52 protein-coding genes and 1 other RNA gene (2 of these 53 cut by a window edge) are annotated in these 55,723 nt (G+C 66.6%); 36 read left to right on the top strand and 17 right to left on the bottom strand.

Features of this window, described 5'->3' with window-relative positions; all coding sequences use genetic code 11:
* From FHT09_RS13950 to FHT09_RS13935, 4 genes are all read left to right on the top strand, one after another.
* A protein-coding gene (locus tag FHT09_RS13950; protein WP_104606321.1) for a ribonuclease HII crosses the window boundary here: on the top strand, positions 1-141 show its final stretch. 555 nt of this gene lie to the left of the window's left edge; only the last 141 of its 696 coding nucleotides appear in the window; its start codon lies off the left edge, out of view; the stop codon is at positions 139-141.
* A gap of 282 nt (positions 142-423) precedes the next feature.
* Positions 424-4,011 (top strand): DNA polymerase III subunit alpha, encoded by a 3,588-nt coding sequence (dnaE, locus tag FHT09_RS13945; RefSeq protein ID WP_104606322.1) that lies wholly within the window; start codon positions 424-426, stop codon positions 4,009-4,011.
* Positions 4,012-4,067: 56 nt separating this feature from the next.
* Positions 4,068-4,931 (top strand): hypothetical protein, encoded by an 864-nt coding sequence (locus FHT09_RS13940; RefSeq protein WP_104538127.1) that lies wholly within the window; start codon positions 4,068-4,070, stop codon positions 4,929-4,931.
* Between the two features lie 81 nt (positions 4,932-5,012).
* Complete coding sequence (locus FHT09_RS13935; protein ID WP_104606323.1) at positions 5,013-5,972, top strand: acetyl-CoA carboxylase carboxyltransferase subunit alpha; 960 nt, start codon at positions 5,013-5,015, stop codon at positions 5,970-5,972.
* Positions 5,973-6,120: 148 nt separating this feature from the next.
* Here FHT09_RS13935 and FHT09_RS13930 read toward each other — a convergent pair whose 3' ends face one another.
* Positions 6,121-6,567 carry a CopD family protein gene (locus tag FHT09_RS13930; RefSeq protein WP_104606324.1) on the bottom strand — a complete coding sequence of 149 codons (447 nt, stop codon included), beginning with the start codon at positions 6,565-6,567 and terminating at the stop codon, positions 6,121-6,123.
* 74 nt (positions 6,568-6,641) lie between these two features.
* On the opposite strand from FHT09_RS13930, the gene FHT09_RS13925 reads away from it, so the two are divergent.
* The 3 genes from FHT09_RS13925 to FHT09_RS13915 all read left to right on the top strand — a co-directional run bounded on the left by FHT09_RS13925 (position 6,642) and on the right by FHT09_RS13915 (position 11,071).
* Positions 6,642-7,244: a class I SAM-dependent methyltransferase gene (locus FHT09_RS13925; protein ID WP_104606325.1), complete on the top strand. Its 603-nt coding sequence runs from the start codon at positions 6,642-6,644 to the stop codon at positions 7,242-7,244.
* Between the two features lie 483 nt (positions 7,245-7,727).
* A complete protein-coding gene (locus FHT09_RS13920) occupies positions 7,728-9,035 on the top strand; it encodes a polyhydroxyalkanoate depolymerase (RefSeq protein WP_166775558.1) in 1,308 nt (435 codons plus the stop codon).
* Between the two features lie 476 nt (positions 9,036-9,511).
* The gene (locus tag FHT09_RS13915) at positions 9,512-11,071 is read left to right on the top strand and encodes an alginate export family protein (protein ID WP_104538808.1); all 1,560 of its coding nucleotides are present in this window, start codon (positions 9,512-9,514) and stop codon (positions 11,069-11,071) included.
* A gap of 128 nt (positions 11,072-11,199) precedes the next feature.
* Here FHT09_RS13915 and FHT09_RS13910 read toward each other — a convergent pair whose 3' ends face one another.
* A complete protein-coding gene (locus FHT09_RS13910) occupies positions 11,200-12,558 on the bottom strand; it encodes a hypothetical protein (protein WP_104606326.1) in 1,359 nt (452 codons plus the stop codon).
* Between the two features lie 155 nt (positions 12,559-12,713).
* On the opposite strand from FHT09_RS13910, the gene FHT09_RS13905 reads away from it, so the two are divergent.
* The 3 genes from FHT09_RS13905 to FHT09_RS13895 all read left to right on the top strand — a co-directional run bounded on the left by FHT09_RS13905 (position 12,714) and on the right by FHT09_RS13895 (position 14,986).
* Positions 12,714-13,388 (top strand): DUF502 domain-containing protein, encoded by a 675-nt coding sequence (locus FHT09_RS13905; protein ID WP_104538809.1) that lies wholly within the window; start codon positions 12,714-12,716, stop codon positions 13,386-13,388.
* Positions 13,389-13,392: 4 nt separating this feature from the next.
* Positions 13,393-14,169, top strand: coding sequence for a queuosine precursor transporter (locus tag FHT09_RS13900; protein ID WP_104606327.1), 777 nt, complete (start codon positions 13,393-13,395; stop codon positions 14,167-14,169).
* A 214-nt stretch (positions 14,170-14,383) separates the two neighbouring features.
* Positions 14,384-14,986: a LysE family translocator gene (locus FHT09_RS13895; protein WP_181141333.1), complete on the top strand. Its 603-nt coding sequence runs from the start codon at positions 14,384-14,386 to the stop codon at positions 14,984-14,986.
* On the opposite strand, the gene FHT09_RS13890 is transcribed toward FHT09_RS13895, so the two are convergent.
* Positions 14,950-15,783 (bottom strand): AraC family transcriptional regulator, encoded by an 834-nt coding sequence (locus FHT09_RS13890; RefSeq protein ID WP_181141334.1) that lies wholly within the window; start codon positions 15,781-15,783, stop codon positions 14,950-14,952. The two genes, FHT09_RS13895 and FHT09_RS13890, sit on opposite strands and share 37 nt — an antisense overlap.
* A gap of 190 nt (positions 15,784-15,973) precedes the next feature.
* On the opposite strand from FHT09_RS13890, the gene FHT09_RS13885 reads away from it, so the two are divergent.
* Positions 15,974-17,914: a DUF885 family protein gene (locus FHT09_RS13885; protein WP_104606330.1), complete on the top strand. Its 1,941-nt coding sequence runs from the start codon at positions 15,974-15,976 to the stop codon at positions 17,912-17,914.
* A gap of 6 nt (positions 17,915-17,920) precedes the next feature.
* On the opposite strand, the gene mmuM is transcribed toward FHT09_RS13885, so the two are convergent.
* Both mmuM and mmuP read right to left on the bottom strand, forming a co-directional pair.
* A complete protein-coding gene (gene mmuM, locus FHT09_RS13880; protein WP_104606331.1) occupies positions 17,921-18,883 on the bottom strand; it encodes a homocysteine S-methyltransferase in 963 nt (320 codons plus the stop codon).
* Positions 18,880-20,277 carry an S-methylmethionine permease gene (gene mmuP / locus FHT09_RS13875; protein ID WP_104606332.1) on the bottom strand — a complete coding sequence of 466 codons (1,398 nt, stop codon included), beginning with the start codon at positions 20,275-20,277 and terminating at the stop codon, positions 18,880-18,882. The genes mmuM and mmuP overlap by 4 nt, the downstream gene beginning before the upstream one ends.
* 305 nt (positions 20,278-20,582) lie before the next feature.
* On the opposite strand from mmuP, the gene FHT09_RS13870 reads away from it, so the two are divergent.
* The 16 genes from FHT09_RS13870 (at position 20,583) to FHT09_RS13795 (ending at position 35,185) form a co-directional block, all read left to right on the top strand.
* Entirely contained in the window at positions 20,583-20,972 is a 390-nt protein-coding gene (locus FHT09_RS13870) for a VOC family protein (RefSeq protein WP_104561482.1), read from the top strand.
* A gap of 277 nt (positions 20,973-21,249) precedes the next feature.
* Positions 21,250-21,699, top strand: coding sequence for a DUF2147 domain-containing protein (locus FHT09_RS13865; RefSeq protein ID WP_104538138.1), 450 nt, complete (start codon positions 21,250-21,252; stop codon positions 21,697-21,699).
* Between the two features lie 235 nt (positions 21,700-21,934).
* Entirely contained in the window at positions 21,935-24,022 is a 2,088-nt protein-coding gene (metG, locus tag FHT09_RS13860) for a methionine--tRNA ligase (protein ID WP_104606333.1), read from the top strand.
* 177 nt (positions 24,023-24,199) lie between these two features.
* On the top strand, positions 24,200-24,790 hold the full coding sequence (locus FHT09_RS13855; protein WP_104538140.1) for an HAD family hydrolase: 591 nt from the start codon (positions 24,200-24,202) through the stop codon (positions 24,788-24,790).
* Position 24,791: 1 nt separating this feature from the next.
* Entirely contained in the window at positions 24,792-25,223 is a 432-nt protein-coding gene (gene rnfB, locus FHT09_RS13850; RefSeq protein WP_104538141.1) for an Rnf electron transport complex subunit RnfB, read from the top strand.
* 194 nt (positions 25,224-25,417) lie between these two features.
* Positions 25,418-26,206 carry a hypothetical protein gene (locus FHT09_RS13845; protein ID WP_104606334.1) on the top strand — a complete coding sequence of 263 codons (789 nt, stop codon included), beginning with the start codon at positions 25,418-25,420 and terminating at the stop codon, positions 26,204-26,206.
* Between the two features lie 85 nt (positions 26,207-26,291).
* The gene (locus FHT09_RS13840) at positions 26,292-26,660 is read left to right on the top strand and encodes a DUF4345 family protein (protein ID WP_024940530.1); all 369 of its coding nucleotides are present in this window, start codon (positions 26,292-26,294) and stop codon (positions 26,658-26,660) included.
* Between the two features lie 58 nt (positions 26,661-26,718).
* Positions 26,719-27,282, top strand: a complete 564-nt coding sequence (locus tag FHT09_RS13835; protein WP_016903517.1) for a sigma-70 family RNA polymerase sigma factor — start codon at positions 26,719-26,721, stop codon at positions 27,280-27,282.
* Entirely contained in the window at positions 27,279-28,106 is an 828-nt protein-coding gene (locus FHT09_RS13830) for an anti-sigma factor (protein ID WP_181141335.1), read from the top strand. The genes FHT09_RS13835 and FHT09_RS13830 overlap by 4 nt, the downstream gene beginning before the upstream one ends.
* A gap of 227 nt (positions 28,107-28,333) precedes the next feature.
* On the top strand, positions 28,334-29,332 hold the full coding sequence (locus tag FHT09_RS13825; RefSeq protein ID WP_104606336.1) for a fatty acid desaturase: 999 nt from the start codon (positions 28,334-28,336) through the stop codon (positions 29,330-29,332).
* Entirely contained in the window at positions 29,329-30,579 is a 1,251-nt protein-coding gene (locus tag FHT09_RS13820; RefSeq protein ID WP_104606337.1) for an FAD-dependent oxidoreductase, read from the top strand. Before FHT09_RS13825 ends, FHT09_RS13820 begins: the two co-directional genes overlap by 4 nt.
* Entirely contained in the window at positions 30,579-31,484 is a 906-nt protein-coding gene (locus tag FHT09_RS13815; protein ID WP_104606338.1) for a DUF1365 domain-containing protein, read from the top strand. Before FHT09_RS13820 ends, FHT09_RS13815 begins: the two co-directional genes overlap by 1 nt.
* The gene (locus FHT09_RS13810) at positions 31,481-32,776 is read left to right on the top strand and encodes a cyclopropane-fatty-acyl-phospholipid synthase family protein (RefSeq protein ID WP_104606339.1); all 1,296 of its coding nucleotides are present in this window, start codon (positions 31,481-31,483) and stop codon (positions 32,774-32,776) included. The genes FHT09_RS13815 and FHT09_RS13810 overlap by 4 nt, the downstream gene beginning before the upstream one ends.
* Positions 32,773-33,318, top strand: a complete 546-nt coding sequence (locus tag FHT09_RS13805; RefSeq protein ID WP_104606340.1) for a DUF2878 domain-containing protein — start codon at positions 32,773-32,775, stop codon at positions 33,316-33,318. Before FHT09_RS13810 ends, FHT09_RS13805 begins: the two co-directional genes overlap by 4 nt.
* Entirely contained in the window at positions 33,315-34,097 is a 783-nt protein-coding gene (locus FHT09_RS13800; RefSeq protein WP_104606341.1) for a DUF1295 domain-containing protein, read from the top strand. The genes FHT09_RS13805 and FHT09_RS13800 overlap by 4 nt, the downstream gene beginning before the upstream one ends.
* Before the next feature lie 17 nt (positions 34,098-34,114).
* On the top strand, positions 34,115-35,185 hold the full coding sequence (locus FHT09_RS13795) for a cyclopropane-fatty-acyl-phospholipid synthase family protein (protein WP_104538152.1): 1,071 nt from the start codon (positions 34,115-34,117) through the stop codon (positions 35,183-35,185).
* Positions 35,186-35,421: 236 nt separating this feature from the next.
* Here the strand turns inward: FHT09_RS13795 and FHT09_RS13790 are convergent, their stop codons facing one another.
* Together FHT09_RS13790 and FHT09_RS13785 are read right to left on the bottom strand one after the other, a co-directional pair.
* Positions 35,422-35,769 (bottom strand): RidA family protein, encoded by a 348-nt coding sequence (locus FHT09_RS13790; protein WP_104538153.1) that lies wholly within the window; start codon positions 35,767-35,769, stop codon positions 35,422-35,424.
* Positions 35,770-35,780: 11 nt separating this feature from the next.
* Complete coding sequence (locus tag FHT09_RS13785; protein WP_104538154.1) at positions 35,781-36,488, bottom strand: DUF998 domain-containing protein; 708 nt, start codon at positions 36,486-36,488, stop codon at positions 35,781-35,783.
* 261 nt (positions 36,489-36,749) lie between these two features.
* Between FHT09_RS13785 and mprF the strand changes: the two genes are divergently transcribed.
* The gene (gene mprF, locus FHT09_RS13780; RefSeq protein WP_104606342.1) at positions 36,750-39,314 is read left to right on the top strand and encodes a bifunctional lysylphosphatidylglycerol flippase/synthetase MprF; all 2,565 of its coding nucleotides are present in this window, start codon (positions 36,750-36,752) and stop codon (positions 39,312-39,314) included.
* A gap of 960 nt (positions 39,315-40,274) precedes the next feature.
* On the opposite strand, the gene FHT09_RS13775 is transcribed toward mprF, so the two are convergent.
* The 6 genes from FHT09_RS13775 to FHT09_RS13750 all read right to left on the bottom strand — a co-directional run bounded on the left by FHT09_RS13775 (position 40,275) and on the right by FHT09_RS13750 (position 45,700).
* On the bottom strand, positions 40,275-41,648 hold the full coding sequence (locus FHT09_RS13775; RefSeq protein ID WP_104606344.1) for an AcvB/VirJ family lysyl-phosphatidylglycerol hydrolase: 1,374 nt from the start codon (positions 41,646-41,648) through the stop codon (positions 40,275-40,277).
* Positions 41,649-41,717: 69 nt separating this feature from the next.
* Positions 41,718-41,900, bottom strand: a complete 183-nt coding sequence (locus FHT09_RS13770) for an oxidoreductase-like domain-containing protein (protein WP_080959912.1) — start codon at positions 41,898-41,900, stop codon at positions 41,718-41,720.
* 62 nt (positions 41,901-41,962) lie between these two features.
* Positions 41,963-42,571 (bottom strand): hypothetical protein, encoded by a 609-nt coding sequence (locus FHT09_RS13765; RefSeq protein ID WP_047125704.1) that lies wholly within the window; start codon positions 42,569-42,571, stop codon positions 41,963-41,965.
* 35 nt (positions 42,572-42,606) lie between these two features.
* Positions 42,607-43,209, bottom strand: coding sequence for a 2'-5' RNA ligase family protein (locus FHT09_RS13760; protein WP_104606345.1), 603 nt, complete (start codon positions 43,207-43,209; stop codon positions 42,607-42,609).
* Positions 43,210-43,465: 256 nt separating this feature from the next.
* Positions 43,466-43,921 (bottom strand): PA2169 family four-helix-bundle protein, encoded by a 456-nt coding sequence (locus FHT09_RS13755; protein ID WP_104606346.1) that lies wholly within the window; start codon positions 43,919-43,921, stop codon positions 43,466-43,468.
* Between the two features lie 570 nt (positions 43,922-44,491).
* On the bottom strand, positions 44,492-45,700 hold the full coding sequence (locus tag FHT09_RS13750; protein WP_104606374.1) for an MFS transporter: 1,209 nt from the start codon (positions 45,698-45,700) through the stop codon (positions 44,492-44,494).
* A 246-nt stretch (positions 45,701-45,946) separates the two neighbouring features.
* On the opposite strand from FHT09_RS13750, the gene FHT09_RS13745 reads away from it, so the two are divergent.
* The 4 genes from FHT09_RS13745 (at position 45,947) to FHT09_RS13730 (ending at position 49,630) form a co-directional block, all read left to right on the top strand.
* On the top strand, positions 45,947-47,041 hold the full coding sequence (locus FHT09_RS13745) for an alkene reductase (RefSeq protein ID WP_047125707.1): 1,095 nt from the start codon (positions 45,947-45,949) through the stop codon (positions 47,039-47,041).
* A gap of 60 nt (positions 47,042-47,101) precedes the next feature.
* A non-coding RNA gene (locus FHT09_RS13740) (sX9 sRNA) lies at positions 47,102-47,178 on the top strand.
* A gap of 376 nt (positions 47,179-47,554) precedes the next feature.
* Entirely contained in the window at positions 47,555-48,610 is a 1,056-nt protein-coding gene (locus FHT09_RS13735; RefSeq protein ID WP_104606348.1) for a L,D-transpeptidase, read from the top strand.
* A gap of 231 nt (positions 48,611-48,841) precedes the next feature.
* Entirely contained in the window at positions 48,842-49,630 is a 789-nt protein-coding gene (locus tag FHT09_RS13730; protein WP_230608432.1) for a hypothetical protein, read from the top strand.
* A gap of 55 nt (positions 49,631-49,685) precedes the next feature.
* Here FHT09_RS13730 and FHT09_RS13725 read toward each other — a convergent pair whose 3' ends face one another.
* Complete coding sequence (locus FHT09_RS13725; protein WP_104606349.1) at positions 49,686-50,021, bottom strand: zinc ribbon domain-containing protein YjdM; 336 nt, start codon at positions 50,019-50,021, stop codon at positions 49,686-49,688.
* Between the two features lie 97 nt (positions 50,022-50,118).
* Here FHT09_RS13725 and FHT09_RS13720 point away from each other — a divergent pair, with 97 nt between their 5' ends.
* The 4 genes from FHT09_RS13720 (at position 50,119) to FHT09_RS13705 (ending at position 53,797) form a co-directional block, all read left to right on the top strand.
* Positions 50,119-51,171 (top strand): cation diffusion facilitator family transporter, encoded by a 1,053-nt coding sequence (locus FHT09_RS13720; protein WP_104538162.1) that lies wholly within the window; start codon positions 50,119-50,121, stop codon positions 51,169-51,171.
* Between the two features lie 276 nt (positions 51,172-51,447).
* Complete coding sequence (locus tag FHT09_RS13715) at positions 51,448-51,921, top strand: peptidylprolyl isomerase (protein WP_104606350.1); 474 nt, start codon at positions 51,448-51,450, stop codon at positions 51,919-51,921.
* Positions 51,922-52,045: 124 nt separating this feature from the next.
* Positions 52,046-53,422 (top strand): Hsp70 family protein, encoded by a 1,377-nt coding sequence (locus FHT09_RS13710; protein WP_047125713.1) that lies wholly within the window; start codon positions 52,046-52,048, stop codon positions 53,420-53,422.
* Between the two features lie 189 nt (positions 53,423-53,611).
* Positions 53,612-53,797 (top strand): hypothetical protein, encoded by a 186-nt coding sequence (locus FHT09_RS13705; RefSeq protein ID WP_010366034.1) that lies wholly within the window; start codon positions 53,612-53,614, stop codon positions 53,795-53,797.
* Between the two features lie 83 nt (positions 53,798-53,880).
* Here the strand turns inward: FHT09_RS13705 and FHT09_RS13700 are convergent, their stop codons facing one another.
* The 3 genes in view from FHT09_RS13700 to FHT09_RS13690 are tightly spaced (at most 11 nt apart) and all read right to left on the bottom strand, a layout consistent with a single transcriptional unit that may run on beyond the window.
* On the bottom strand, positions 53,881-54,765 hold the full coding sequence (locus FHT09_RS13700) for a DUF4097 family beta strand repeat-containing protein (protein WP_104606351.1): 885 nt from the start codon (positions 54,763-54,765) through the stop codon (positions 53,881-53,883).
* 11 nt (positions 54,766-54,776) lie between these two features.
* Entirely contained in the window at positions 54,777-55,310 is a 534-nt protein-coding gene (locus FHT09_RS13695; RefSeq protein WP_047125715.1) for a hypothetical protein, read from the bottom strand.
* On the bottom strand, positions 55,307-55,723 hold the 3' portion of the coding sequence (locus tag FHT09_RS13690) for a sigma-70 family RNA polymerase sigma factor (RefSeq protein WP_047125716.1). Its footprint extends 174 nt past the window's final position; only the last 417 of its 591 coding nucleotides appear in the window; the start codon falls outside the window, past its right edge; its stop codon occupies positions 55,307-55,309. Before FHT09_RS13690 ends, FHT09_RS13695 begins: the two co-directional genes overlap by 4 nt.

Genomic DNA, 55,723 nt, shown 5'->3' with positions numbered 1-55,723 from the left:
GCGCTGCGCAGCCACGGGCCGTGCCCGCAGCACCGCCGCAGCTTCGCCCCGGTGCGGCGTGCGCTGGGAATGGAGGCGTCGCAGTCGCAGTGGGATGTGCCCTGCGCGGCGCCGGCCGATGACCTGCTGCTGGCCGACTGAGCGACCGCAATTCAGGCCGAGCTAGCCCGGTAATGGCGCAAGCATCCATGCGCGCGCATGCGACCGGCTCGGCCACGGCGTCGAGCGAGTCCGCACGCGCAGCCCCACGTGCCCCCGATCCGCGCAATCGCCCCCGCTGCACTGCACGCAGCTAGCCGAAGCCTGAATCGGCCGCACCACCCAGCCCCCGTGGCAGCTGGCCGCGGCCCTGCGCCGATGCTGTCAAGCCTTGTTCGACCCGACCACGCTCGCTACCCTGACCACGCATTATTCCGGTCTCGCATGTCCACTTCCCGCTTCGTCCATCTGCACGTCCACACCGAGTTCTCGCTGGCGGATTCCACCATCCGCGTGCCCGAGAAACCGGATCAGGCTGACCCGAAAAAGGCCAAGCAGGCCAACCTGCTGAGCCGGGCGGTCGAGCTCGACATGCCCGCACTGGCAGTCACCGACCTCAACAACCTGTTCGCGCTGGTCAAGTTCTACAAGGCCGCCGAAGGCGTGGGCATCAAGCCGATCGCCGGCGCCGACGTGATGATCGCCACCCCGGACATGCCGCCCTGGCGCATGACCCTGCTGTGCCGCGACCGCGAAGGTTACCTGAGCCTGTCGCGCCTGCTGACCCGCGCCTGGATGGAAGGCCACCGCCCCGAAGGCGGCGTGGCGATCCACCCGGAGTGGCTGCAGAGCGGCCACGCCAACCTGTTCGCCCTGGCCGGGCGCGACAGCCTGGCCGGACGCCTGTTCGGCGAAGGCCGCGCCGATCTGGCCGAGCAGCAGCTGGCCGACTGGCAGCGCGTGTTCGGCGACGGCCTGCATCTGGAACTGACCCGCACCGGGCGCGAGGGCGAAGAACGCTTCAACCAGTTCGCGCTGCATGCGGCGGGTGTGCGCGGCCTGCCGGTGGTGGCCAGCAACGATGTGCGCTTCCTGTACGCCAGCGACTTCAATGCGCACGAGGCGCGTGTATGCATTTCCTCGGGCCGCGTGCTCGACGATCCCAAACGCCCGCGCGAGTACAGCGACCAGCAGTACCTGAAGTCCGGCGACGAAATGGCCGCGCTGTTCGCCGACGTGCCCGATGCGATCGACAACACGCTGGCGCTGGCGCAGCGCTGCAACATCGAGATGCGCCTGGGCACCTACTTCCTGCCCGCCTACCCGGTGCCCGAAGACGAGACGCTGGACAGCTGGATCCGCAGCCAGTCGCGCGATGGCCTGGCCGCGCGCCTGGAAAAGAACCCGATCGCGCCCGGCAAGACCCGCCAGGACTATGTCGACCGGCTGGAATTCGAGCTGGACACCATCATCAAGATGGGCTTCCCCGGCTACTTCCTGATCGTGGCCGACTTCATCCAGTGGGGCAAGCACCAGGGCATTCCGATCGGCCCGGGCCGCGGTTCCGGTGCCGGCTCGCTGGTGGCGTGGGCACTGCAGATCACCGACCTGGATCCGCTGCCGTACAACCTGCTGTTCGAGCGCTTCCTCAATCCCGAACGCGTGTCGATGCCCGACTTCGACATCGACTTCTGCATGGATCGCCGCGACGAGGTGATCGACTACGTGGCGCGCAAGTACGGGCGCGAACGGGTCAGCCAGATCATCACCTACGGCACAATGGCGGCCAAGGCGGTGGTGCGCGACGCAGGGCGTGTGCTCGGCTTCAGCTACGGTCTTGTCGACAGCGTCGCCAAGCTGATTCCCAACATCCTGGGCATCACGCTCAAGGATGCGATGGGCGAAGGCAAAGACTCGGAGATGGCCTCGCCAGACCTGATCCAGCGCTATCAGGTCGAAGACGACGTGCGCGACCTGATGGATCTGGCCCGTCAGCTCGAAGACCTCACCCGCAACGCCGGCAAGCACGCCGGCGGCGTGGTGATCGCGCCGGAGCCGCTCTCCGAGTTCTGCCCGCTGTTCGCCGAACACGACGAAGACGGGCGCGGCAAGAATCAGGTCACCCAGTTCGACAAGGACGATGTTGAAGCGGTCGGCCTGGTGAAGTTCGACTTCCTCGGCCTGCGCACGCTGACCATCATCGACTGGGCGGTCAAGGCGATCAACGTGCGCCATGCGCGCGCCGGCATCGACCCGGTCGACATCACCGCCATTCCGCTCGACGACGTGCCCACCTATAAGGGCGTGTTCGCCTCGGGCAATACCGGCGCGGTGTTCCAGTTCGAATCCTCGGGCATGCGCCGCCTGCTCAAGGACGCCCGCCCGGACCGCTTCGAAGACCTGATCGCGCTGGTATCGCTGTACCGCCCCGGCCCGATGGACCTGATCCCGGACTTCAACGCCCGTAAACACGGCCAGCAGGAGATCGTCTACCCGGATCCGCGCACCGAAGTCATCCTCAAGGACACCTACGGCATCATGGTGTACCAGGAGCAGGTGATGCAGATGGCGCAGATCGTCGGCGATTACTCGCTGGGCGGCGCCGACCTGCTGCGCCGCGCCATGGGCAAGAAGGTGCCGGCCGAAATGGCCAAGCACCGCGAGATCTTCCGCGAAGGCGCGGCCAAGGGCGGGGTGAGCGCGGCCAAGGCCGACGAAATCTTCGACCTGATGGAGAAGTTCGCCGGCTACGGCTTCAACAAGTCGCACGCCGCCGCCTACGCGCTGGTCAGCTACCAGACCGCATGGCTGAAACGGCATTACCCGGCCGAATTCATGGCCGCGACGCTGTCCTCGGACATGGACAACACCGACAAGGTGGTGGGCTTTCTCGATGAGGTGCGCAATCTCGGTCTGACCGTCAAACCGCCGCGCGTCAACGAGTCGGCCTACATGTTCGAGGCCGCCAGCCCGGACACGATTCAGTACGGCCTGGGCGCGATCAAGGGCGTCGGCCAGGGCGCCTGCGAGGCGATCGTCGAAGAACGCCAGCGCGGCGGCCCCTACACCACGTTGCTGGATTTCTGCACGCGCGTGGGCACCGCCAAGCTCAACCGGCGCACGCTGGAAGCGATGATCAACGCCGGGGCGATGGACGGGCTGGGCAAGAACCGCGCCTCGCTGATGCTGCAGCTGCCGGAAGTGGTCAAGGCCACCGAGCAGCTGGCACGCGAGCGCGCCTCGGGCCAGAACTCGCTATTCGGCGGCCCGGACCCGAGCGCGCCGGCGTTGCGTCTGGACCTGCCCGAAGGCAAGGAGTGGCCGCTGGGCCAGTTGCTCACCGGCGAGCGCGAAACGCTGGGCTTCTATCTCAGCGGTCACCCGTTCGACCCGCACCGCGACGAAGTGCGCGAGCTGGTCGGCTGCGACCTAGGCTCGCTGGAGAAGATCCTCGCCTCGCAACAACGTGGCGGCGGTGGCGGCGATGGCGAAAAACGCGCCTGGCGCCCGGAAGTCAGCGCGATCCTGGCCGGCCAGGTAATCGGGGTGCGGCGCAAGGGCGACAGCCAGGTGTTCGTGCAGCTCGAAGACGGCCGTGGTCGGGTCGAATGTAGCGCGTTCTCCGACGCGATGGCCGAGTTTGGGCATCTGCTCACCCGCGACCGCATCCTGATCGTCAAGGGCGGCCTACGCGAGGACGAATTCAACGGCGGCTACAGCCTGCGCATCCGCCAATGCTGGGACTACGAACAGATCTGCGCCGACCACGCGCAGCGCCTGTCGCTGCGCCTGGATCTGCGCGAAAAGCAGGCCTGGAAACGCATCGACGCCCTGCTGGCCAAGCACCGCCCCGGCAAGACCCCCCTGCGCCTGGACCTGCTGCTGCGCGCCTCCACCGGCGGCGTGGCCGGCATGCTCGACCTCAACGGCAGCCACTCGGTGCGCCTGGACCAGCAACTGCTCGACGGCCTGCGCGCCGACCCGGCAGTGCGCACGCTCAAGGTCAAGTACAACCCGCCGTGGGCGAACTGACGCGCCACCCGCCGCCGCCCCGCTCCGTTATCACCGCAACGATCGAGTCCTGTCACATGCGTTTTCCGTTCCTGCTCTCGTGCATGCTGCTGCTGGCCGCCTGCGGCAAGAGCCCGCAGACCTTCCACTTCGACAACCCGACTGGGCAGCCGCTGGCGCTGCAGGTGGACGGAAAGGCCCACCGCATCCCGGCGCACGCGGAGCTGGCGCTGGAGCTGGCGCCGGGCGCGCATACGCTGCAGAGCGCGCAGCTCGGGCGCGTGCCCTTCATCGTCTACGCCGACCACGACGGCGCACTGGTCAACCCGACCCTGTCCGACTACTACCTGGTCGACGAGGTCTACTGGACCGACCGCGCCCAGGCGGTCGAATTCAAAGGCGACGCCAAGGTCCAGGTGCAGGGCGTGGAGCTGACCGGCCGCTACGGCCAGGTCGATGACCTGTTCATCGCCAAGGACTGGGATTTCGATGTGCACACGCCGTTCCCGGAGACCGCCAGCGGCCAGGTCGACGGCAGCGGCGGCCGCCGCTTCCGCAAGATCTTCGCTGAAGACGCGTTCGTGGCGTACTTCGAGAGCACCCGGGGCGAGCCCGGCTACGTCGCCGCGCGGCGGCCGGCCGACTGGCACGCCCCGGCGCGCACGCCGACGCCGGACGCCGCCCGGCTGCCGCCGCTGGCGCCGGTGTTCGAGGCGCACGCCGGGCCGCTGCGCAAGCTGGTGGACGACTACCTGCACGCGACCGACCCAGCCGAACAGCGCCGCCTGCGCAAGCTGTACGTGCGTACCCAGATAGATTTCACCCATGCCACCGCCAGCCTGGGATCGCGCCTGCCGGTGATCGAGAACAAACGCCTGAACGACTTCGTCGGTGGCGTCAGCCGGATCATGAGCAGCGCCGCGCTGGTGCCGTCGCGCTGAGCGCTGCGACCGGACGGACGCGTACGGGCCGCACCCCGGCATTCGGCTACACTCCCCGCCTTACGTTGACGACACCACTGCATGAATCCTAACTACCTCGACTTCGAGCAACCCATCGCCGATTTGGAAGCAAAGATCCAGGAACTGCGCAAGGCCAGCACCGGTCCAGCAGTCAACGTGGACACCGAGGTGCGTGCGCTGCGCGACAAGCTGCGCGTGCGCACCGCACAGATCTTCCGCGACCTGTCTTCGTGGCAGATCTCGCAGCTGGCGCGCCACCCGCAGCGCCCGTACACGCTGGACTACATCGCCACCATCTGCGACGAATTCCAGGAGCTGGCCGGCGACCGCGCCTTCGCCGACGACAAGGCCATCGTCGGTGGCCTGGGCCGCATCGACGGCCGCCCGGTGGTGATCATCGGGCACCAGAAGGGTCGCGACACCAAGAGCAAGGTCGCCCGCAATTTCGGCATGCCGCGTCCGGAGGGCTATCGCAAGGCGCTGCGCCTGATGAAGCTGGCCGAGCGCTTCCGCCTGCCGCTACTGACCTTTATCGACACACCCGGCGCCTATCCGGGCATCGGCGCCGAAGAACGCGGCCAGTCCGAAGCGATCGCGCGCAACCTGCTGGAGATGGCCGAGCTGAAGATTCCGGTGATCTGCACCGTGATCGGCGAAGGCGGCTCCGGCGGCGCACTGGCGATCGGCGTCGGCGACCGCACCCTGATGCTGGAGTACGGCACCTATTCGGTGATTTCGCCCGAAGGCTGCGCCTCGATCCTGTGGAAGGACGCGGCCAAGGCCAAGGACGCGGCCGAGCAGCTCGGCTTGACCGCCAAGCGCCTGAAGGGTCTTGGTCTGGTCGACAAAGTGATCCGCGAACCCACCGGCGGCGCGCACCGCAACCCCGCGCAGATGGGCAAGCGCCTGAAGGCGGTACTGCTCAACGAACTGGAAGCGCTGGAAAAGCTGCCGGTGGAAGGCCTGCTGCAGCGTCGTTACGAGCGCCTGCGCAGCTACGGCGCCTACGAAGGCAATTGATCGGCGCGCTGTAGGCGCACCTGGATTACGGATGCTGGGATTGGGGATTCGTCGAAAGCGACGGCCCCGGTGATACACCGCGCTACGCTGGCAGCATCCGAAGCGGCGCCTGCCGTACTCCGCCCCGACCAACCCCTACATCCCAGCCTCAGAACGGCTTGGCCAGCACCAGCCAGATCACCCCGACCAGCAACACCACCGGCACTTCGTTGAACAGCCGCAAAGCGCGGCCGCTGGGCAGGCTGCGGCCCTGATCCACGCCCTTCAGCCAGCGCCCGGCCACGATGTAATGCGCCAGGATCAAGGCCACCGCAAACAGTTTTGCGTGCAGCCAGCCACCGGTCACCATCGTCGGGAAATCCGGAATCACCCGATAGCCCTGCCACAGCACCGCACCCAGCAGCAGCGCCAGCCCCAGCATGCTGTGGCCGAATGTGTAGAGGCGGCGCCCCATCAGCACCAGCCGCGTACGCACCGCCGGCTCGGCACCGGCTTCGGAGATATTGACCAGGATGCGTGGCAGGTAGAACACCGCCGCCATCCAGGCAATGACGAACAACAGATGGAAGGTCTTGATCCACAGATACAGGCTCATGTGCTGGCTTCGCTGGCTGGCGTAGGATGGCCCGCATTTTCACCTATCCGCTCACGTGAAAGCACCTGACGTCCATGTCCGAACCCGACGACAAACAGTACGACGCCCACTATTTCCGCCGCTGGTACCGGGATGCCGGACTGGCCGACCCTGCGCGCCTGCGACGCAAGGTCGCACTGGCGGTAAGCCAGGCCGAGTACTACCTGGAGCGCCCGATCCGCAGCGTGCTGGATATCGGTTGCGGCGAGGCGGCCTGGCGCGCGCCGTTGTTGGCGCTACGCCCCAAGCTCAGCTATCTGGGCTTCGACAGCAGCGCCTATGCAGTGCAGCGTTACGGACGCAGCCGGCAGATCCACCCTGCCCGCTTAGGCGATTTCGCCTGGCTGCGCCCGTGCGCGCCGGTGGATCTGCTGATCTGCTCGGACGTGCTGCATTACGTGCCCACGCGCGAGTTCAACCAGGGCCTGCCGGGGTTGGCCGAGATGTGCGCGGGCGTGGCATTTCTGGAGACCTTCGCCGAGGAAGACGCCTTCGAGGGCGACCACGATGGTTTTCAGGCGCGGCCGGCGCGCTGGTATCGGCACCGCTTCGCCAGCGTGGGGTTTGCCGCACTCGGTTCGCACTGCTGGTTGTCGCCGCAGTTGGCCGATGACGCGTCTGCGCTGGAGCGCGGCTGAGCAGGACGCGGCCCGGTTGAGCCGCGCACGACGAATGGCTTCGCCGCGCACCCTCACCCCAACCCCTCTCCCGCAGGAGAGGGGCTTTGCTTCACGCATCCCTCGCCCCGCAAGCAGAGGGACTCACTCCCTTCTCCCGCTGGGAGAAGGTGCCCCGCAGGGGCGGATGAGGGTAGGCGCGAAGCCTGGTGGAGATTGAGCGCTGATGAAGATTGAGTGCGCTGCGCCCCGCACCTCACTTCTTCCTCCCCTACAGGAGAGAGGCTCGTCCAGCAGGCCGTATGGTTCTGCGACGAATACGCGCTTTCGGCTCGCGCAGCCATCCGGATGATCGCCAGAGCGGCAACCAGATCGCGGCCAATCAAGGCGCTCACGCCTGCCATAGGTTGTATGACAGCCTCTACCGTCCGCAGCCCCATTAAGGTGCAAATGCGCCAAAGGGGGTATGCTGCGCGGCAGCAAAGAGCCGCACGGATGGGTGGAATGCTTTATCAATTGCACGAGCTGACCCGCAATCTGCTAGCCCCTTGGGTGCATCAGGCCCAGGCGAACGCCAAGATGTTCTCCGACCCCGACAGCCTGTGGGCCTCGCTCCCCGGTGCCGAACGTATGGCGGCCAGCAACGAGCTGTTCCATCGCCTGGGCAAGGAATACGAAAAGCCGGCCTGGGCGCTCGACGATGTCGAGGTCGACGGTCACTCGCTGCCGATCATCGAACGCGAGGTGCTGAGCAAGCCATTCTGCCGTCTGCTGCGCTTCAAGCGTTTCAGCGACCATGTCGAGCTGATCGGCACGATGAAGCAGCAGCCTGCCGTGCTGGTGGTGGCGCCGTTGTCCGGCCACCACGCCACGCTGCTGCGCGACACCGTGCGCACCCTGCTGCGCAACCACAAGGTCTATGTCACCGACTGGGTTGACGCGCGCATGGTGCCGCTGGAAGCCGGTGCCTTCCGGCTCGAGGACTACATCGGCTACATCCAGGAGTTCATCCGTCACATCGGCGCCGAGCGCCTGCATGTGGTGAGCGTGTGTCAGCCCACCGTGCCGGTGCTTGCGGCGGTGTCGTTGATGGCCACCAACGATGAGCCCACACCGCGCTCGCTGGTGATGATGGGCGGGCCGATCGATGCGCGCCGCAGCCCGACCCAGGTCAACAACCTGGCCACCGAGAATGGCATCGAGTGGTTCCAGAACAACCTGATCCACACCGTGCCGTTCCCGTATCCGGGCCATGGGCGGCAGGTGTATCCGGGCTTTTTGCAGCATGCCGGCTTCCTGTCGATGAACCCCAACCGGCACGTGATGTCGCATTGGGATTTCTATACTGATTTGGTCAAGGGCGACCTGCAGGATGCGCAAGCGCACCGGCAGTTCTACGACGAATACAACGCCGTGCTCGACATGCCGGCCGAGTATTACCTGGATACCATTCGCGTGGTGTTCCAGGACTTCCTGCTGCCGCAGGGCAAGTGGAAAGTGGACGGCCAGCTGGTCAAGCCGTCGGCGATCCGCAATACCGCACTGCTCAGTATCGAAGGCGAACTGGACGACATCGCCGGCCTTGGCCAGACCGAAGCGGTGCACGATCTGTGCACCGGGATCGATGCGGCGCATCGTCGTCATCTGGTGGTGGAAGGTGCCGGTCACTACGGCATCTTCAGCGGCCGTCGCTGGCGCGAAGTGGTGTACCCGCAGGTGCGCGAATTCATCGCTCGCTACGATGCCGACCCGGTGGGCAGCCGCGACCCCGCCACCGTCACCCCGATCCGCAGGCGCGGCAAACGCGCCTGATCGGCCGACAAAAACGCCCCTTGATCGAGATCGATCAAGGGGCGTTTTTTATGCGCAGATTTTGGTTCGAGTAAAGACAGCGCACTGCGTGGCAACGTGCACGGCGCCCGCACCAGACAGTTTGCCGGTCGCGTTATTGAAACTGCTTGCCACCACGCACACCGACCATCTCGACTGGCCCTTGCCCGCCCCCCTCGCGGGACCTTACGCGGCAGGGATGCCGCGTAAGAGCCTTATGTGTTCGCCGATGGCCTTATTGCCGGTGTGCCGAATCATTTCTTGAGAGTGGCCCACTGCCGAGCAAGCGTGCTCTACCGATCGTCCATTCTCGATTCCCCACTCCCGGCTCCATCAACGCGCTCATGTGCTTAGAACCATTGGGTTACTCCCTTTGCCGCAGCGCTCCACTACAGTCATTGCCCACTGGGCCGATACCACTCGCCCAGACGACTCACTTTTTTCGATAGGGCGACATGATGCGACTTGCACGCTTGGCACAGCCGGCCATGGCTGTAACTTCCTCTGGTGCCACCCGGCGCCTGTGCTTGGCGATCGGGTTATCACTGCCGGGACTGGCGTTTGCGCAGGTGCAGACCGCGCCGGTCACTGCCGAGCGGGCCCAGCCGGAGCCGGTGAAAGCTGCGCCTGCCGTTCCTGCAGCGCCCGCCGCCGCGAAGGGTTATCCGCTGGAGGCGCAGGGCTGGGGAGCCAAGCAGGGCGGCAACATGTGGCAGGTGCGTTGGGCCGAGGACTGGTCGTATCTGAGGGACCCGTCCAAGCGCAAGAGCCCGTTCGATCCGCTCAAGTACATTCCGTTCAATGAGTCGGGCGATGTGTATGTCTCGCTCAGCAACGAATTACGCGTGCGCAGCAACACCATCACCAACCCCGGTTTGATTCCCGGCAGCCATTCGCAGCAGCAGTATCTGTTGCGCGCGTTCTTCGGCGCCGACTTCCATGTCGGCGAGCACTTCCGCCTGTACACGGAACTGGCGCACGGCAGCCTGGATGGACGCAACGAAGGTGCCAAGACCGGCACGCAGGAAAACAACGCAATCCTGCAGCAGGTGTTCTTCGATGTGAAAGGACGGATCAAAGATACCGATCTGGGCCTGCGTGTCGGCCGTCAGGTGTTTGTCGATGGCCCCACCACGCTGATGGCATTGCGCGACAACACCGATATCTTCGTGACCTTCAACGGCGTACGCGCCTGGGCGATCGGCGAAAAGACCCGTGTGGACGTGTTCGATTTCAACTTCAACCTGGATGGCACCGAAGGCCTGGGCGACGATCGCATCGACCGCTCGCGGCATTTCCGCGGCGTGGTCGGCGGCTATCGCATGCCGACCGCCAAGCCGATGTATCTGGAGCCGTTCTTCTACCAGTTCCGCAACGACAATCAGGTCTGGGGCCGGCAGACCGCCGAAGAAAACCGCAACTATTACGGCCTGCGCCTGTGGGGCAATGTGGGCAAGCTGCGTACCGACTCGTTCGTGACCGTGCAGCGCGGCAGCTACGGCGGGCGCGATCTGCGTGCCTACATGGCCAGCACCTCCAACGCCTGGTCGCTGAGCGAATCGGGCTGGAAACCGCGCCTGGGCTTCCACAGCGAAATCGCTTCCGGCGGCGGTGGCACCTCCGGCACCGGCACGCTGCGCAACAACAACTTCCTGTACGGCAATACGATCTACTTCAGCTGGGCGACGTTCTTCGGCCCGGTCAACCTGGTCACTGCTGCGCCCACGTTCACCTTCTCGCCCACCTCCAAGATCACCGTGAACCTGGAATGGGAAACCTTGTGGCGCCAGACCACCAGCGATGCGATCTACAACAACCAGGCACGCGCCTACGCCCGCACGCAGAGCACCGGCGAGCGCCGCATCGGCACCATGCCGCGCATCAATGCCACCTGGAACATCGACCCGAACTGGTCGGTGACCTTCCGCGCCGAACACCTGATGGCCGGGCCTGCGCTCGAAAAGGCCGGTTACGGCGATTCGACCTTCGTGATGGGCTGGTTGAACTTCCGGTTCTAAGCAGGGGCATCACGCTGACGTGGTGACTGACAACGCCACCCGGAATCCGTTCCTGGGTGGCGTTGTCCGTTATGCAATCAGCGACGCGTGCTTGCCTGCACTGGTGTCCACTTCTGCAGCCGCAGGTGTCACGGCTTGCCCTGCATCGCCGCTGTCTGTGCCACCTGGCTTGCCGCCAATGGCATCTGCAGGTTGGCGTGATCGCTGCGCGCGTAACGCGGCAGCTCTAGCGTCTTTCCATCTTCGCCCGCGGTGATGTCGCGCCCTGGTCGGATCAGCGTGGCGGGCAGTTGATCCAAGCGCTGCGCCAGCGTCTGTTGCTCGGCGGGATGCGCACGTAGCCACAGCACTGCGGAGGTCAGCCGCGTTGTCGCGGCCAGATCCTGCAACTGCCATTGATACTGCGCGCTATCCATATGCTCCACGTCGGCGAACACGCAGCCTATTGCGTTTGCGACGCAGGCGAAGGTCACTGTTGGCGCGGCAGGTATGGCACTGGTGGGCACCTTGCGGTCCTGCGCCAGCTGCGTGCGCACGTCGGTGTGACAGGCCCAGGTGTAATGCGGCGCGGTCAGTGCACGGGTTCGTTCAACGTCCAGCAGCGGCGGTACCAACCTGTCGTACCAGCGCAGCTGCTCGCTGCCGGCTTCGACGACCGCGCGGTAATTGGCGCTGACCAAGCGTGCTTCGCCGCGTAGCCCCCCACACAGGCTGGTCTCATCTATCGTCAACGGCGCAAATGCCGCTTGGCAATGCGCAGGTAACGGCTGGGTGGACGGCAGCTCGCTCAGCATGCCGGTGAACAACTCGGCGTTACCGCGCAACATGGCTGCCCCGATCATCGTCGCGATCAGTGTGTCCTGACCGCGCAGCAGCACGCGCGCCACCTGTGCGTCCGCACACACGCCGGACAACGCAGCCTGCTGGCGGCCCTGGACGAAGTCCAGCGCGTGCTGAGTCATCGGCAAACTCAACCCCTGCAACTCCGGCAGCGGTGTGTCGGCACGGGTCGGAAACAGATTGCGGTAGTAAGCATGCGATGACAGCGTAGCGGCGCGCTGCAGCAGCGGTGCCTGTGACATCAGCGCATCGGCATAGGCTTGGGGTTGAGCGCGCACCTTGTCCAGGCAGTCTGGGGTGGACCAGTTGCACTTGGGTGGCGCGGCGGCTGGCCACCGCGGCGTGCGCGGATAGCGCGCTGCGTCGCTGACAAAACCGGCCGCAGTCGTGACGTTCGCAAACCGCTGCAGATCGCGTGCCATCACCACGTCCTGTTCGGTAGCCGGCACGGCATACGGCAGCAACCAGAGTGCAGCAAATAGATTCGAGCCTGCCGGCGCTGCGGCTAGTGGTTGATCGATCTGCGCCAACGCCTGGCGCTGCGTATCCGGAATCGGCCAGCGCGCGGAGATCGCGTACAGGGCCGCCAGCAGGGCGATCAGGATGCATAGGCCCAGCAGGGCCGACTTGAGGAATTTGGCGAGCATGCGGGGGCAACCGTCCGTGGATGAGCTGCGCCATCTGAGAGCGGCCCGGACAGAGCCGCGAGTGGCATGGCGTCGATGCGCACTTGCCGCCTCCCCGGCGAACAAAGCGCGCCGCGCGCCTGCACCGGACGCGGCCGAATGCCTACAATGCGCGTATGTCCGAATCCCCCACTCCATCCACTCGCCCTTCCCTGCAACGCGTCTTTCTGACCGGTTTGCTCACCCTGCTGCCGGTCTGGTTGACCTGGGTGGTGGTGAAGTTCGTATTCTCGCTATTGTCGGGCATCAGCAGCCCGTGGGTGGTGCCGTTGTCCGAGCGCATCGCCGCCTCGTTTCCCGACTATCTGGGCTGGATCAAGGCGCTGTGGGTGCAGAACACCATCGCGCTGATCGCCACCGTGGGTGCGATCCTGTTCGTCGGCATCCTGAGCCGGCGCGTGATCGGTCAGCGTCTGCTGCGCTGGTTCGAGGCGATCATGCGGCGCATTCCATTGGCGAGCGTGGTGTACGACAGCGCGCGCAAATTGCTCGACATCCTGCAGACCCAGCCCGGCAGCACCCAGCGCGTGGTGCTGATCGACTTCCCGCACCGGGACATGAAGTCGGTCGGTCTGGTCACGCGGGTGATCAAGGAACAGGGCACCGGCCGCGAGCTGGCAGCGGTGTACGTGCCGACCACGCCCAACCCGACCTCCGGCTATCTGGAGATCGTGCCGGTGGAGCTGCTCACGCCCACAGACTGGAGCGTGGACCAGGCGATGAGCTTCATCATCTCCGGCGGCGCAGTGGCGCCCGAATCGGTGCCCTTTACCCGTACCGCGGATCGCTAAAGCCATGACACAGGTGCGCACCCTCGACGATCGTGCGGTTCGCCTGTTCATTGCGCTGGCCGCGTTCTTCTGCGTCAACGCGGCATTGGCCGAGTTCATCGGGGTCAAGATCTTCGCGCTGGAAGACACCCTCGGCATCGCGCCGTTGAACTGGAACCTGTTCGGCCAGACCGGCTCGCTCAGCTTCACCGCCGGCACCTTGTTGTGGCCGGTGGTGTTCATCATGACCGACACCATCAACGAGTTCTTCGGCAGCCGCGGGGTGCGTTTCATCTCGTGGGTGGCGGTGGCGCTGATCGGCTACGGCTTCGTGTTTGCGTTCGCCGCCATCGCATTGGCGCCGGCAGGTTGGTGGGTCACTGCGGCGCAGAACCAGGGCGTGCCCGACTACCAGGCTGCCTTTGCAGCGGTGTTCGGCCAGGGACTTTGGACGATCGGCGGCTCGCTGGTGGCCTTCCTGTTCGGCCAGTTGATCGATGTGTCGGTGTTCCACCGCATCCGCCGCGCCACCGGCGAAAAGCACGTATGGCTGCGCGCCACCGGCTCCACGGCGGTGTCGCAATTGGTGGACAGCTTCGTGGTGATCTACATCGCCTTCGTGCTCGGCCCGCAGCACTGGTCCATCGACCAGTTCCTGGCGGTGAGCACGCTCAACTACGTCTACAAGATGGGCTTTGCGATCGCGCTGATCCCGCTGCTGTATCTGGCGCGCCGCGCCATCGGCGCATACCTGGGCGCCGAGCGCGCCGAGCAACTGCGCGAAGAAGCCGCCGCCGGCTGACAACGCAAAACCTGCCGGCCGCAGCGCTGCCAGGCGAGGGCCGGCGCCCGTGGCTTCCACTCGGCCTCATCGGTCCGGCATGTCGCCTGCCTGACGACCGCTCACTGCGTTTGCCGATCACGCAACGCCCGCAGCGACCGCCCATCGAAATTTTGTTCAATCCGTCGCTGCGGTCGCTGGCCATGCTGTTGCGCCCCGCTACGGATTCCGCGCCATGGACCATCTTGTCGCAATGGCCAGCTTCGCGCTGGTGTGCTCGATTTCGCCCGGGCCGGTCAACCTGGTCGCGCTGAGCACTGGCGCCAGCGCCGGCGTGCGTGCCGGGCACGGCCACGTGATCGGCGCCACCGTCGGCTTCGTCGCGCTGCTGCTGTTGGTTGGCATGGGACTGCAGCAGGTGCTGCTGCGCTGGCCGCTGCTCGGCCGTGCACTGCATCTGGCAGGGGTGGCGTTTCTGCTCTACATGGCCTGGCGCCTGCTGCACGACGATGGCGTCATCGAGACGGCCGGGGCGCGCCCGGCTGCCTCGTTCTGGACCGGTGCGGCGATGCAATGGCTCAACCCCAAGGCCTGGTTGGCGGCGACCTCCGGCGTTGCCCTGTATGCGACGGCAGGCACCACGCAACTGGCGGGGTTTGCGGCGTTGTATGCGCTGATCTGCTATCCCTCGCTGGGGTGCTGGTTGCTGGCCGGCGCCTTGCTGCGGCGGCACGTGCAGGTGCCAAGGCAGCTGCGGCGGTTGAACCGGGTGCTGGCCGCGCTGCTGGTGCTGAGCGCGGCCTATCTGTTGCTGGAATGGGGTACGGCATTGCGGTAACGCCCTGGCGTCACCGCCCAGGCACGTTTGAAGCTGCGCTGCAGGTGCGCCTGGTCGGCGTAGCCATGCGCATAGGCGACCTCGGCAATGTCACCGCCGCGCCGCAAGGCCTCGCGTGCACGCTGGAAACGGCAATCCAGCAGATACGCATGCGGGGTCAGTCCGTGCGCCTGACGAAAGCCGCGAATCAATCGCGGCGCCGGCATCCCCGCCAGCGTGCACAGCTCGCGCAGCGATACCGCACGTGCATGATGGGTCTGCAGATACTCGGCCACCCGCTGCATCGGCCCGGTATCGACCGCAAGCGCACGACTGAGCGGCTCCACATGCAGATGCAGCCGCGCCACGAACGCGATCAACGCGCTCTCGCGTGCCAGCGCATCGGCATGGCCATCGGTCAACACGGCATGCATGCGCTCGAAAGCGGCATAGGCCGCCGGGGTCTGGCACAACGGCGCTGCCAGCATGTGCACATCCGCATTGGCGGCCAGGCCGAGTGCGCGCTGTTGTTCGCGCAGCCACGCCACGTCCAGATACAGCATGCGGAACGACCAGTCCTGCTGCTGATCCGGATTGCAGGCATGCACATCGCCCGGGTTGATCAGGGTCAGCGACCGCGCCCCCACCTGCGCCTTCATGCGTCCATTGCGATAACGCGCAAGCCCGCGGTCGACCGCGCCCACCGACCATTGCTCGTGCGTATGCGCGGCGTAACACAGGCTGCGGCTGTTGACCACCTGGCGCAGTTCGACGAAGGGCAACGCCGGATCGCGCCAGAAACCCTGCCCACCCTGCACGGGCAGCTGCGTCCCGCATGTCGATTCATCCCTTGGCATATGCGCAAGCCTATCGCACTGCAACATGCCTGCGCGCCGCAGGCGTGCGCAGCGGGCTTCATGAATTCCAGGCGCGCCCCGTGCGCCGGATGGGTGGCCGGAACGGTGCGGATCGGGCAAGCTCCCCGCTCGCTTGTTCCCGGAGCCGGTAATGCCCCTCAGCTTTTCCCGCCTGCTGTCCCTGGCCCTGGCCGCCGTGCTGAGCCTGTCAGTGGCAGCGCCCGCCGATGCGGCCAAGAAGAAAACCGGCAAGGCACAGACCACGCAAACGCGCGCGAAGGCGAGCAAGGGCAAGAAGACCGCCAAGCCGGCGGCCAAGACCACCAAGGCCGCCAAGGGTGGCAAGGGCGCTAAGCCCAGGCCGCGTGCAGTGGCCGCCCCGGTGGTGCTGACCAAGGCGCAGCAGCTCAACCTGCTCTACGACCAGTACTGGGATGCCTCGCTCAAGCTCAACCCGCTGCAGGCCACTTTCCAGGGCGAGACCCGCTACAACGACCAGTTGCCCAACTTCCTGTCGCCGGCGTTCCGGCAGCAGTCGCACGACTTCACTGTGCTGTGGCTGGGCAAGGCCGAGGCGCTGGGGCCGGACGGGCTGAGCGGGCAGGACCTGCTGAGCTACCAGATCTTCGTGCGCGATGCGCGCAGCGCACTGGCGGCCGAGCAGTTCCCCAGCTGGATGCTGCCGATCAACCAGTTCTACAACATCGCCAGCATCGCGGTGGTGCTGGGCTCGGGCACCGGCGCGCAGCCGTTCAAGACGGTCAAGGACTACGACAACTGGTCGCGGCGCGCGGTGGGCATCCCGGACCTGTTCGACCAGGCCATCACCAACATGCGGGCCGGCATGCAGGCCGGCGTGGTGCAGCCGAAGGTGCTGATGCAGAAGGTGCTGCCGCAGCTGGACGCGATCATCGCGCGCAATGCCGAAGACAGCCTGTTCTGGGGCCCGGTGCGCAACCTGCCGGCAGACATGCCCGAGGCCGACAAGCAGCGCATCACCGCCGAATACAAGCGGCTGATCGAAGTGCGGATCATGCCGGCGTACCGGGCCTTGCGCGGCTTCATCGCCACCGAGTACCTGCCGGCCTGCCGTGACACCGACGGCCTGACCGCGCTGCCCAATGGCGCGGCCTGGTACGCCTACGACGTGCGCCAGAGCACCACCTCCGACCTGACTCCGGAACAGATCCATCAGATCGGTCTGAGCGAGGTCGCGCGCCTGCAGGCAGAGATCACCGCGCTGGCCAAGCAGGTCAGGTTCCGCGGCAACCTGCCCAAGTTCTACAAGTTCATGCAGACCGACAGGCGCTTCGCGTTCCGCAGCGAAACCGAATTGCTGGGCTATTACCGTGGCCTGCAGGGACGCGTGCAAACTGCGGTGCCGCGCCTGTTCGATGTCCAGGGCATGCCGGCCCTGGAAGTACGCGTGGTGGAACCGCAGCGCGCGCAGTCGGCCGCCAGCGGCTCGTACATGCGCCCCAGCGGCGACGGCAGCACACCGGGCGTGTTCTACGTCAACACCTCCGACCTGGACGCGCGCAAGACCTGGGAGACCGAAAGCCTGTATCTGCACGAGGCCATCCCCGGCCATCACTTCCAGCTCGGGCTGCAGCAGCGGCTGACCGACCTGCCCAAGTTCCGCCGCCTGGGCGGGGAGACCGCGTATATCGAGGGCTGGGGGCTGTATGCCGAATCGCTGGGCCGCGACCTGGGCCTGTATCAGGACCCGTACAACTACTACGGCTATCTGCAGAATGCGTTGTGGCGCTCGATTCGCCTGGTCACCGACACCGGCCTGCACAGCAAGGGCTGGACCCGCACGCAGGCGATCGACTACATGCTCGACAACTCGGCCATGACCCGGACCGATGCCGAGGCCGAGGTGGACCGCTACATGGCCATCCCCGGCCAGGCGCTGTCGTACAAGGTCGGCGAGATGAAGATCGCGCAGTTGCGCGAGCAGGCGCAACGCGAACTGGGCCCGCGCTTCGATGTGCGCGCCTTCCACACCGAAGTACTCAAGGACGGCTCGGTGCCGCTGGATATCCTGCAGGACAAGATCCAGCGCTGGATCGCCACGCAGAAGGGCTGACCCCGCTCAGCCTGCCACCCGCGCGCGCGCCAGCGCGGCGATATCGCGCGGTGTGGTGCGGCAGCAACCGCCGATCAGCCGCGCGCCGGCCGCCAGCCACTGCGCATGCTGATCGGCCAGGGTGCATGCGACCGTGCTGCCGGCGTGCCACTGTTTCGCGTCGGCATCGTAGTGCTCGCCAGAATTGGGATACACCACCAGCGGCAGTGCCGTCAGCGCTGACAGCGTCTGCAACGCGGCGGTGACCTGATCCAGCGCGATGCAGTTGACACCCACCGCGATCACCTGCGCGCAGGCATCCAGCGCAGGCACGACTTGCGTCAGCGCGGTGCCATCGCTCAGATGCGCCGCATCGCGCAAGGTGAACGAAAACCACGCATGCAGGTGCGGAAATTCCTCCAGCAGCAGGCGCAGCGCGGCGATCTCGTTGGCCGACGGCAGCGTCTCGCAAGCCAGCACATCCACCCCCGCCTCGGCCAACGCGGCGATGCGCGGGCGATGGAAGTCCAGCAGTTGCGCCAGCGGCAGGGCGTAATCGCCGCGGTATTCCGAGCCATCGGCCAGGTATGCGCCATACGGCCCGACCGACCCGGCCACCCATAACGGCGCGTCCTGCGGTCGCGCCTGCAGATGATCGGCACGCGCCTGCGCGGCCAGGGCCACGCTGCGTGCGATCAGCGCCTGCGATTGCGCCAGGTCCAGCCCGCGCGCGGCAAAGCCCAGCGGCGTGGCCTGGTAGCTGGCGGTGATGGCGCACTGCGCGCCGGCAGCGAAATAGTCGCGGTGCACCTGATAGATCAGCTCCGGCTGCTCCATCAGCACGCGCGCTGACCACAGCGCATCGTTGAGATGGCAGCCACGCTGCTCCAGTTCGGTGGCGAGCGCGCCATCCAGCAGCACGTAGCCGTCATGCTGCATTGCCTGGCTGAAAGGTGCACCGGCGCGCGGCTGGCGGGGGAGAATCGTCATGCGGGTTGCCTCCTGCTCGCAAGCCATTGGGTAAGTGCGTAGGCGCCGTAGCACAGCGCCACAAACGGGATGCCGCACCACAGCGCAATACGCTGCTGCGGATCGAATGCCAGCCCGATGCAGGCCAGCAGACAGAGCGCAAAACCCAGTAGCGGTGTCCACGGATACCACGGCGCGCGATAGGCCAGGCTCTCCGGCGCGATGCCGTCGCGCAGCAACTGGCGACGGAAACGATAGTGCGAGGCGCAGATGCTCAACCACACCACCACCACCGCAAAGCCGGACACCGCCGAAATCGCCACGAACACGGTGTCTGCCGCGTAGACGCCGGTGAGCAGCGCCAACAGGCCGCCCAACATGCTCAGTACCAAGGCAGGCAACGGAATGCCGCGACGGGTCAGGCGTGCCAGCCGCGCAGGCAGCGTGCCTTCGTTGGCCAGCGACCACAGCATGCGCGCGGCCGCATACAGGCCGGAATTGGCCGCCGACAAAATCGCGGTCAGGATCACCGCATTCAACACATCGGCCGCATACGGGATGCCCAGCAACGCGAACGCGCGCACGAACGGGCTGGTGTCCACGGCTGCCTGCTCGGCCGGCAGCAACGCGGCCAGCACCAGCACGGTGCCGACGAACAGCACCACCAGCCGCACCAGCGTGGTGCGGATCGCCAGCGGAATCGCACGCGCCGGCTGCGCGGTTTCGCCAGCGGCCACACCGATCAACTCGGTGCCGGAGAAGGCGAAGTTCACTGCCACCATCGTCATCAGGATCGGCAGCGTGCCTTGCGCGAACCAGCCGTCGGCGCGCAGGTGGCGCAGTCCGGGTGCCGGCGACCCATCGGCCAACGGCAGCACGCCGATCACCGCCGCCCCGCCAAGCACGATGAACAGCACAATCGTGATCACCTTGATCAGCGAGAACCAGAATTCGCCTTCGGCAAACCAGCGCGCCGACACCGTGTTCAAGCCGAAGATCAGCGCGCAGAACAACAGGCACCACGGCCATGCCGGTGTGTGCGGAAACCAGTACTGCATGCAGAACGCCGCCGCGGTCAGGCTCGAGCCCAGCGCCACCGTCCAGGTCAGCCAGTACAACCACGCCACCACGTACCCGGTGGCCGGGCCGAGATACCGCGCGGCATACACATGGAAGGCGCCGGTCTGCGGCATCGCCACCGCCAACTCGCCCAGGCACTGCATCACCAGGTACACCACCAGCGCGCCGATCAGATAGGCGATCACCGTGCCGAGCGCGCCGGTGCTGGCGATGATGTAACCCGTGTTGAAGAACAACCCGGTGCCGATCACGCCGCCCAGCGACAACATCACCAGATGGCGCACCTGCATGCTGCGCTGGAACTGCGGTGCGGCGGTGGACGACGGCTCGGGCATCGGCGTGTCTGATCGGTGGCAACGCATCCTGCCATGCGCAGCCAGGCGAGCGCAGCCATGCGATGACTAGCCGTGACGGTGCACCGGCGTGCAACGACCCGCGGGTATGCTTGCGTGCTGCTCATCCGGAAGGTCGCCATGCCGCACGCCCTGCAACCACCCATGCATGCGAAGACGTATTGCTCGACCAGCGCGGTGTTGCCCACACGCGCACCGCGTAGCACCGCCGCTGCGCGCCACGCATCGGCGCTCGCCGACAGTTTCGGCGCGTCGCAGCAGATGCCGCAGCGCTTGCGAGGTGCCGCATGAAGCTCGCCGGCATCCACCACGTGGCGATCATCGCCGGCGACTACGCGGTGTCCAAACGGTTCTACTGCGACATCCTGGGCCTGCGGGTGCTCGATGAGCATTACCGGCAGGCGCGCGATTCCTGGAAGCTGGACCTGGCATTGCCCGATGGCGGCCAGATCGAGCTGTTCTCGTTTCCCGCCGCACCGCTGCGCCCCAGCCGCCCGGAAGCGCGCGGCCTGCGCCATCTCGCCTTCCGCGTCGAGGATCTGGACGCGGCCGTGGCGCATCTCACTGCGCACGGCGTGGCCACCGAAGACATCCGCATCGACGAGTACACCGGCCGCCGCTTCACCTTCTTCGCCGACCCGGATGACCTGCCGCTGGAGTTGTACGAAGTGGGTTAGGCCAAGACCTGTGGAGCATCGACGCCTGTCGACGACAGGCCTGAGGCAGGTTGAAAGCGATCCGCGCGGCATGCAGGGGATGTCGATGCGGACCTCAAGATCGGCAGTATTCGGCCGCTGTCACCCGCTGCAGTCACCGGAGGCACGGACGCACACAGCTCGTGGCCTCATTGCGCGCCCTCCAATTGAACGCTGCATCTTTCCGCCACCATACTCCACGGTATACATTCCGGTCAGGCCGTCGACGGCGGCCACAGCAATCCCTGGGAGGGGACACATGCGCAAGACCTTCAAGACCCTGATGCTGGCCCTGCCGCTGGCCGCCGCTTCGCTGCTGGCCCAGGCCGCCGATTCCCCGGTGGGCCGCTGGAAGACCATCGACGACGAAACCGGCAAGCCCAAGTCGGTGGTGCAGATCGAACAGCTCGGCAACGGCACGCTGAGCGGCAAGGTGGTCGACATCCTGCAGTCCAACCATGGGCCCAACCCGACCTGCGACAAGTGCGATGGCCCGCTCAAGGGCAAGCCGATCAAGGGCATGACCATCCTGTGGGGCCTCAAGCCCGACGGCACCGCGGTGTGGAGCGGCGGCTCGGTGCTCGACCCGGCCAAGGGCAAGACCTACAAGGCCAAGATCACCCTGACCGACGGCGGCAAGAAGCTGCAGATGCGCGGCTATGTCGGCATCGAAGCGTTGGGCCGTACTCAGACCTGGATTCGCGAATAGGTCACGAATCAGGAATCGGGATTGGGGAATCGGTAAGAGCAGGCGCCCGTGAGGGCGCCTTTTTTGCGTGTGTCCATCCTGACGCTACATGCGCGGCCAAAACACCTGCGCGCCTCGACAACACGGCAGCATGACCCTGCTTTGACCGATTCCCCAATCCCGATCCCCCATTCCCAGCCCCAATCCCGGCTCCCGACTAATGCGATAATCGGCTGTCCCCCGCATTACGCCTGCCATGACCCGCACCGCACTCGTCACCACCGCCCTGCCCTACGCCAACGGGCCGCTGCATCTTGGCCATCTGGTCGGCTATATCCAGGCCGATATCTGGGTGCGCGCGCGCCGGCTGCGCGGCGACAAGACCTGGTTCGTCTGCGCCGACGACACCCACGGCACGCCGATCATGCTCGCCGCCGAAAAGGCCGGGGTGACCCCGGAAGCCTTCATCGCCAACATCCAGGCAAGCCATGAGCGCGATTTCGCCGCGTTCGGGGTGACCTTCGATCATTACGATTCGACCAATTCACCGGTCAATCGCGAACTTACCGAGGCCTTCTACACCAGGCTGGAGGCCGCCGGTCACATCAGCCGTCGCTCGGTGGCGCAGTTCTACGACCCGGCCAAGGGCATGTTCCTGCCGGATCGCTACATCAAGGGCGTCTGCCCCAATTGCGGCAGCGCCGACCAGTACGGCGACAACTGCGAGGTCTGCGGCGCCACCTACGCGCCGACCGAGCTGAAAGACCCCAAGTCGGTGATCTCCGGCGCCACGCCGGAGCTGCGCGACTCGGAGCATTTTTTCTTCGAAGTGGGCCATTTCGACGGCTTCCTGCGGCAGTGGCTGGCCGGCGATGTGGCACTGCCCGGCGTCAAGGCCAAGCTGAGGGAATGGCTGGACACCGAAGGCGGCCTGCGCGCCTGGGACATCTCGCGCGATGCGCCGTATTTCGGCTTCCAGATTCCCGGCCAGCCGGGGAAGTATTTCTACGTGTGGCTGGACGCGCCGATCGGCTACCTGTGCAGCTTCAAGACGCTGTGCGCGCAGATGGGCGAGGATTTCCAAGCGCATCTGGCCGCCGGCACGCAGACCGAACTGCATCACTTCATCGGCAAGGACATCGTCAATTTCCACGGCCTGTTCTGGCCGGCGGTACTGCACGGCACCGGCCATCGCGCGCCGACCCGGCTGCACGTCAACGGCTACCTCACCGTGGACGGCGCCAAGATGTCCAAGTCGCGCGGCACCTTCGTGATGGCGCGGACCTTCCTGGACGTGGGCCTGGAACCGGAGGCGCTGCGCTACTACTTTGCGGCCAAATCCTCCGGCGGCGTGGACGATCTGGACCTGAATCTGGGCGATTTCATCGCGCGGGTGAACGCCGATCTGGTCGGCAAGTTCGTCAACCTGGCCAGCCGCTGCGCCGGCTTCATCGGCAAGCGCTTCGACGGCAAGCTGGCCGACGCCCTGCCCGACCCGGCACAGTACGACCGCTTCGTCGCCGCGCTGGCGCCGATCCGTGAGGCCTACGAGCGCAACGATGCGGCCAGCGCGATCCGCCAGACCATGGCGCTGGCCGACGAGGCCAACAAGTACATCGACGACACCAAGCCGTGGGTGATCGCCAAGCAGGACGGCGCCGATGCGCAACTGCAATCGGTGTGCACGCAGGGCCTGAACCTGTTCCGGATCCTGGTGGCCGCACTCAAGCCGATCCTGCCGCGCACCTGTGCCGAGGCCGAAGCCTTCCTGTCGGCACCGATGACCAGCTGGGAAGACGTCACCCGCCCGCTGACCGCGCACGTGATCCAGCCCTACACCGCCCTGTTCACCCGTATCGACCCCAAACTGATCGACGCCATGACCGACGCTTCAAAAGACACCATGGCCGCACCTGCGGCACCCGCTGTCACTACCGCCAAGCCTGCCCCGTCCAAGGCCGAGACGACGCCGGCGGCCGCTGCCAATCCCCAATCCCCGACCGCCACTTCCAACCTCATCGGCATCGACGATTTCGCCAAGCTCGACCTGCGCATCGGCAAGGTGCTGGTGTGCGAATTCGTGGAAGGCTCGGACAAGCTGCTGCGCTTCGAACTGGATGCGGGCGAACTGGGCAAGCGCCAGATCTTCTCGGGCATCCGCGCCAGCTATGGCGAACCGGAAGCGCTGGTCGGCCGCAGCGTGGTGTTCATCGCCAACCTGGCCCCGCGCAAGATGCGCTTCGGCATCAGCGAAGGCATGATCCTGTCGGCCGGCTTCGACGGCGGCGCGCTGGCACTGCTGGACGCCGATAGTGGTGCGCAGCCGGGGATGCCGGTGCGGTGAATCGGGAATCGGGAATCGGGAATCGTGGAAGCTACAGCTGGTTGTTGAGGGAGACCTGACACGAGTGCCTGGCCCGTCACCTCATCCGCCCTTCGGGGCACCTTCTCGCGGTGGGAGAAGGAACAGACGCTGCGCTTCCAACCAATCCCAACTCCCGACTCCCCAATCCCCGCTCCCATGCACCTGGCCCTGTTCGACTTCGACCACACCATCACCACCTGCGATAGCTATGCGCGCTTCCTGCGCAAGGTAGCCACGCCCGCGCAGCTGGCGTCGGCAAAGTGGCAGGTCGGTCCCTGGGTGCTGGGCTATCGGCTGGGCCTGGTATCGGCCGCCGCGCTGCGTGCGCGCGTGACGCGCATGGTGTTTTGCGGCCGTGCGCTGGACGAGATGATTGCGCATGGCACGGACTACGCACGCAGCGCACTGCCAGGCGTACTGCGTGCAGAGATGATGCAACGCATCGACTGGCACCAGGCGCAGGGGCATGAAGTGGTGCTGGTGTCCGGCTCGCTGGACCTGTATCTGCAGCCGTGGTGCGCCCAGCATGACCTGTCGTTGATCTGCAACAAGTTGGAACACCACGCCGGCGTGCTGAGCGGGCGCTATGCGGATGGCGATTGCGGTCCGCACAAGGCCGCACAGATCCGCCTGCGCTACGACCTGTCGCACTACGAATGCGTGCATGCCTACGGCGATAGCCGCGAGGACAAGCCGATGCTGGCGCTGGCGCAGCAGCGCTGGTATCGCGGCAACCTGCTGCACTGACATGCACATCGCGACGCCTGCCTCATCGCCCGATCTGGTCGAACGCCTCGACCGCCTGCTGCCGCAGACCCAGTGCGGCCAGTGCGGTTACGACGGCTGTCGCCCGTATGCGCAAGCCATGGCCAAGGGCCTGGCCGACGTCGATCACTGCCCGCCCGGCGGCGACGCCGGGGCACGCGCGTTGGCGCACGTGCTGCAGCGTCCTGCACGCCCGTACGACCGCAGCCGTGGCAGCCACACGCCGCCGCAGGTGGCCTGGATCGTGGAGGCCGACTGCATCGGCTGCACCAAATGCATCCAGGCCTGCCCGGTGGACGCCATCGTCGGCGGCGCCAAGCACATGCATACGGTGATCGCCGCGCTGTGCACCGGTTGCGAGCTGTGCCTGCCGGCCTGCCCGGTGGACTGCATCGCGCTGCATCCAGGCGGCTGAAACGCTGGCGAGTCGGCATGCAGCATCCGACCCAGCGCCGGCCAGGGTTGCGCGCATCGCACCGCGACGCCATCCATGACCAATGGCATCGGCCGCGAATGACGCCCTGTTTGTCGGGAACGTCCTGACGCGTCCGGCGCATCCGTGCTGCGGATGCGCTCGTATTGGTAGGCACTCCATCGAGGAATCCGCCGATGCGCCCACTCGCCGCCGCCCTTGCCGCGCTCGCCACCGTCTGCCGGCCGATTCCGCCGTTGTTGCTGCTGGTGCTGGGCGGCCTGCCGCTGAGTGCGGCTGCGGTCACCCGTGTGGATGGCGATGCCTTCGATGGCGACAGCGGCGCGCTGCGCTATCGCGAGGCGCACTGGCTGCTCGACGATGGCGGACGCGTGGTGCTGTATCGCTGCCCGGACGGGCGCCCGTTTGCGCGCAAGCTGATCGATGGCGGCGGCAGCTCGCCCGACTTCAGCCTGATCGACGGCCGCGATGGCTATCGCCAGGGCGTGCGGCAACGCAACGGCGTGCGCGAGATGTTCCAGCAGGAGCCCGGCAAGGCCGAGCAGCGCACGCCCTTGCCGGCCGACGACGGCCCGCGCGTGATCGATGCCGGCTTCGATGCCTACCTGCGCAACAACTGGGACGCGCTCGCCAGCGCGCCGCAACGCGTGGACTTCGTGCTGCCCAGCCTGCAACGCCAGCTGGCGTTCCGTGTCGAGCGCATCGGCGATACCGGCGGCGAGCGCCGGTTTCGCTTGAGCCTGGATGCCTGGTACGGCGCGGCGGTGCCCTCGCTCGAAGTGCGTTATGCCATCGCCGACAAGCGTCTGTTGCAATTCCGTGGCGTGGGCAATCTGCGCGACGACCACGGCCGCTATCCGCACGTACGCATCGTTTTTCCGGACACCGCTGCGCGTGCCGTCGGCGCCGATGAGCTGCGCCAGGCGCGCGAGCAGCCGCTGGCCAGGAGTTGCAGCGCCCCGTGACCCAGACACCTGCCATCTTCACGTTCGACCACACGCGGTTGCGTACAACGGCCCGGTCATCCCTTTCCCCTACAGGACCATCGCCATGGCCAAGGCCTACCTCTGGATCAACGCAGTGCTCTACGTCGTCCTGGCGATCTGGTGCACGCTCTCGCCGGCCAAGACCGCCAATGCCGTGGGTTACACCCAGCTCTCGCCGGCCGGGCAATCGGAATACCTGGTCATCTACGGCGGCCTGCAGCTGGGCATGGCGTTCCTGTTCGGCTACTTCGCATGGATCGATCAACCGCGCACCGGCCTGCTGGTCGCACTCGCGTTCTACGTGCCGATCGTGCTGTTCCGCAGCGTCTCGCTGGCACGCCTGTGGCCGGTCTCCGCACCCACGGTGGCATTGGCAGGGGTCGAGATCCTGTTGCTGCTCGCGGCAGTGCTACTGTGGTTTCAGCGCAAGTGAAGGACAGCATCAGCACAGTCCGGTAGCATCGCCCTCACCTCAAAAAACGCCCGACCGCATGAGTGCCATCCCTGGCCACGACGACGATGAAGCCGGACGACTGCTGACCGCCACTGCGGGCGGCGACCGGCATGCTTTCGAGGCGCTGTACCGGCAGACCTCGCCCAAACTGTTCGGGGTTTGCCTGCGCATGATCCCGCAACGTGCCGAAGCCGAAGAGGTGCTGCAGGACGTGTTCACGCTGATCTGGCACAAGGCCGGGCAGTTCGATCCCACCCGTGCACGCGGGCTCACCTGGTTGGCGATGATCGCGCGCAACAAGGCCATCGACCATCTGCGCGCCAATGCACCGCAACGCCGCAATGTGGCGCTGGACGATGCTGGCGAATTGCGCGCCGGCGATGCCTCGCCGCTGGAGCGCACCGAGCGCGCCAGCACGCGCCGCCGCATCGACCATTGCCTGGCCGAGCTGGAGCCGCCGCGCAGCGAATTGATCCGCACCGCGTTTTTCGACGGCATCACCTACGAAGAACTCGCCGCGCGCACCGACACACCGATCGGCACGGTCAAAAGCTGGATCCGCCGCGGCCTGGCCAAACTCAAGGCATGTCTGGAACGATGAGCACGCCCTTTCCCATCGACCAGGAACCGCCGCGCGACGTGCTGGCCGGCGAATACGTGCTGGGCCTGCTCAGCGCCGACCAGCGTCTGGCTGCCGAACAACGCGTCGCCACCGACGGCCAGTTCGCCCAGGCAGTGACGCAGTGGCAGGACCATCTTGCGCCGTTGCTGGACGAGATCGCCGCAGTGACGCCGCCCGGCCAGGTCTGGGCACGCATCCGCCAGACGCTGGGCTTCGATGCACCGTTGCACGCGGTAACCTCCGCGCCGTCGGCAAGTCCACCAAAGACAGCGGTGTGGAACAGAGTGCGGTTCTGGCGCTGGGCAAGCGCCGGTGGGCTGGCCACTGCTGCAGTGTGCGTGCTGGCGCTGTTGAACCTGCGCACGCCGCCGGCACCGGTGCAGCCGCCACCGGGCACTGGTCCGGTGGTGCAGACACCGGTCACGCCGCCTGCGACCACCGCGCCAGCAACCGGTATCGCGATGACCTCCACGCTGGCCACCGAAGACGGCCGCCCGGGTTATGTCGCCTTGATGGATGCCGACAAGCACACCATCACGGTGACGCCGCTGGACCGCACTGCCACCGCCGACAAGGTGCCCGAGTTGTGGCTGATCACGCCGGACGGCAAGGCGCATTCGATGGGTACCTTCGACGACCAGCGTGCACGCCGCGCGCAGATTCCCGATCAGCTGATGCCCATGCTCAGCAACGAGGCCATTCTGGCCGTCACGCTGGAGCCGCCAGGCGGCGCACCGGACGGCATTGCCACTGGCACCGTGGTGGCCAAGGGCGGCATCAGCACACTGGCAATGGCGCCCTGACCCGGCACGCCCTGACGCCGCCTGCGACCACGTCGCAGGCGGCGGCTTCCGAGCAACAGCCTCATCCGCCTCAACCCTGGCGTGCGCCGTTGAATGTGTGCGCAATTGCGCGATTCGTTCGCACCGGCACGCCAAGCGCGCGCACGCATGCGACGATCAAACCGGCTGGTGCATCTGTTTGCCGGCGGCGTCCGTAAAGGGTCACGACTACACACGGAGAACCACGCGTGCCGAGTACTGGCTTTGACCCACATGCCGCGCCGCCGCAGCCTGCCGACACCCGCCGTCGCGGGTGGCTCGCAGCACGCACAGGCAGCCTGCGTCGTTGGGTGGATTCGCAAACCGACGAGCCGCTGGACGAAGCACGCGCAGACCGCATCGACTGGCTGCGTGCCCTGCCCTTCATCGCGCTGCACCTGGCCTGCCTGGCGGTGTTCTGGGTCGGCGCGTCCTGGTTCGCAGTCGGCGTGGCGGTGGCCTTGTACGCGCTGCGCATGTTCGCACTGACCGGGTTCTATCACCGTTATTTCTCGCACCGTGCGTTCAAGACCTCGCGCGTGCTGCAGTTCGTGTTTGCGGCCATCGGCGCCACCTGCGTGCAACGCGGGCCGCTGTGGTGGGCCGCGCATCATCGCAACCATCACCGCCATACCGACACCGGCCGCGATCCGCATTCGCCGGCGCAGCACGGCTTCTGGTGGAGCCACACCGGCTGGTTCCTGACCCCGCGCAACTTCCGCACCGATTGGGAAGTCATCCCCGACCTGCGTCGCTTTGCCGAGCTGCGCTTTTTGGACCGCTTCGACATCGTGATGCCGGTGCTGCTGGCGATCGGGCTGTACCTGCTCGGCGACTGGCTGGCGGTTGCCGCACCCGCGTTGAAGACCGACGGTGCGCAGCTGCTGGTGTGGGGCTTTGTGATCTCCACCGTGGCCTTGTTCCATGCCACCTTCACCATCAATTCGCTGGCACACCGCTTCGGCAGCCGGCGCTTTGAGACGCGCGACGACAGCCGCAACAACTGGCTGCTAGCATTGCTCACCTTCGGCGAAGGTTGGCACAACAACCATCATTTCTTTCCCGGCTCCGCGCGTCAGGGACTGCGCTGGTGGGAGTACGACGTCACCTGGTACGGACTCACCGCGATGTCGTGGGTGGGATTGGTGTGGGATCTCAAGCCGATGCCGAAATCGCTCACGCAACGTGCCGAGCGGGTGAGCCGATGAGCGAGGGCAGGATTGCCGTGGTCGGCAGCGGGATCGCCGGCCTGGGCGCAGCATGGCTGTTGTCGCGCCGCTACGAGGTCACCTTGTTTGAGGCCGCCGATTATCTTGGCGGGCATACGCATACGCACGACATCCAGCTGGACGGCCAACGCTATGCGGTGGACAGCGGTTTCATCGTGTTCAACCCGCAGCACTATCCGCTGCTCACGCGCATGTTCGCCGAGCTGGACGTGGCCGCACAGCCAACCACGATGAGCTTCTCGGTGCACGATGCGCGCAGTGGGCTCGAATACAACGCCGGCAGCCTGGGGGGACTGTTCTGCCAGCGCAGCAACCTGCTCAGCCCGCGCTTCTGGGGCATGCTGGCCGACCTGCGCCGTTTCTACCGGCAGGCACCGGCGGTGCTGCACAGCGAGGAGCGCTTCAGCACGCTGGGCGCGTATCTGCAGCGGCATGGCTATTCAGACGCGTTTCGCGACCAGCATCTGGTGCCGATGGCCTCGGCGTTGTGGTCATCGCCCTCGCAACGCATCCTCGAATTCCCGATGGGCCAGCTGATCGGCTTCATGGCCAATCACCACATGCTGCAGCTCAGCGGGCGTCCGCAATGGCAGGTGGTGCGTGGCGGCTCCAACAGCTACGTGCGGGCGCTGCGTCGGCGCTGGCAGGTGCTCGAGCGCCTGTCCACGCCGGTGCATGCGATCCGGCGCGCGCCCAACGGCGTGGTGCTCAGCTCCCCGTGTGGCGAGGAACACTTCGACAACGTGGTGCTGGCCTGCCATGCCGACGATGCACTGGCCTTGCTCAGCGACGCCACAGCGGCCGAGCAGCAGATTCTGGGCGGCATCACCTACCAGGACAACGACACCGTCCTGCACACCGACGCCGGCGTGCTGCCACGCGATCGCCGCGCCTGGGCTGCTTGGAATGCGCATGTGCCGGCCGACCCGCAGGCGCCGTGCACGGTGAGTTACTGGATGAACGCCCTGCAGTCGATCGATGCGCCGCAGCCGTTCATCGTCAGCCTCAATCGCGACCACGACATCGCCCCGGACAAGGTGCTGCGGCGCATGCGCTACCGCCATCCGGTACAAAACGCGGCCGCTCTCGCCGCGCAGATGCGCAAGGCCGACATCCAGGGCATACAGCGCACCTGGTTTGCCGGCGCGGCTTGGGGCTTCGGCTTCCATGAGGATGGCCTGCGCAGCGGCGTGGAAGTGGCCCGTGGCCTGGGGGTGGACTGGTGATGCAGCTGCTGCGCGAAGCCAGCCCCGATGCGGTACCGCTGCCTCCGGACAAAGACAGCGATAGCGGCAGCGTGGCGGACGCGGTGCATAGCGCGATCTACACCGGCTGGGTGCGGCACCGTCGGTTTGCGCCCAGGCCGCTGGCATTTCGCTACCGGCTGTTCCTCATGTATCTGGATCTGTCCGAGCTGGACCGGGTGTTTGCGCAACGCTGGCTGTGGTCGGTGGGGCGCGCCAATCTGGCGCAGTTCCGGCGCAGCGACTACCTCGGCGACCCGGATATCCCGCTGGACCAGGCCGTGCGCGATTGCGTGCAGACCCACACCGGCGAGCGCCCCGAGGGCGCGATCCGCCTGCTTACGCATCTGCGCTACTTCGGCCATGTGTTCAATCCGGTCAGCTTCTACTATTGCTTCGATCGCCACGGTGGCCTGCGCTGGATCGTTGCGGAAATCACCAATACGCCCTGGCGGCAGCGCCATACCTATGTGCTGCCGGTCGCGCAGGCGCGCACGCATCGCCACGTGCATGCCTGGCGCTTCGACAAGTGCTTCCATGTGTCGCCCTTCATGGGCATGCAACACCGGTACGACTGGCGTTTCAGCGTGCCGGACGCGCAGTTGCGCGTGCACATGGAGGTGCTGGATGCACCTGGCGGCGACGCCCCGGCTGGCAATCCTGAGGCTGATGCCGCGCACGGCAATTGCGGCGCGTGCCGCTTCGATGCCACCTTGGTCCTGCAACGCCAGCCGCTCAACGCGCGCACGCTGGCGCGCACGCTGCTGGCCTACCCCTTGATGACCGTGCAGGTGGTGCTGGCCATCCACTGGCAGGCCCTGCGCCTTTGGTTGCGCGGCAACCCGGTCCACGATCATCCTCATCCGCCTGTGCGAGAACCCCGATGAACGCCACGTCCCTGCCCGACACCGCTGCGCCGCGCGCGGCTTCCTGGACGGACCGCCTGTTGCGCAAGCGCCTGCTGGCCACGCTCGGCGAGCTGCGCGATGGACAGTTGCAGCTGCACGAAGCCGACGGCGTCACCACCCTCGGCAACGCCAATGGTGCAGATGCGCTGCAGGTGCAGTTGCGCGTCATCGACCCCGGCTTCTATCGCCAGGCCGCACTCAACGGCAGCGTCGGTGCCGGCGAGTCGTACATGGACGGGCAGTGGCAATGCGACGATCTGGTCGCGTTGATGCGCCTGCTGCTGCGCAATCGCGAGCGCCTGGATGCGATGGAAACCGGCTCCGCGCGCCTGGGCGGCTGGGCGATGCGCAGCCTGCATGCATTCGCACGCAATACCCGCAGCGGCAGCAGGCGCAACATCGCCGCGCACTACGATCTGGGCAACCCGTTGTTCCGCCTGTTTCTCGACGAGAACCTGATGTATTCCTCGGCGATCTTCGTCGAGGGCGAAGAAGCCCAGGGCGAGGCCGCACTGGAGCGCGCAGCCACGCGCAAGCTCGAACGCATCTGCCAGAAACTGCGGCTTGGCCCGCAGCACCACGTGGTGGAAATCGGCACCGGCTGGGGCGGCTTCGCGTTGCACGCCGCACGCGAGCACGGCTGCCGCGTCACCACCACCACCATTTCGCGCGAGCAGTTCGAGCTGGCGACCCAACGCGTCGCCGCGGCCGGCCTGAGCGACCGGGTCACCGTGGTGTTGCGCGACTATCGCGATCTGGACGGCCGCTACGACCGGGTGGTGTCGATCGAGATGATCGAGGCGATCGGCCACCAGTATCTGGACACCTATTTTGCCAAGGTCGGCAGCCTGCTGGCCGACGATGGCGAAGCGCTGATCCAGGCCATCACCATCGAAGACCATCGCTATGCGCAGGCGCTGCGCTCGGTGGACTTCATCAAGCGGCATATCTTCCCCGGCAGCTTCATTCCGTCGGTGGCGGCGATGACCGGCGCGATCGCACGCGCCAGCGACCTGCGCCTGTTCAACCTGGAAGACATCGGGCCAAGCTATGCGTTGACGCTGCGTGCCTGGCGGCAGCGCTTCATGGCGCAGCTGGCGCAGGTGCGCGCGCTCGGCTACGACGAGCGCTTCATCCGCATGTGGGAGTTCTATCTGGCCTATTGCGAAGCCGGTTTCCTGGAGCGCTCGATCGGCGATGTGCATCTGTGGCTGAGCAAGCCGGGTGCACGCCCGCCGCAGTTCGTGCCCGGGCTTCCCGTTGACGCATGAAGCAGCTCGGCAACTATCTGGGCCTGCAGGTGCTGTGGCTGGTGGCCGTCAGCGCCGCTGCGCAGGCGCGCATCTGGCCCGCCCTGCTGGTGCTGGCACTGTTCGCGCTGTATCAGCTGTGGCCGTCGCGGCGTGCGCCGGGCGACCTGCAATTGCTGGTCGCCGCGCTGTCGCTGGGCTTGCTGCTGGACACCACGCTGGCCGCCGCAGGCTGGGTGCGTTATGCCGCGCCGTGGCCGGGCACCCTGCTGGCGCCGGCCTGGATCCTGGCGTTGTGGCTGGGCTTTGCGCTCACGCTCAATCATTCGCTGGCGTCGGTGATGCGGCGCCCGTGGCTGGCGGTGCTGCTGGGCACGATCTTCGGGCCGTTTTCGTACTGGTTGGCGCAACGCAGCTGGCAGGCGGTGCAATTCCAGCCGCCGCAGCTGCATGCGGCGGTCGCGGTCGGCATCGGCTGGGGCGTGGCCTGCGGTCTGTTGTCGCTGTATGCACGCCGCCTGGCGCGACCATCGCCTGAACATCTGAGGGGAGAACTGCAATGAATGCCTGGCCGCTGCTGCATGTGGGCGTGTGTGCGAGCGTGGTGATGGTGATCGGCTGGCTGTGGCAACGCCGCAGCGGCAATGCCGGCCCGGTCGATGTGCTGTGGGCCGCGTGTCTGGCGGTGGCGGCGCCGTATTGCGCGTGGATGTCCGATGGCGCGTTGCTGCCGCGTGTGCTGGTCGGCGTGCTCGGCGGTGTCTGGGGCGCGCGCCTGGCGTTGCATCTGGGCGTGCGCGTGTTCGGCGACCCGCACGAAGATGGCCGTTATCGCGCCCTGCGCGAGCACTGGAACGGCGACCAACGCAAATTCCTGGGCTTCTTCCTGGCGCAGGCGGTGGTCGTGGTGCTGTTTTGTGTGCCGTTTCTGGCCGCTGCCAGCAACCCGACTCCGGACTGGAGCGTGTGGAGCACGCTGGCGATCGCGGTGTGGTTGATCGCGGTCGGTGGCGAAGCCCTGGCCGATAGGCAACTGTCTGCGCACAAGGCCAACCCGGCCAACCGCGGCGTCACCTGCCGCAGCGGGTTGTGGCGGTACTCGCGCCATCCCAACTACTTCTTCGAGTTCGTGCACTGGTTCGCCTATCTGGCGCTGGCCGTCGGCGCCGGGCCGTGGCCGTTTGCCCTGGCTGCGCTGGGGCCAGTGGTGATGTTCGTATTCCTGTATCGCTTCACCGGCATTCCCTACACCGAGCAGCAGGCACTGCGCTCGCGTGGTGAGGACTATGCGCAGTATCAGCGCAGCACCAGTGCGTTTTTTCCACTTCCCCCTTCGTCCTGAGTCGCCTGGAGAGTCGTATGTCCACCGTTACCGTTCCGCCCTCCTCGCTGCCCGAAGAATCCTTCGCCACCCGGCTGGCCGAATCCGGCGTGCTGCCCGACGCCGCACTGCGTTACGGCATCCGCCGGCTGTGCGCGCAACGCCTGCGCGATGAGCGCACCGGCGGTGCCGACGCCAGCGGCGAACGCCAACGCACCTTCATCGACAGCCTGCGTGCCAGCGCCATCGCGATCGAAACCGATGCCGCCAATCGCCAGCACTACGAACTGCCGCCGCAGTTCTTCACCCTGTGCCTGGGCGGCCGGCTCAAGTACAGCAGCTGCTACTGGGACGCCACTACGCCGGATCTGGATGCGGCCGAAGAACGCATGCTGGCGCTGTACGGTGAGCGCGCCGAACTGGCCGACGGCCAACGTATTCTCGAGCTGGGCTGCGGCTGGGGCTCATTGACCCTGTGGATGGCCGAGCGCTATCCCGGCGCCGCCATCACCGCGGTGTCCAACTCGCGTCCGCAGCGCGCGCACATCCTGGAGCAGTGCCGGGTGCGCGGATTGAACAACGTGCAGGTCATCACCGCCGACGTCAACGCGCTGGCGCTGCCGCCGGGCAACTTCGACCGCGTGGTGTCGGTGGAGATGTTCGAGCACATGCGTAACTACCGCGAGCTGCTGGCACGTGTCGGCAGTTGGCTGGCGCCGGGCGGCAAGCTGTTCGTGCACATCTTCTGTCACCGCGACCTGGCCTACCCGTTCGAAGTGGCCGGCGAAGACAACTGGATGGGACGGCATTTCTTCACCGGTGGGCTGATGCCGGCGGCCGACACCCTGCTGCATTTTCAGCAGGACGTGGTCATCGAACAGCGCTGGGTGCTGTCTGGCGAGCATTACGAAAAAACCGCCAACGCCTGGCTGGAAAATCAGGACCGCCACCGCGAGCAGATCATGCCGCTATTGCGGCAGACCTATGGCGACGATGCGCAGCGCTGGTGGCAGCGCTGGCGGATGTTCTGGCTGGCCTGCGCCGAGCTGTTCGGTTACGACCAGGGCCGCGAATGGGGCGTGGCGCATTACCGCTTCGTCAAACGCTGATTGCCGCACGCGCGCGCGTCGAAACGACAAGGCGGCCCACACGAGTGGAGCCCGATATGTCGGCGTTCCACTCATGGGGTGCGCCGACGAGCGCGCTGGCGATCCTGCCAAGCCGACCCGCGATCAGCTTTCGCCACTGTCTTTCAGACAACGCCGCGATGCATGTCCGAGCGCATGCGCGCAGATGACACGGCGTCGGCGCGCGATCGAGCCGCGCTCCGCGCGCAGCCCTGCGATCAGCTCGCCGCAGCGGTGATCACGATTTCCACCTTCCACTCCGGCCGCGCCAATTTGGCTTCGACCGTGGCGCGCGCGGGGGTGAAGCCGTGCGGCACCCATTCGTCCCAGGCCTTGTTCATGCCGTCGAAATCGGCGATGTCGGCCAGGAAGATTTCCGCGCGCAGGATCTTGGTCTTGTCGCTGGCGGCCTGCGCGAGCAGCTTGTCGATTTCGCCCAGCACCTGGCGGGTCTGCCCGGTGATGTCTTGGCTGGTGTCTTCGGCAATCTGGCCGGCCAGGTAGCACACGCCGCCATGGACGGTCATTTCCGACATCCGCGGACCCGCATCGAATCGCTGCAGCATTTTCAGACTTCCTACGGTTGATTGACCCGGGCATTGTCCCGCGAATGCGGCAAACGTGCAGCCCCGGCGCGCACGTGCTGCGCCAACCACGTCCCCACCCGCACCATCCAGGCTACGATCAACACGATGGCGCTCTTCTGGCTGACGCCCAGCGGCGCGCGGGTGACCGTGACGTGGAACAGCAATACCGCAAACGCGCTCAGGCCCAGGCCGAACGCAGTGGCGAAGTGGCCTTGCCACATCCGGTCGCGGCGGAAGTACCAGGACTGCAGCAACACCGCCGCAATCACGCACAGAAACGTCATGTCGGCCGAGAGCAAATGCACCAGCATGGCCGCGTCGGGCGCCAGCTCCGGCATCCAGCTATCGCCGATCGACACCATGCTCAGGCCCACCGCCGCCGCCAGGAACAGCGCCACCACGGTGCGGCTGCGCGCGGGCGGTGCAAGTGCCGTCTGCAGGCCCAGCGCCATCCACGCCATCGCGGCCGCCAACACGCAATAGGCCGTGCGCAACAGCAGGCCGTAGGCCCCGTGCAGATATGCGCTCAGCTGTGCGTCGATCCAGTCCAGATCACCGCGCAGCCACTGCAGCAGCAGAATCAAGGCGATGAAGGCCAGCCCCGTGCAGGCGGCCACTGCGCCGGCTTGCCCGGCCCGGCGTGGCGGGCATGACGTCCCGGCTGGCATCGCGTTGCCATTGCAGTATCGATCATCCATCAACAGTCTGCCTCTGTAGCAACGGTCATGGTGTCCATGTCGGTCTGCTGCGGCACGTGGGCGCAGCGATGCCCTATGATGCGCGCGGCCGTCCTGCGCCGACACCTGTCGGCGCGACCGAACCCTGCGTTCACCTCATTCGGCACCCACGCGATCACCCTGCATGTACCTTGACACCGACCGGCCCATGCAAACCAACCACCCGCGCGGCACATCCCGTGCATGCGCCCCTCTTCCCCTCCAGCAGATCCCGTTTCCCTCATGACGGATACTTCCGTGTCTTCCCAAGCGCCGACCAGCGGGTGGCGCCGCGCCTTGCCGGTGATCGTCAGCCTGGCGATCCTGGCGATGGCGCTGCACGCGCTGTCGGCGCAGTTCACCGACCATGGCTATCGGCAGATCCGCCAGGCCTTCCGTGCCTTGGGTGTCGGCCAGATCGCGCTCACCTTGTTGCTGGGCTTGAGCAGCTACGCCTGTCTGGTCGGCTTCGACTGGGTCGGGCTCAAGCGCACCGGCAAGCGGCTGCACCCGGCGCGCGTGGGCATTACCGCCTTCATGGCGCACGCGGTGGGACAGACGCTGGGGTTTGCCGCACTCACCGGCGGCGCGGTCCGCCTGCGCGGCTATGGCAGCGTCGGGCTGACCCTGGCCGAGATCGGCCAGGTGGTGCTGATGAGCACGCTGGGCTTCATCTTCGGCGCCTGGGTGCTGCTTAGCTTGGCGCTGCTGCTGGAACCGGAAGCGGCTGCGCGTGCCTTGCCGATCACCGCGCAAGGCATCCGCCTCGCCGGCATCGCATTGCTGGTCGGCTACGTCGTGATGCTGGGACTGGTCGGCAGACAGGGCCGCGAATTCGGGATCCGCAGTCATCGCTTCTGGCTGCCCGACCGCACCACGGTGCTGGGCGTGACCGCACTCAGCGTGGTCGAGCTGGGCCTGGCGGCCGCCGCGTTCTACGTGCTGCTGCCGCCGGCCCCGGGCACCGGCTACTTCGGTTTTATCGGGATCTGGTTGGTGGCGGTGGTCGCCGGCTTGATCTCCACCGTACCGGCCGGACTGGGCGTGTTCGAGTGGAGCCTGCTCAAGCTGCTGCCGCATGTCACCCCCGCCGCGGTGCTGGCCGCCGCGCTGGCCTACCGGGTCACCTACTACATCGTGCCGCTGCTGATCTCGGTGGCGATGGCGGCAGCCTCCGGCCTGGGCGCACCGGTGCGCGCCAGCGCCAGCACCGCACGCACGGTATGGAAGGCCTTGCGCCCGTGGTTGCCGCAGATCCTGGCGCTGGCGGTGTTTGCGGTGGGTGCGGCGCTGGTCATCGACGGCACCTTGCCCACCCCGCGCGCGCGCCAGGAAGTGGCGCCGCTGCCGCTGATCGAAACCTCGCATCTGCTGGTCAGCCTGGGCGGCATGGTGCTGCTGCTGATCGGCCAGGGCCTGCAACGTCGCAGCCATGCAGCCTGGGTGCTGGCGCTGGGCGTGTGCATCCTGCTGCCGCCGCTGTCGCTGTTGCGCGGCAGCCATATCTCGGTGTCGTTGTCGGCGGCGCTGGCCGCAGTGGCGCTGTGGGCGGCACGCCGCGAGTTCTACCGCCAGGGCGCGCTGCTGGACGAAGCCTGGTCGTGGCGCTGGCTGAGCAACCTCGGCCTGGTGCTGGTGGCCACGTTCTGGCTGCTGTTCTTCGTCTACAGCCACGTCGAATACAGCAACGACCTGTGGTGGGAATTCGCGACCTCGGCCAACGCGCCACGCGCGCTGCGCGCGGCGCTGATCCTGTGCGTGGGCGTGATCGTGTTCGGCATGGCGCGGCTGCTGCGTGGCGGCCGCCGCCCGATGCCGTCCGCCGATGCGCAGACCCTGCAGACGCTGGCGCCGATCCTGGCCATCAGTACCGACACCCAGGCCTGCCTGGCGCTGACCGGCGACAAGGCCTTCCTGCTCGATGAGCAGGGCCGCGGGTTTGTGATGATGCAGCGTTACGGCGGCTCGCTGATCTCGATGGGCGACCCGGTCGGCCCGCCGGAGGTCGCACGCGCACTGATCTGGCGCTTCCGCGAAGAGGCCGACCATATGGGCCTGCGCCCGGTGTTCTACCAGGTCGGCGAAAAATACTGGCAGACCTACCTCGATATGGGCCTGACCCTGGTCAAACTGGGCGAAGAGGCGATCGTGCCGCTGGAAGGCTTCACCCTCGAGGGCCGCGACCGCGCCGATCTGCGCCAGGCCTGGAACCGCGGCAAGCGCGGCGGCCTGACCTTCCGCATGCTGCAGCCCGAACAGGTGGATGCGGTACTGCCGCGTCTGTCCGACGTGTCCGAACAATGGCTGGAAGAAAAGTCCGGCGAAGAAAAAGGCTTCTCGCTGGGCAGCTTCGATGCGGACTATCTGCGCCGCTTCCCGGTGGCAGTGGCCGAGGCGGAAGGCGAAATCGTGGCCTTCGCCAATGTGTGGTGGGCGCCGGCCGGCGGCGAGCTGTCGGTGGACCTGATGCGGCACAGCGCGCAGGCACCCAAGGGCACGATGGACTTCCTGTTCATCGAGCTGTTCCTGTGGGGGCAAGCCAACGGTTATACGCGCTTCTCGCTGGGCATGGCGCCGCTGTCGGGCCTGGCCGAGCATCGCCTGGCCGGCCGCTGGAATCGCTTCGCCAGCCTGGTCGCACGTCACGGCGAGCGTTTCTATGGCTTCAGCGGCCTGCGCCGCTTCAAGTCGAAATTCGCCCCGACCTGGCGCCCGCGCTATCTGGTCGCGCCCGGCGGCATGCATCTGCCGGCGGCGCTGCTGGATGTCACCCGATTGATCTCGGTGGATCCGGGCCGGCAGGAGTAAGGCCACACTGGAGCTACGGTTTTTATGCGAATGCTTCGCTCTGCTGCGGGCGCTTGCACGTGTCCCTGAAGGCATTGCTTGCCGATCAGCCGTAGCAATCTTGGGAGCGTGGTGCCGCGTCCGGGGGCGGGACCGTGTGGCGACATGGATGCCGCCACCGAGCCTCCGGGAATGGATTTACGGCGTGTCCCGCCACTGGATGCGGCGCCGCGCCGCCGACCGACTCCGCACACCGATCGATCTTGCGCACGACATCTGGCGTTTTCATGCGAATGCTTCGGTCTGCCGAGGGCGCTTGCACGCGTGCCGGTGTGGGACACGCCGCAAGTACGTCCATGTAGGCTCTGGCGCGGCATCCATGCCGCTCAAGGTCCCACGCCGGCACCCGCGCAAGCACCACCGGTTGTTGTCGGTTGCGGAAAGAAATGCGAACAGCGAGATGAGCCGCACGTTCTTTCGGGCATCCATTCCTGGCGGCGTGACAGCAGATGGATGACTTACCGATTACATCGGCCACGAAGTCCGCAGTCATCAACACCTGCTTGAAGCATTGCTTGCCGATCAGCAGTAGCAATCTTGGGAGCGTGGTGCCGCGTCCGGGGGCGGGACCGTGTGGCGGCATGGATGCCGCCACCGAGCCTCCACGGACGGATTCACGGCGTGTCCCGACGCCGGATGCGGCGCCGCGCTGCCGATCGACTCCGCACACCGATCAATCTTCTGCACGACATCTAGCGTTTCCATGCGAGTGCTTAGGTCTCCTGCGGGCGCTTGCACGCATACCGGCACGGGACACGCCGCAAGTACGTCCGTGTAGGCTCTGGCGCGGCATCCATGCCGCTCAAGGTCCCACGCCGGCACCCGCGCAAGCACCACCGGTTGTTGTCGGTTGCGGAAAGAAATGCCGCGGGCCTGCCGGGCTGCTGGGGGCCGAACCGAACGGCGACATGCCGCGCTTGCTTACGGCTTCGACAGCGCGTGCAGCTGCTCCATGATCACCTTGGACAGAGTCGCGTAATCGCCCTTGAAGTGGTGATCACCCGGCAGCGCGACCCGCTTGGCCGCCTGTGCCGGCAGGCTTGGGCAGAGCGCGTCCTGGTCGTCCTGGCCGTAGATGCACACGGTGGTGCCGGCGGGTAGCCGCTGCACTTCCGGCGCGATCGGCAGGCCTTCGTCGTCCGAGCCCAGCCAGTTGCTGACGTGGAATTCGTAATCGGCCAGCTTGCCCACCGACAACAGCGCGGTCATGCGCAGGTTCTGCTTGGTCTGCGCCGGCAGCTTGTTGATCGCGGCAGGCAACACATCCGCGCCCTGCGAGAAGCCGATCAGCACCACCCGCTGACGTTGCCAGCGCTGCGCATAGAAACGTGCGATGCGATCCAGATCGGTGGCAAAGCCCTGCGGTGTGCGCTCGGTCCAGAAGTAACGCAGCGAATCCAGGCCGACCACCGGGATGCCTTGCGCAGCCAGGGCATCGGCCACCTCTTCGTCCAGGCCCGCCCAGCCACCGTCGCCGGAGACGAAGATCACGAAGGTGTCGTCGTCGCTGTCGCCATCGGGCTTGGCCGGCAGTTCCACCACCGGCAGATCTTCCAGCCCGCCCGGCGGTGGCGGCAGCGCCACGCCCTTCTGCTCGCCCAGCGAGCGTGCCGCCGCGCGCAGGCCCGGCAGGATGTCGCCCTGCGCCGAACGCGTGAACGTGCGCGCCTGCGGCACCTGCTTGAGGAAGCCGTCCTCGGCCGCGGCCGGGCAACGCTTGTCCTGGCTGCCGGCAAGCACCCAGGGAATCTGCAACGGCACCGGCAGCAGCGTGTTGCTGCCCGGACGCACGCCCGGCTGGCAGATCGCCTGGTCGGACACCGTCGCCGGGCACAGCCCATCGGTCAGCACGCCGGCCAGCACATGCGGCTTGGCTTGCGCCGCGATCGCATAGGCCAGGGCGGCCCCTTCGCCGTCGCCGACCAGCAGCGGCAGGCGGTAGGTGGGGATATGGTAGAAGGCCTGCACATAGCGCGAGAAATTCTCCACATCGCCGACCGAGAACGTGCAGGTACCGCCGGCCTTGCGCAGCACCGCATACAGATGCGCGGTATCCACCATCGCCACCAGCGCACCATCGGCACGCAGGCCTTCCGCCTGGGTCTGGCGCTTGACGTTGTTGCCGGTGCCGGTCAGCCAGATCACCACACGCTGCGGCTCGCCCTTGGGCATCAGCACCGGCACCTGCTCGAAGCGGCCGTGGCTCACCGGTTGCGTGGTCTGCGCAGTGGCCATGCTCGATAGCGTCAACACCACCACACCGCAGAGCGCGCTCCACATCTCAAGTCGTCGCATGTCGCACCATCGGGAAAAGTGGTTCAAAGATAATCGGTCCAGGCGGCCGCGCGAAGCGCGGCGCTTCGCTTATCGCGCATGTGCTCGCTGACGCGCTTCCCAGGCGGCCAACGCCTGCCGGTAGCGCGCCAGCTCCTCCGCGTACAGATCGTGCACGCACAACGGGCAACCGCTTTCGCAGCACTCGTTGGGAGCAGGCGCCTCAGGCGGCTGCGGGCGTGGATCGTGATCGGAAGCTGCGCGGTCGTGCATGCGCGCATTGTAGCGTGCGCCATGGCAGCGCCTGGATGAACCACAGCGCGCAGCGTGCCAGGTCAGCGCCCCAGTCGCCGGCGCAGATTGGCCCGTGCCGCAGCGTCGTAGCGCGCATGGAAGTGGTCGCTCAGGAAGATGCGCGGACGCTCGAGCAGGCCGGCCAGAAACCGCCTGCGGTTGAGCCGGAACAGCAGGCTGGGGACATGCCCACGGTACTCGGCGGCAATGCCCTCGTCATAGGCATCGAACACCGCTGCCGGTGCGGCCAGGATCGCCATGTCGCAATCCAGGAACAACGCCGCGTCGGCATCCACGTCCGCTGGCTGCAGTTGTCCGTGGCGTGCGGTCAGCAGAATCAGGCGCTGTACGCGCTGCAGATCCACCGACGCCTGCGGCCACCAGCGCGGGATGCAGTCCGCCGCCCACTTGGCGGATTCCGCTTCGTTGTCGCTACGCCCGGGCCGATACACCGCATCGTGAAACAGCACCGCCAGCCAGACCTCGACCGGCTGCTGCCAGCCCGGCCCGGCGTCGACCTCGGCGTAATGGTGCAGCAGCGCACGCACATGGCCGAAGTGATGATAGGCGCGCGGCGGCGTGGCATAGGCCTGTTCGAGCGCGGCCAGGTGCTGGGGCTGCAATGGCAGCGGTGTGGTGATGGCGTCCATGCGCGCAGGCTACCGCGTACGCATCTGTCAGCACATCATCGCAGCGCCCACTGCCCCTCGATCCGGTAGCGCGACTGACCCAGAAAGCTGCGCACAAGCGCGAACTCGCGCACCGTCCAGGCCAGCGCATCGCAGCGCCGTTGCGGCAATGACTGGTTGCAATACAGCAGCGTCATGTGCGGTGTGTACTGCGCATCGCCGGCAATGCCCGCATGCGCCAGTTGCCGGCCCAGCGCGCCCTGCAATTCGTACAACCCGCGCACCTTGTCTTCGCCACGCAACACGCATGGCAGCTGCAAGCGCCGTCCACCGAAGGTGCCAACCCGATCGAGTTCCACCTCGAATGCATCCAGCACCAGGCGCTCGGCTGCCTGGCTGGCGCGGCTCACCAACGACGGCGGCAAGCCGCCTGCGTAATCGCCCAGATGATGCAAGGTCACATGCAAGCGTTCGCGCGCCAGCGGCTTGCCGTCAACATGACCACTGTGCAGCAGCCCATCGGCGATCGCCGAAGCGCGTTGGGTGGTGGTCGCATCTGCCATGACCGCAAAGAACAGGCGCTCGGTGGTCTTCTCCTCACCAAGGCCCAGCGACAACTGTGCCTCGGCAGAAGACAGGTACAGGAACTGCTGTTTCATGGGCTGATGCCGCGACCGCGTACGCGGCCCTGCCGGAAGAAGGGCGGCGGATACTAGCAGACCGGGCGCGTGCGTGACACGCAGTCAATCGCGACATGAAAGCGTGGAACGCGCGCAACGCGTGGAACAACAATCACACAGCACTGGCCATGTGCAGCACAAAAAGAAACGGGCAGCTTGCGCTACCCGTTTCCGCCTTTATCGGTTGTACTCCGCAAGCTGCATCACCTGGATGCGCCTGGGTCGCGCACGCAGCTTATGCGGCGCTCTTCATCGCATGCTTGCGATTACGCATCACGTCGTGGCATGCGCGCACTTCCGGCAGCAGACGCAATGCGGCGTCGCGCGCGGCGGCCGGAGTGTCCTGGTCGGCAATGGTCTCGTCGAATGCCTTCAACAGGCGGTCTTCGGACTCTTCCAGCTCGGCAACGTAGCCATACTTGGTATCGCCCAGGGTGGCGCGGACCTTGCCGTAGAACTGCTGCATGCTGCCGACCATGGTGCCGCTGGTTTCCGGCTTGCCGCCAACCGACGCAACCACACTGCTCAGATTGCTGACGATGTCGGACTTGACGCCGGCGATGCGGCGGAACAGCGTTGCAAGTTCCGCATCGCCCACCTTGGCAGCCGCTTCTTCGTAGAAGTCCTTGCCGTCACGGGAAATGGCGATGAGGTCGTTGAGGCTGTTCTCGGTCTTGCTCTGAATGCTCATGTGTCGCTCCTGGTTGCGATGGGCCAGCGCTGCGCGGTTGCGAATGCGTTTGCGCTGGCTTTCGGGGATGAGGCAATCGATGTGCTGATTGCATGCCTTGTGTGTTGTGTACGGCCTTAGCTTGGCGTGACACACATAATCGACATGTGAGTGATGTGGGGACTGTCCTCACGCGATCATGCAGGCAATGAATGGCGATTCATCGATGCCAAGATCAGGTCAAACTGACTTCGGTTGCCGGCTCGCCCACATATTGTCGACCAGGTTGGGATACGGCCGACCGGCCTCCTCGGCACGCTGCCTGGCGGCGGCCTTTTGGCTTGCTGTCAGCGGCGTGGACGCGGATTTACCCTTGGGTTTTGGGCGCTTCCATGGCGGTGGCGTGAAGTCGGTCATGGCGCTGTGCGGCCTGTCTGCGGTGGTGCATGCAGTCTCGACATGCGGTCGTGAGTTGGCCGTGGATGTAGCCCTGCGTCATGCATGGGGACCAACCTCGCAACGAGCACGACGCCGGCCAACGCTGCCGCTCGTCAATATCCCTGCATCAGGCAGTAGAGGCCTGGCAACGCCTCAGCGGCTCGCCAGCCACGCACGCTGGCGGCGCTCCTGCCAGACCGCCAGCGCATACACCAGCAAGCCGCCCAGCGCAGTGGCCGCGCCCACGTAGCCGGTCGAGGTCCAGCCCCACCCGGCGGTGATCGCCATGCCGCCCAGCCACGGGCCCAGCGCATTGGCGGTATTGAATGCGGCATGGTTGGACGCCGCTGCCAGGGTCTGCGCCTCCGCGGCCACATCCATCAAACGCGTCTGCAGGGCAGGCGCCAGGGCGCCCATGGTGCCGACCGCCACGATGGACACGAACACCCACACGCTCGACTGCGCGGCCAACGGAAAGGTCAGCATCACCACCACCGACCACACCAGCAGCACCGGCACCGCGCGGAACTGCATGCGGTCGAACAGCCAGCCGCCCAGAAGGCTGCCGAGCACGCCGCCGACCCCGAACGCCACCATCGCCAGCGGGATCCGTGCCGGCTCCACGCCGGTCACCGCGGTCAGGGTGGGCGCCAGATAACTGAAGACGCAGAACATGCCGGAAAAGCCCACCGCGCCGATCGCCAGGGCCAGCCACACCTGCGGCCGATTGAACGCGCGCAGCTCACGCAGCGGCTGCTGCCGCGGCTCGTCCGGGGCAGGCGGCAGGCGCGCTGCCACTGCCGCAACCGTACACAGTGCAAGCACCGACACCGCCGCGTAGGCCCAGCGCCAGCTCACGATCTGGCCCAGCCAGGTCGCCAACGGATTGCCCACCAGCAAGGCAATGCTCAGGCCCAGCAACACCCGGCCCACTGCAGTGGCGCGTTGATTGGGCGGGCTGATCGACGCGGCCACCAACGAAGCAACGCCAAAGTACGCGCCATGCGGCAATCCAGCGATAAAACGGCACAGCAACATCATGTGATAGCTCGGCGCCAACGCACTGGCGAGATTGCCCAGCGCGTAGAACACCATCAGCAGCAACAACAAGGTGCGCCGTGGCCAGCGCGCGCCGACAATCGCTAGCAACGGCGCACCGACCACCACGCCCAGCGCATAGGCGCTGATCACGTGGCCGACCTGCGGCTCGCTGATCTGCAGGCCCTGCGCAATCTGGGTCATCAGGCCCATGGTGGAGAATTCGCTGATGCCGATCGCAAAGCCGCCCATCGCCAACGCAAACAGGATCAGCACGTAATCGCGCCGGGACACGCACGGCGTTGAAAGCTCGGTATCGGACATGCCCGACTCCACAATGACGGGGCGGCCTAGTATTGTGCAATGCAGCAATCGACGAAAGCACAGTGCATGCCGCGATTCAGCGCCAGGCCCCGGCACATCGACGTTTGGCCGCTTTCGACGCGACAGGAGACGCTGTGTCCCATCGCCAACGCTCGAATCCGCTTTGGCCCGCCACCATCGCTAGGGGGCACTCGCGATCGGCGCGGTGTCGCGCCTGGCGCGTGATCCATACCCAATTGGTTGCTGATGTCCAACTCCACTGAATCCCCGTTGTTCTCCCCCGTGCGCCTGGGCGCGCTGGATCTTGCCAACCGCGTGATCATGGCGCCGCTGACGCGCAATCGCGCCGCCGCCGGGCAGGTACCCTCGCCGCTCGCCGCCGAGTACTACGGCCAACGCGCCAGTGCCGGCCTGATCGTGGCCGAGGGCACGCAGATCAGCCCGCTGGGTCAGGGCTACCTGGATACGCCCGGCATCCACACCGCCGAGCAGGTCCAGGGCTGGCGTGCGGTCACCGATGAAGTGCATCGCCGTGGCGGCAAGATCGTGCTGCAGCTGTGGCATGTGGGCCGCGTCTCGCACACCAGTGTGCTGCCGCCGGGCGAAGCGCCGGTGGCGCCCAGCGCCATCCGCGCCGAAGGCAAGACCTACACCAAGGACGGCTTCCAGGATGTCTCCGAGCCGCGCGCGCTGGCGCTGGACGAAATCCCCGCCTTGATCGAGGACTACCGCATCGCTGCGCGCAACGCCATCGATGCCGGCTTCGACGGTGTGGAAGTGCACGCGGCCAACGGCTACCTGCTCGACCAGTTCCTGCGCGACGGCTCCAACCGGCGCACCGACGCGTACGGCGGCGACATCGAAAACCGCACCCGCCTGCTGACCGAAGTGGTGCAGGCGATCGCCGATGAGATCGGTGCCGAGCGCACCGGCGTGCGGCTATCGCCGGTCACGCCGGTGTACGGCATGCACGACTCCGATCCGCAGCCGCTGTTCGAACGTGCGGTGGAGCGTCTCAACCTGATCGGCGGGCTGGCCTTCGTGCACGTGATCGAAGGCGCAACCGGCGGTGCGCGCGACAACGTCGCCTTCGACTATGCCGCGTTGCGCGCAAAGTTCGACGGCGCCTGGATCGCCAACAACAGCTATGACAAGGCGCTGTCCGACCACGCCATCAACAGCGGTTACGCCGATGCGATCGGCTTCGGCCGGCCGTTCATCGCCAACCCGGATCTGGTGCGTCGCCTGCGCGAGAACGCCCCGTTGGCCGACCTCGACCAGGCCACCCTGTACGGCGGCGGGGCCAAGGGCTACACCGACTACCCCGCTCTGCCGGACTAGGAGCGGCTAAGGGCCTACTTCGCAGCCGCCAGGCGGGCGCGGACGGTGCACGGAATCGGCATGTACCACTTGTACACTCCGGTTCTGAGCGCGCCGTCCGCACCCACCTGACGACTGCTCGCTATGTTCTGTTGGTCGCTCCATGTCCCGCCGACACAGCGGCTGCGCCGGCATCATGCAAGCGCAGCCGCTGCACCGGATCAGTCCATCTTTGTGCACACCGGAGCAAGCACGTCGTGGCCCGGCGTTCCGTGTGAGCGCAATACGTCGCCTATGCCCGACTGCCATCGCGATGCGGCGGCCATCGTGCATCTGCCAAATCAATCGTTGAACCAGCGCGCAAGACCAAGCGCCTGTGCGTGCTGCACCCCAGGCTCGGCAAAGACGCCAAACGCGTACACCGTACCCCGCCCCCGCGCGACGCCGGCACCTTCGCATCGCAGCGACACCGGCAACACCCCCATGACGCGCTCGCCCTGCCCCGCTAGGATCGTGCCGCCACTGCCTTCTGGAATGCCGATGCGGCCCCTGCTCACTGCTGTTGTTTTCTGCACGCTGCTGGTCTGCGGGCCAGCCCTTGCGGTGCCGTTCTGGGGCGCGCGCCAGTCCAGCCCTGCCGAAACGGCACCGGCCGACCTGAAGCCGGGCGAATGGATCTGGGGCGGCGTCAGCAAGGGCTGGGGGCCGATGGCGGTGATCGTCAGCCTCACCGAGCAACGCGCGTATGCGTATCGCAACGGCATCCCGATTGGCATGTCCACCATCAGCTCCGGCAAGCCCGGGCACGAGACACCGACCGGCGTGTTCACCATCCTGCAGAAGGACAAGGACCACCGTTCCAGCCTCTACAACGCCGCGCCCATGCCCTATCAGCAACGCCTGACCTGGGACGGCGTGGCCCTGCATGCAGGCGGCCTGCCTGGTTATCCGGAATCGCATGGCTGCGTGCATCTGCCATCGGAGTTCGCGCGGCTGCTGTTCGACAATTCCAACATGGGCATGGTGGTGGTGGTCGCGCAGGCCGGTGTGGATGCGGACGCGGTGGTGCATCCCCGCGCGCTCAGCCCGATCGACCCGACTACCGGCGCGCAGCGGACATTGCTGCCGCTGTCCAACAGCCAGAGCTTTGCATGGCAGCCGGAGCTGGCGCCCAACGGCCCGATCTCGATGCTGGTCAGCAGCAGCGATCAGCAACTGGTGGTGTATCGCAATGGCGTGGAAATCGGACGCGCGCAAGTGGCATTGCGCGCGCAGACCGGCGCCGCGCCGCTGGGCACGCAGGCGTTCATCGTCGGCCAGGGTTTTCTGCCTGGCGAAGTGCCCGGCTTGCCCGGTCAACGCATGCCCAACTGGATGCGCATCGGCATCCCCGGCAGCAGTGCCGCGGCAGGACAGGCCCTGGATGCCGACGCCATCGCGCGGCTGCAGGTGCCGCCGGCATTCCTGGCCGGCCTGCTGCCGCTGCTGACGCCTGGTGTGGTGCTGGTCGCCACCGATCAACGCGTCCTTCCCGAAACCACCGGCGGCAAGCTGCAGGTACTGGATGCGGATCCGCCCGAGGCACCCTGAGCACGAGCTGCGCCGCGCTATCGCAGCGGCGAGTTGCAAGCTGCGCGTGAGGTTGCGCGCGCACATGCTGGCAGCCCGGCAGTGGCATGCACGCGTATGCGCGGGCGGTGCCGAGCGCTGACAGCCTGCCCGGCGTTGTTGAGCGCGCGACCCGACGCGCGTTGCTGCGATTGTCAGCGCGGCTTGCTTGGCAGATGATGCGGGCATCCCTCATTGCCAAGGATGTGCGTGATGCGTCTACTCACTGCGGTTCTGCTCGGCAGCACGCTACTTGGTTACGCGTCCTCCACCGTAGCGGCCGAGCCGCTGCGCCCGGCCGCACCGAACGCCGAGTGCCTGGATGCGCGCAAGATGACGGAGCTGCATCAAGCCGATCCGCGCACGCTGGCAGTGGCCGAACAGGGCGGGCGGCTGTTCCGCATCCGCCTGGCGCAGGACTGCCCGCAACTGGCCGCACAAGCGGATGCGAGCCTGCTGGCGGCGCACGGTTGGGTCTGCAACGGTGCGCCGGCATACGTGAGCTCGGGCCAGCAACGTTGCGCGATCAGCCAGATCGCCACGCTGAGTGCGCGCGAATACGCCAGTGCGGCCCGGCAACGCGACAGCGGCATCCCGACCCTGGACGGGGTCAGCGTGCGCGAAGCGCGCCGGCGCAATTTCGCCGGTTCGTCCAGCTACTGCTTCAATCCCAGCATGCTGCGTTCGTGGTCGGAAGACGGCCAGGGATTGGTGGTGGAAGTCTCGCCACGCCACCCCGGCACGCATCGCCACTACCGGGTCGAACTGATGGACAGCTGCCGCGAACTCAGCGGCGCGCCGCCGATCCGCTTCGTCTCCGGCATGGGCCTGAATGCGATCTGCGGCAATCCCGGCGACAAGGTCGATGTGCTGGACGAAATGGCACTTGCCGGCGCGGCTGCAGGATCCGGCCAGCAGGGCGACCTGAGCACCACGCGCGGCGGCCTGGCCGCGCGGATGCGCCTGAGTTGCACGGTGGCGGCGGTGTATCCGCGCGATTGAGCATGCCGCAACGCAGGAGCGCGCTGCAGGCGGTATTGCCGCCTCCGCACTCGGCTCACGCCTTGCGCAGGAAACAGGTCTTCAGCACCAGGCCCTTGATCTTTTCCGAATTGCCTTCGATGTGCTCGGCATCGTCTTCGACCAGGCGGATGTTGCGGATCAGCGTGCCCTGCTTGAGCGGAATCGATGAGCCCTTGACCTTCAGGTCCTTGATCACCGTCACCGTGTCGCCGGCCTGCAGCAGGTTGCCGTTGCTGTCGCGCACCTCCATCGCAGGCGCTGCGGATTCCCCCGCGCTCCATTCGAAGCCGCAGTCTGCGCAAATCCACAACGCGCCATCGGCATAGGTATTGTCCAGGCCACATTGCGGGCAGGTGGGAACGGAAGACATGGGATTCCTAAGTTCAAAGCGGGCGTGGATTGTAGCCTCCCGGCCGCGCGATCACGTCTCCGGCACGGCGCCAGCGCGATAGTGCGCCGCTTGTCGAATGCCTTGCAGGTCGCGTGTGTCCAACCAATCGGTTCCCCAAGCCCCCGGCGCTGCGCCAGCGCCCACCGAGCCTGCGGCTGGCCAAGCGGGCGCGGCAAAGAAAACCGGCTCGCATCTGGTCGTCTATGTCGCGCTGGCCGGCAATCTTGCCATCGCGGTCGCAAAATTCATCGCCGCAGGGATTTCGGGCAGCTCGGCGATGCTCAGCGAAGGCGTGCACTCGCTGGTGGACACCGTCAACGAAGTGCTGCTGCTATACGGCCTGCGCCGCGCCGCGCAGGCCCCCTCGCCGACCCATCCGTTCGGTTACGGACGCGAGCTGTACTTCTGGAGTTTCATCGTTGCGCTATTGGTGTTCGCGATGGGCGCAGGTGTGTCGCTGTACGAAGGCATCGTGCATCTGCGCAATCCCGAGCCGGCCAAGAGCCATCTGGTCGCCTACATCGTGCTCGGCGTGTCGATCGTGTTCGAAGGCATTTCCTGGGTGGTGGCATTGCGCGAATTCCGCGCCAAGAAAGGCCGCATGGGGTATTTCCAGGCATTTCGGCAAAGCAAGGACCCCAGCACGTTCACCGTGCTGCTTGAAGACAGCGCCGCGTTGATCGGCTTGTTCATGGCGGTACTGGGCCTGGCCGGCGCGCAACTGCTGGACATGCCCGAACTCGATGGCATCGCCTCGATCGGCATTGCCTGCGTGTTGGCCTTCACCGCATTCCTGCTGGCGCGCGAAACCAAGGGCCTGCTGATCGGTGAACCTGCGCATGCGCACGTTACCGAATCGCTGCTGCGCATTGCCGCCAGCGATCCGGATGTGCGTGCCGCCAACGGTGTGCTGACCATGCAGATGGGCCCGAACCAAGTGATCGCCACCCTGAGCGCCGAATTCGAAGACAGCCGCACCACGCCACAGATCGAAGCCTGCGTCGGGCGCATCGAAGCGGCCGCCAAGCGTCAGCACCCCGAGCTCACCGCGCTGTTCATCAAGCCGCAGACGCCGGAAACCTGGCACGCACGCCGCGCCCAGATCGAACGTGGTGCCGAGAAGGATTAGCGCACTGCAGGCACTGGAATTCGCGCATCGCGCGATGCGACCGAACGCTGCACCGTGACGCGCATCGACCGGCCCACGTTCCAGCACCGAGGCGTCGCGCAGAATCTGTTGCATCGCAGGGGTGCCATCGTCGCCACCAAGCTGATCCTCGCCATAACCGCAGCTCCGGCAGCGGTTGCACCATCCGGGTCGATTGCCTACGGTATGCGGGCACCACCTCTTGGCGTCGTGAGTCAGCCGACGCATTCCACTCGATCACCGTCATGGAGGTTTCCAATGGAAATCAGCCAGGGTCGCGTTGCGACCATTCATTACACCCTTTCCGACGACAGCGGCCAGGTCCTGGACCGCTCGACGCCGGACACGCCATTGAGCTACCTGCACGGCGCCGGCAACATCGTGCCCGGCCTGGAACAGGCACTGGACGGCAAGCGCGTCGGCGAGACGCTCACTGCCGATGTGGCGCCCGAACAGGGCTATGGTCCGCGCCATGAACAATTGATCCAGCAGGTGCCGCGCGAGGCATTTCCGACCGATGTCGAGGTCGTGCCGGGTGTGCAGTTCGAGGCGCGCACGCAGCAGGGCCCGGTCCTGGTCACCGTCACCGAAGTCGGCCCGGAGCAGGTCACCGTCGACGGCAACCATCCGCTGGCCGGGCAGACCCTGCACTTTGCGGTCGAAGTCATCGAGGTGCGCGAAGCCACCACCGAAGAACTGAACGAAGGTCAGGTCGCCAGCATCGCGGCCTGATCGGGTATGCCGTGTGCCTGCGGGCATGCGGCAATTCGGCTGCTGCGCCATCGGAACGCAGCGCGACCGGCGTCGCCGGCGGCAGAAGTAGTAAAGTGCGCGGCCCGCCCACAGGCCCGCTTGCATGAAACTCGGCATCGACTTCGGTACCAGCAATTCCGCCGCTGCGGCGATCGTCGATGGCCAGGTGGTGCCGGTGCGTTTCGGCGAGGCCTTGCAGTTCCGCACCACGGTGTACTTCCCCGAGACCATGCGCGACCCGGACGATTTCAGCCTGACGCCGGCGCTGGAGTATGAGGTCGAACGGCTGATCGACTCGGGCCGTCGCGACGCCGCCGCGGCCGGACGGACGTCCAGCACCGACAGCCTGCGCCGCGACGCGATCCGCATTGTCCGCCGCCAGTGGATGGAAGAGCAGGTGCGCGAACCGCGCAGCTCCGCCGCCCTGCTGCAGAACGCGGTCTACGGCGACGAGGCACTGGATGCGTACTTCCTGGAAGGCGAAGGCAGCCTGGTGCAGAGCCCCAAATCGATGCTGGGCTACAACCTGCATCCGCGCGCACGCCAGACCATCACCGGCATCGCCACGCATGTGCTGGAACACATCCGGCTCACCGCCTCGCGCCAGTTCGACATCAATATCCGCAGCGCCACGCTGGGCCGTCCGGTGCAGTTCCGCAGTTCCATCGGCGAGGCCGGCAATGCGCAGGCGCTGGAGATTCTGCGCACCGCCGCCATCGCGGCCGGCTTCGACCATGTGGACTTCCTCGAAGAACCCGCAGCGGCCGCGATGCATTACCACGTCAGTCACGACAGCCGTCACGACACCGTGGTGGTGGACATCGGCGGCGGCACCACCGACATCGCCCATGCCAGCGTTGGCGGCAGCGCCGCGCCGCATGTGCACCGCGCCTGGGGCATCGCGCGCGGCGGTACCGATATCGATCTGGCACTGAGTCTGGCCGCCTACATGCCACTGTTCGGCCGCGGCATCACCCGCGTGCCCACCCACCATTACGTGGAAGCGGCGATGGTGCAGGACATGACCCGCCAGCGCGAGTTCCGCCTGCACAAGTACCAGGACGTCCCCGCCCCGTTCGACAAGCGCCTGCAGGCGCTGCAGGACACCGGCAACACCGCGCGCCTGTATCGCGGCGTGGAAGCCTGCAAGATCGCGCTCAGCGAGCGCGACCAGCACCAGGCCGCGCTGGATTTCATCGAACGCGGGCTAGCGGTGGAGGTGCAGGCCAGCGCATTGGTTGCGTCCGCTTCCAGCTATCTGGGCGAACTGGGAGGCTTGCTGGCGCAGGTCCGTGCCGACCTGGATGCGCCGCCGGCCACGCTGTTTCTGACCGGCGGCATGTCGCGTGCCGGCTATATCCGCGACACGGTGGCCGCCGCGTTCCCGGAATCGCGCCTGGTACAGGGCGACCCGTCCTTCGGCGTGGTGCAGGGCCTGGCATGGGCGGCGGCAGGCCAGGCCCGTCCGTCGGACGGTTAACGCAACCCACGCCCGTATCCCTTACAATGCACGGTTGCTGCATGCCGCTTAGCCGTCTTGTCAGCAAGGCACGCTTGCCGTGCCACCGCGATTGCGCACCGAACGCGACCGCACCTCTCGACACCGCTTCCGCGCGCGCCACCCTAGCCGCACGCGGTGTCACCGCACTTCCCCGCTACAGGAGGCCACATGGCACGTCCCGCGACCAAGCAGAAATCCCAGCCCAGCATCGCTCGCAGCGAAGGCAAGTCGCAGCCGCTCAGTCGTGAGCGCATCGCTGCCGACATCGCCGCGTTCCGCAAGACCGGCGGCCGGATCGAAGTGCTTACCACCAACTTCGGCCCGGCACGTAACGACGGCGACAAGATCGCCTAAGCGTTACCCGCAAGCAGAAGCGTCGTACCAACGTGCCACCGCAAGGTGGCACGCTCGTTTGCGGTGCTGGTTGGCGCCGGCGATCAGTTGCCGTAATCGATGCGCACCGAACCGGAATGCGATTCCACCTTGATGTCGCCGTTGCCGGCCCCCAGCCGGGCTTTCAGGCGCTTGCCCGGGCCGTACTCCGGCCGCTCCACCTGCCCGGCCACCGAACGGATGTCGCCGCTGAACACCTCCACCTGCAGGGCAGCCGACACAGTGCGCGGCACGCCCAGGCTGATCGAGCCGCTGACGCTCTCGGCAGCGATGCTGCCGCCCGGCGCCAGACCGGTCACCGTCAGTGCCGTCCCGCCGGACACGCTCTCGGCGCGCAACTGCGACACCTGCCCCGCACCAACCCGGATCTGGCCGGAGACGGACTCGACCGACACCACGCCGCTGGCGCCGGCTGGCGCATCGATCTGCCCGCTGACCGTGCCCAGGCTCAGCCGTGCGCTGGCCACCGTGCTGCGCAGCGCGCCGCTGACCGTTTCCAGGTGCGCTTCCCCGGCGCGTCCGGCTGCGACCACATCGCCGCTGACCGACTTGAGCTGCAACCGCGCCAGATCGACCTGATCGACATCCACCGAGGCACTCACCGCCTCCACCTCCAGCAGCGCCGCGCGCGGGACCCGCAGTTCCAGTTGGGCGCCCTTGCTGTTGCGGCCGTTGCGCGGGTAGACCACCTCGAACTGCAGCCGGTCCGGGCTTTCATCCACCTGCAGGCGCTGTCCTTCGCCCAGGGTGCCGGTCAGCGCCACGTCGTCGCGGTCCCAGCCGCGCACGCGGATTTGCCCGGCGATGTTGTCCAGCTCCACGCGTCCGCCGCGCGTCAGCGGATGGGACTGCTTCACGGTGGTCTGCGCTGCCGCCGGCGCCGCGCAAAACGCGACCAGCAACAACACGGACAAATGGGCGTAACGCATGGGCATGCTCCTCAGCTTGGAAAGGACGCCTCGCCCTGTGAGGCAAGACGGGTCAGTTGCAGGCGCTTGGCATAGGTGCGTTGCAGCTGCGACAACAGGAATGCAGAGCGCGGACTCTGCGCGATGGCGGCGTGGATGGCCTGCGCGCTCTGGTCCAGCTCGGCCAGCGCCGGGCGCAGGTCGGCCGGCACCTGCTGCACCGGCACTGCGTCGATGGCCTGCTGGTACTGCCCGGCCATTGCCAGGGCCTGCGCCACCAAGCCAGGCCGCGCCGACGCTGGCGCTGGCGCCTGCGTCGAGCGATCGAGGCCTGGCACGATCGCCACCACGGCCAGTGCGGCAGCAAGCGCCACACCGAACGCAGGCCAGACCCAGGCACGCCGGCGGCGCGGCTGCAGTGCAACCACGGTGGCGTGCGGCGTCAGTGCGGGCGCGATGCGCTCCCAGACCTGCGCCGGTGGCTGGCGTTGCTGCGGCAACGCACGCAGACGCGCGGACAAAACGGCGTCATCGGCTGCGTAAGGATCAAGCGGATCGTGGTTCATGCAATGTCTCCCAGCCGCACGCGCAGCAGGCTGCGCGCGCGATGCAGTTGCGCCTTGGAACTGCCGACCGCCATCTGCAGTTGGTCGGCAATTTCCTGATGTTTCCAGCCTTCGATGTCGTGCAAGACCAATACCGCGCGTGCGCGTGGCGGCAGGGTCTCCAGTGCGCGCTCCAGATCCATCCGGGTGGCCTGGCAGGCTGCGGCGCCCGGAATGGCAGCGAGGATCTCGCCATCGGCATCGTCCACCATATGATCGCCCGCAACCGAGCGCGCACGCAGCTCCATCAAGGCCGTATTGACGGCCAGCCGGTGCAGCCAGGTGCCCAGTGCGCTCTGGAAACGAAATTGCGGCAAGGCCTTCCACGCGGCAATGAAGGTCTCCTGCAGCACATCGTCGGCACGCGCCGCATT

Origin of the sequence: Xanthomonas sp. CFBP 8152 (genome assembly GCF_014199025.1) — a bacterium.
GTDB classification, from domain to species: domain Bacteria; phylum Pseudomonadota; class Gammaproteobacteria; order Xanthomonadales; family Xanthomonadaceae; genus Xanthomonas; species Xanthomonas arboricola_B.
Note: the sequence above shows the minus strand (reverse complement) of the source record. Positions and strands in the feature narration are given on the sequence as shown.

What these genes read in the sequence shown, in the direction of transcription:
- dnaE (WP_104606322.1), top strand. Translation starts at nt 424, where the DNA reads ATGTCCACTTCCCGCTTCGTCCATCTGCACGTCCACACCGAGTTCTCG.
- FHT09_RS13940 (WP_104538127.1), top strand. Translation starts at nt 4,068, where the DNA reads ATGCGTTTTCCGTTCCTGCTCTCGTGCATGCTGCTGCTGGCCGCCTGC.
- FHT09_RS13935 (WP_104606323.1), top strand. Translation starts at nt 5,013, where the DNA reads ATGAATCCTAACTACCTCGACTTCGAGCAACCCATCGCCGATTTGGAA.
- FHT09_RS13930 (WP_104606324.1), bottom strand. Translation starts at nt 6,567, where the DNA reads ATGAGCCTGTATCTGTGGATCAAGACCTTCCATCTGTTGTTCGTCATT.
- FHT09_RS13925 (WP_104606325.1), top strand. Translation starts at nt 6,642, where the DNA reads ATGTCCGAACCCGACGACAAACAGTACGACGCCCACTATTTCCGCCGC.
- FHT09_RS13920 (WP_166775558.1), top strand. Translation starts at nt 7,728, where the DNA reads ATGCTTTATCAATTGCACGAGCTGACCCGCAATCTGCTAGCCCCTTGG.
- FHT09_RS13915 (WP_104538808.1), top strand. Translation starts at nt 9,512, where the DNA reads ATGCGACTTGCACGCTTGGCACAGCCGGCCATGGCTGTAACTTCCTCT.
- FHT09_RS13910 (WP_104606326.1), bottom strand. Translation starts at nt 12,558, where the DNA reads ATGCTCGCCAAATTCCTCAAGTCGGCCCTGCTGGGCCTATGCATCCTG.
- FHT09_RS13905 (WP_104538809.1), top strand. Translation starts at nt 12,714, where the DNA reads ATGTCCGAATCCCCCACTCCATCCACTCGCCCTTCCCTGCAACGCGTC.
- FHT09_RS13900 (WP_104606327.1), top strand. Translation starts at nt 13,393, where the DNA reads ATGACACAGGTGCGCACCCTCGACGATCGTGCGGTTCGCCTGTTCATT.
- FHT09_RS13895 (WP_181141333.1), top strand. Translation starts at nt 14,384, where the DNA reads ATGGACCATCTTGTCGCAATGGCCAGCTTCGCGCTGGTGTGCTCGATT.
- FHT09_RS13885 (WP_104606330.1), top strand. Translation starts at nt 15,974, where the DNA reads ATGCCCCTCAGCTTTTCCCGCCTGCTGTCCCTGGCCCTGGCCGCCGTG.
- mmuM (WP_104606331.1), bottom strand. Translation starts at nt 18,883, where the DNA reads ATGACGATTCTCCCCCGCCAGCCGCGCGCCGGTGCACCTTTCAGCCAG.
- mmuP (WP_104606332.1), bottom strand. Translation starts at nt 20,277, where the DNA reads ATGCCCGAGCCGTCGTCCACCGCCGCACCGCAGTTCCAGCGCAGCATG.
- FHT09_RS13870 (WP_104561482.1), top strand. Translation starts at nt 20,583, where the DNA reads ATGAAGCTCGCCGGCATCCACCACGTGGCGATCATCGCCGGCGACTAC.
- FHT09_RS13865 (WP_104538138.1), top strand. Translation starts at nt 21,250, where the DNA reads ATGCGCAAGACCTTCAAGACCCTGATGCTGGCCCTGCCGCTGGCCGCC.
- metG (WP_104606333.1), top strand. Translation starts at nt 21,935, where the DNA reads ATGACCCGCACCGCACTCGTCACCACCGCCCTGCCCTACGCCAACGGG.
- FHT09_RS13855 (WP_104538140.1), top strand. Translation starts at nt 24,200, where the DNA reads ATGCACCTGGCCCTGTTCGACTTCGACCACACCATCACCACCTGCGAT.
- rnfB (WP_104538141.1), top strand. Translation starts at nt 24,792, where the DNA reads ATGCACATCGCGACGCCTGCCTCATCGCCCGATCTGGTCGAACGCCTC.
- FHT09_RS13845 (WP_104606334.1), top strand. Translation starts at nt 25,418, where the DNA reads ATGCGCCCACTCGCCGCCGCCCTTGCCGCGCTCGCCACCGTCTGCCGG.
- FHT09_RS13840 (WP_024940530.1), top strand. Translation starts at nt 26,292, where the DNA reads ATGGCCAAGGCCTACCTCTGGATCAACGCAGTGCTCTACGTCGTCCTG.
- FHT09_RS13835 (WP_016903517.1), top strand. Translation starts at nt 26,719, where the DNA reads ATGAGTGCCATCCCTGGCCACGACGACGATGAAGCCGGACGACTGCTG.
- FHT09_RS13830 (WP_181141335.1), top strand. Translation starts at nt 27,279, where the DNA reads ATGAGCACGCCCTTTCCCATCGACCAGGAACCGCCGCGCGACGTGCTG.
- FHT09_RS13820 (WP_104606337.1), top strand. Translation starts at nt 29,329, where the DNA reads ATGAGCGAGGGCAGGATTGCCGTGGTCGGCAGCGGGATCGCCGGCCTG.
- FHT09_RS13815 (WP_104606338.1), top strand. Translation starts at nt 30,579, where the DNA reads ATGCAGCTGCTGCGCGAAGCCAGCCCCGATGCGGTACCGCTGCCTCCG.
- FHT09_RS13810 (WP_104606339.1), top strand. Translation starts at nt 31,481, where the DNA reads ATGAACGCCACGTCCCTGCCCGACACCGCTGCGCCGCGCGCGGCTTCC.
- FHT09_RS13805 (WP_104606340.1), top strand. Translation starts at nt 32,773, where the DNA reads ATGAAGCAGCTCGGCAACTATCTGGGCCTGCAGGTGCTGTGGCTGGTG.
- FHT09_RS13800 (WP_104606341.1), top strand. Translation starts at nt 33,315, where the DNA reads ATGAATGCCTGGCCGCTGCTGCATGTGGGCGTGTGTGCGAGCGTGGTG.
- FHT09_RS13795 (WP_104538152.1), top strand. Translation starts at nt 34,115, where the DNA reads ATGTCCACCGTTACCGTTCCGCCCTCCTCGCTGCCCGAAGAATCCTTC.
- FHT09_RS13790 (WP_104538153.1), bottom strand. Translation starts at nt 35,769, where the DNA reads ATGCTGCAGCGATTCGATGCGGGTCCGCGGATGTCGGAAATGACCGTC.
- FHT09_RS13785 (WP_104538154.1), bottom strand. Translation starts at nt 36,488, where the DNA reads ATGGATGATCGATACTGCAATGGCAACGCGATGCCAGCCGGGACGTCA.
- mprF (WP_104606342.1), top strand. Translation starts at nt 36,750, where the DNA reads ATGACGGATACTTCCGTGTCTTCCCAAGCGCCGACCAGCGGGTGGCGC.
- FHT09_RS13775 (WP_104606344.1), bottom strand. Translation starts at nt 41,648, where the DNA reads ATGCGACGACTTGAGATGTGGAGCGCGCTCTGCGGTGTGGTGGTGTTG.
- FHT09_RS13770 (WP_080959912.1), bottom strand. Translation starts at nt 41,900, where the DNA reads ATGCACGACCGCGCAGCTTCCGATCACGATCCACGCCCGCAGCCGCCT.
- FHT09_RS13765 (WP_047125704.1), bottom strand. Translation starts at nt 42,571, where the DNA reads ATGGACGCCATCACCACACCGCTGCCATTGCAGCCCCAGCACCTGGCC.
- FHT09_RS13760 (WP_104606345.1), bottom strand. Translation starts at nt 43,209, where the DNA reads ATGAAACAGCAGTTCCTGTACCTGTCTTCTGCCGAGGCACAGTTGTCG.
- FHT09_RS13755 (WP_104606346.1), bottom strand. Translation starts at nt 43,921, where the DNA reads ATGAGCATTCAGAGCAAGACCGAGAACAGCCTCAACGACCTCATCGCC.
- FHT09_RS13750 (WP_104606374.1), bottom strand. Translation starts at nt 45,700, where the DNA reads ATGTCCGATACCGAGCTTTCAACGCCGTGCGTGTCCCGGCGCGATTAC.
- FHT09_RS13745 (WP_047125707.1), top strand. Translation starts at nt 45,947, where the DNA reads ATGTCCAACTCCACTGAATCCCCGTTGTTCTCCCCCGTGCGCCTGGGC.
- FHT09_RS13735 (WP_104606348.1), top strand. Translation starts at nt 47,555, where the DNA reads ATGCCGATGCGGCCCCTGCTCACTGCTGTTGTTTTCTGCACGCTGCTG.
- FHT09_RS13730 (WP_230608432.1), top strand. Translation starts at nt 48,842, where the DNA reads ATGCGTCTACTCACTGCGGTTCTGCTCGGCAGCACGCTACTTGGTTAC.
- FHT09_RS13725 (WP_104606349.1), bottom strand. Translation starts at nt 50,021, where the DNA reads ATGTCTTCCGTTCCCACCTGCCCGCAATGTGGCCTGGACAATACCTAT.
- FHT09_RS13720 (WP_104538162.1), top strand. Translation starts at nt 50,119, where the DNA reads ATGCCTTGCAGGTCGCGTGTGTCCAACCAATCGGTTCCCCAAGCCCCC.
- FHT09_RS13715 (WP_104606350.1), top strand. Translation starts at nt 51,448, where the DNA reads ATGGAAATCAGCCAGGGTCGCGTTGCGACCATTCATTACACCCTTTCC.
- FHT09_RS13710 (WP_047125713.1), top strand. Translation starts at nt 52,046, where the DNA reads ATGAAACTCGGCATCGACTTCGGTACCAGCAATTCCGCCGCTGCGGCG.
- FHT09_RS13705 (WP_010366034.1), top strand. Translation starts at nt 53,612, where the DNA reads ATGGCACGTCCCGCGACCAAGCAGAAATCCCAGCCCAGCATCGCTCGC.
- FHT09_RS13700 (WP_104606351.1), bottom strand. Translation starts at nt 54,765, where the DNA reads ATGCGTTACGCCCATTTGTCCGTGTTGTTGCTGGTCGCGTTTTGCGCG.
- FHT09_RS13695 (WP_047125715.1), bottom strand. Translation starts at nt 55,310, where the DNA reads ATGAACCACGATCCGCTTGATCCTTACGCAGCCGATGACGCCGTTTTG.